Source organism: Streptomyces sp. NPDC039736, assembly GCF_055596485.1.
Genome location: NZ_JBVIUQ010000002.1, coordinates 903,940 through 960,329, shown reverse-complemented (window position 1 = coordinate 960,329; position 56,390 = coordinate 903,940). Strand labels below are relative to the sequence as shown.

General features: G+C 72.8%; 49 protein-coding genes, 1 tRNA gene and 1 pseudogene (2 of these 51 only partly in view). 26 read left to right on the top strand and 25 right to left on the bottom strand.

Features of this window, described 5'->3' with window-relative positions:
• Both ACZ56L_RS09310 and ACZ56L_RS09305 read left to right on the top strand, forming a co-directional pair.
• Window positions 1–935: the 3' portion of a coenzyme F420-0:L-glutamate ligase gene (locus tag ACZ56L_RS09310; RefSeq protein ID WP_471062779.1), read on the top strand. Its footprint begins 391 nt before the window's first position; 935 of the gene's 1,326 nt are visible here — the last part of the coding sequence; its start codon lies beyond the left edge, outside the window; it ends in the stop codon at window positions 933–935.
• A 323-nt stretch (window positions 936–1,258) separates the two neighbouring features.
• Window positions 1,259–2,143, top strand: coding sequence for a DNA-3-methyladenine glycosylase family protein (locus ACZ56L_RS09305; RefSeq protein WP_468687690.1), 885 nt, complete (start codon window positions 1,259–1,261; stop codon window positions 2,141–2,143).
• Here the strand turns inward: ACZ56L_RS09305 and manB are convergent, their stop codons facing one another.
• Together manB and ACZ56L_RS09295 are read right to left on the bottom strand one after the other, a co-directional pair.
• A complete protein-coding gene (gene manB, locus ACZ56L_RS09300) occupies window positions 2,144–3,226 on the bottom strand; it encodes a mannose-1-phosphate guanylyltransferase (RefSeq protein WP_471062777.1) in 1,083 nt (360 codons plus the stop codon).
• 161 nt (window positions 3,227–3,387) lie between these two features.
• Window positions 3,388–4,653, bottom strand: coding sequence for a peptidoglycan recognition protein family protein (locus ACZ56L_RS09295; protein WP_471062775.1), 1,266 nt, complete (start codon window positions 4,651–4,653; stop codon window positions 3,388–3,390).
• Between the two features lie 128 nt (window positions 4,654–4,781).
• Between ACZ56L_RS09295 and ACZ56L_RS09290 the strand changes: the two genes are divergently transcribed.
• The 5 genes from ACZ56L_RS09290 to ACZ56L_RS09270 all read left to right on the top strand — a co-directional run bounded on the left by ACZ56L_RS09290 (window position 4,782) and on the right by ACZ56L_RS09270 (window position 12,554).
• Window positions 4,782–5,537: a TIGR03089 family protein gene (locus ACZ56L_RS09290; protein WP_471062773.1), complete on the top strand. Its 756-nt coding sequence runs from the start codon at window positions 4,782–4,784 to the stop codon at window positions 5,535–5,537.
• Window positions 5,538–5,713: 176 nt separating this feature from the next.
• Entirely contained in the window at window positions 5,714–7,228 is a 1,515-nt protein-coding gene (locus ACZ56L_RS09285) for an LCP family protein (RefSeq protein ID WP_471062771.1), read from the top strand.
• A 228-nt stretch (window positions 7,229–7,456) separates the two neighbouring features.
• Window positions 7,457–9,211 carry an LCP family protein gene (locus tag ACZ56L_RS09280; protein ID WP_471062769.1) on the top strand — a complete coding sequence of 585 codons (1,755 nt, stop codon included), beginning with the start codon at window positions 7,457–7,459 and terminating at the stop codon, window positions 9,209–9,211.
• Between the two features lie 53 nt (window positions 9,212–9,264).
• On the top strand, window positions 9,265–10,947 hold the full coding sequence (locus ACZ56L_RS09275) for an LCP family protein (protein WP_471062767.1): 1,683 nt from the start codon (window positions 9,265–9,267) through the stop codon (window positions 10,945–10,947).
• A 146-nt stretch (window positions 10,948–11,093) separates the two neighbouring features.
• Complete coding sequence (locus ACZ56L_RS09270; protein WP_471062765.1) at window positions 11,094–12,554, top strand: LCP family protein; 1,461 nt, start codon at window positions 11,094–11,096, stop codon at window positions 12,552–12,554.
• A gap of 42 nt (window positions 12,555–12,596) precedes the next feature.
• Here the strand turns inward: ACZ56L_RS09270 and ACZ56L_RS09265 are convergent, their stop codons facing one another.
• Window positions 12,597–13,145, bottom strand: a complete 549-nt coding sequence (locus ACZ56L_RS09265; protein WP_345222300.1) for an acyl-CoA thioesterase — start codon at window positions 13,143–13,145, stop codon at window positions 12,597–12,599.
• A 106-nt stretch (window positions 13,146–13,251) separates the two neighbouring features.
• Between ACZ56L_RS09265 and ACZ56L_RS09260 the strand changes: the two genes are divergently transcribed.
• Window positions 13,252–14,550 carry an LCP family protein gene (locus ACZ56L_RS09260; RefSeq protein ID WP_471062763.1) on the top strand — a complete coding sequence of 433 codons (1,299 nt, stop codon included), beginning with the start codon at window positions 13,252–13,254 and terminating at the stop codon, window positions 14,548–14,550.
• A gap of 75 nt (window positions 14,551–14,625) precedes the next feature.
• Here ACZ56L_RS09260 and ACZ56L_RS09255 read toward each other — a convergent pair whose 3' ends face one another.
• Window positions 14,626–15,963: a UDP-glucose dehydrogenase family protein gene (locus ACZ56L_RS09255; RefSeq protein ID WP_471062761.1), complete on the bottom strand. Its 1,338-nt coding sequence runs from the start codon at window positions 15,961–15,963 to the stop codon at window positions 14,626–14,628.
• 195 nt (window positions 15,964–16,158) lie between these two features.
• On the opposite strand from ACZ56L_RS09255, the gene ACZ56L_RS09250 reads away from it, so the two are divergent.
• Window positions 16,159–17,334 (top strand): acyl-CoA dehydrogenase family protein, encoded by a 1,176-nt coding sequence (locus ACZ56L_RS09250; RefSeq protein ID WP_345222294.1) that lies wholly within the window; start codon window positions 16,159–16,161, stop codon window positions 17,332–17,334.
• A gap of 61 nt (window positions 17,335–17,395) precedes the next feature.
• On the opposite strand, the gene ACZ56L_RS09245 is transcribed toward ACZ56L_RS09250, so the two are convergent.
• The 3 genes from ACZ56L_RS09245 to ACZ56L_RS09235 are packed head-to-tail and all read right to left on the bottom strand — an operon-like array spanning window position 17,396 to window position 20,288.
• Window positions 17,396–18,580, bottom strand: coding sequence for a dipeptidase (locus ACZ56L_RS09245; RefSeq protein WP_471062759.1), 1,185 nt, complete (start codon window positions 18,578–18,580; stop codon window positions 17,396–17,398).
• A 48-nt stretch (window positions 18,581–18,628) separates the two neighbouring features.
• A complete protein-coding gene (purE, locus tag ACZ56L_RS09240; protein ID WP_345226428.1) occupies window positions 18,629–19,129 on the bottom strand; it encodes a 5-(carboxyamino)imidazole ribonucleotide mutase in 501 nt (166 codons plus the stop codon).
• Between the two features lie 28 nt (window positions 19,130–19,157).
• Window positions 19,158–20,288 carry a 5-(carboxyamino)imidazole ribonucleotide synthase gene (locus tag ACZ56L_RS09235; protein WP_468687732.1) on the bottom strand — a complete coding sequence of 377 codons (1,131 nt, stop codon included), beginning with the start codon at window positions 20,286–20,288 and terminating at the stop codon, window positions 19,158–19,160.
• 216 nt (window positions 20,289–20,504) lie between these two features.
• Here ACZ56L_RS09235 and ACZ56L_RS09230 point away from each other — a divergent pair, with 216 nt between their 5' ends.
• The gene (locus ACZ56L_RS09230; protein WP_401753973.1) at window positions 20,505–21,050 is read left to right on the top strand and encodes a GtrA family protein; all 546 of its coding nucleotides are present in this window, start codon (window positions 20,505–20,507) and stop codon (window positions 21,048–21,050) included.
• Here ACZ56L_RS09230 and ACZ56L_RS09225 read toward each other — a convergent pair.
• Together ACZ56L_RS09225 and ACZ56L_RS09220 are read right to left on the bottom strand one after the other, a co-directional pair.
• Complete coding sequence (locus tag ACZ56L_RS09225) at window positions 21,043–22,317, bottom strand: ATP-binding protein (RefSeq protein ID WP_345222289.1); 1,275 nt, start codon at window positions 22,315–22,317, stop codon at window positions 21,043–21,045. The two genes, ACZ56L_RS09230 and ACZ56L_RS09225, sit on opposite strands and share 8 nt — an antisense overlap.
• 38 nt (window positions 22,318–22,355) lie before the next feature.
• Window positions 22,356–23,033, bottom strand: coding sequence for a response regulator transcription factor (locus ACZ56L_RS09220; protein WP_345222288.1), 678 nt, complete (start codon window positions 23,031–23,033; stop codon window positions 22,356–22,358).
• 432 nt (window positions 23,034–23,465) lie between these two features.
• On the opposite strand from ACZ56L_RS09220, the gene ACZ56L_RS09215 reads away from it, so the two are divergent.
• Window positions 23,466–24,992, top strand: coding sequence for a peptide MFS transporter (locus tag ACZ56L_RS09215; RefSeq protein ID WP_345222287.1), 1,527 nt, complete (start codon window positions 23,466–23,468; stop codon window positions 24,990–24,992).
• 95 nt (window positions 24,993–25,087) lie between these two features.
• On the opposite strand, the gene ACZ56L_RS09210 is transcribed toward ACZ56L_RS09215, so the two are convergent.
• The 6 genes and pseudogenes from ACZ56L_RS09210 to ACZ56L_RS09185 form a co-directional block, all read right to left on the bottom strand.
• On the bottom strand, window positions 25,088–26,509 hold the full coding sequence (locus ACZ56L_RS09210) for a hypothetical protein (protein WP_471062755.1): 1,422 nt from the start codon (window positions 26,507–26,509) through the stop codon (window positions 25,088–25,090).
• A gap of 14 nt (window positions 26,510–26,523) precedes the next feature.
• The gene (locus ACZ56L_RS09205; protein ID WP_471062753.1) at window positions 26,524–27,738 is read right to left on the bottom strand and encodes a hypothetical protein; all 1,215 of its coding nucleotides are present in this window, start codon (window positions 27,736–27,738) and stop codon (window positions 26,524–26,526) included.
• Window positions 27,735–28,583, bottom strand: a complete 849-nt coding sequence (locus tag ACZ56L_RS09200) for a COG1470 family protein (protein WP_471062751.1) — start codon at window positions 28,581–28,583, stop codon at window positions 27,735–27,737. The genes ACZ56L_RS09205 and ACZ56L_RS09200 overlap by 4 nt, the downstream gene beginning before the upstream one ends.
• A 2-nt stretch (window positions 28,584–28,585) precedes the next feature.
• Window positions 28,586–29,317, bottom strand: coding sequence for a peptidase (locus ACZ56L_RS09195; protein WP_345222282.1), 732 nt, complete (start codon window positions 29,315–29,317; stop codon window positions 28,586–28,588).
• 197 nt (window positions 29,318–29,514) lie between these two features.
• Window positions 29,515–29,895 (bottom strand): annotated as a pseudogene (locus tag ACZ56L_RS09190) (ATP-binding protein); the annotation flags it as partial.
• Window positions 29,896–30,641: 746 nt separating this feature from the next.
• Window positions 30,642–31,022: an STAS domain-containing protein gene (locus tag ACZ56L_RS09185; protein WP_345222281.1), complete on the bottom strand. Its 381-nt coding sequence runs from the start codon at window positions 31,020–31,022 to the stop codon at window positions 30,642–30,644.
• Window positions 31,023–31,375: 353 nt separating this feature from the next.
• Between ACZ56L_RS09185 and ACZ56L_RS09180 the strand changes: the two genes are divergently transcribed.
• Window positions 31,376–32,329 carry an RNA polymerase sigma factor SigF gene (locus ACZ56L_RS09180; protein ID WP_345222280.1) on the top strand — a complete coding sequence of 318 codons (954 nt, stop codon included), beginning with the start codon at window positions 31,376–31,378 and terminating at the stop codon, window positions 32,327–32,329.
• A gap of 120 nt (window positions 32,330–32,449) precedes the next feature.
• On the opposite strand, the gene hutI is transcribed toward ACZ56L_RS09180, so the two are convergent.
• The 4 genes from hutI to hutU all read right to left on the bottom strand — a co-directional run bounded on the left by hutI (window position 32,450) and on the right by hutU (window position 37,943).
• Complete coding sequence (hutI, locus tag ACZ56L_RS09175; RefSeq protein ID WP_468687658.1) at window positions 32,450–33,619, bottom strand: imidazolonepropionase; 1,170 nt, start codon at window positions 33,617–33,619, stop codon at window positions 32,450–32,452.
• A gap of 81 nt (window positions 33,620–33,700) precedes the next feature.
• Window positions 33,701–35,041: a formimidoylglutamate deiminase gene (locus ACZ56L_RS09170; protein ID WP_468687656.1), complete on the bottom strand. Its 1,341-nt coding sequence runs from the start codon at window positions 35,039–35,041 to the stop codon at window positions 33,701–33,703.
• Window positions 35,038–36,249 carry an allantoate amidohydrolase gene (locus ACZ56L_RS09165; RefSeq protein ID WP_345222272.1) on the bottom strand — a complete coding sequence of 404 codons (1,212 nt, stop codon included), beginning with the start codon at window positions 36,247–36,249 and terminating at the stop codon, window positions 35,038–35,040. The genes ACZ56L_RS09170 and ACZ56L_RS09165 overlap by 4 nt, the downstream gene beginning before the upstream one ends.
• Window positions 36,246–37,943 (bottom strand): urocanate hydratase, encoded by a 1,698-nt coding sequence (gene hutU, locus ACZ56L_RS09160; protein ID WP_471062748.1) that lies wholly within the window; start codon window positions 37,941–37,943, stop codon window positions 36,246–36,248. Before hutU ends, ACZ56L_RS09165 begins: the two co-directional genes overlap by 4 nt.
• Window positions 37,944–38,141: 198 nt before the next feature.
• Between hutU and ACZ56L_RS09155 the strand changes: the two genes are divergently transcribed.
• The 6 genes from ACZ56L_RS09155 (at window position 38,142) to ACZ56L_RS09130 (ending at window position 40,968) form a co-directional block, all read left to right on the top strand.
• Entirely contained in the window at window positions 38,142–38,423 is a 282-nt protein-coding gene (locus ACZ56L_RS09155; RefSeq protein WP_471062746.1) for a type II toxin-antitoxin system Phd/YefM family antitoxin, read from the top strand.
• 4 nt (window positions 38,424–38,427) lie between these two features.
• Window positions 38,428–38,706 carry a type II toxin-antitoxin system RelE family toxin gene (locus ACZ56L_RS09150; protein ID WP_471062744.1) on the top strand — a complete coding sequence of 93 codons (279 nt, stop codon included), beginning with the start codon at window positions 38,428–38,430 and terminating at the stop codon, window positions 38,704–38,706.
• Window positions 38,707–38,852: 146 nt separating this feature from the next.
• Window positions 38,853–39,269 (top strand): hypothetical protein, encoded by a 417-nt coding sequence (locus ACZ56L_RS09145; protein ID WP_345222264.1) that lies wholly within the window; start codon window positions 38,853–38,855, stop codon window positions 39,267–39,269.
• Entirely contained in the window at window positions 39,266–40,045 is a 780-nt protein-coding gene (locus ACZ56L_RS09140) for a DUF4388 domain-containing protein (protein WP_471062742.1), read from the top strand. Before ACZ56L_RS09145 ends, ACZ56L_RS09140 begins: the two co-directional genes overlap by 4 nt.
• A 62-nt stretch (window positions 40,046–40,107) precedes the next feature.
• On the top strand, window positions 40,108–40,569 hold the full coding sequence (locus tag ACZ56L_RS09135) for a roadblock/LC7 domain-containing protein (protein WP_345226425.1): 462 nt from the start codon (window positions 40,108–40,110) through the stop codon (window positions 40,567–40,569).
• 24 nt (window positions 40,570–40,593) lie between these two features.
• Window positions 40,594–40,968: a hypothetical protein gene (locus ACZ56L_RS09130; RefSeq protein WP_345222260.1), complete on the top strand. Its 375-nt coding sequence runs from the start codon at window positions 40,594–40,596 to the stop codon at window positions 40,966–40,968.
• A 64-nt stretch (window positions 40,969–41,032) separates the two neighbouring features.
• Here ACZ56L_RS09130 and ACZ56L_RS09125 read toward each other — a convergent pair whose 3' ends face one another.
• On the bottom strand, window positions 41,033–41,935 hold the full coding sequence (locus tag ACZ56L_RS09125; protein ID WP_471062740.1) for a MurR/RpiR family transcriptional regulator: 903 nt from the start codon (window positions 41,933–41,935) through the stop codon (window positions 41,033–41,035).
• Between the two features lie 179 nt (window positions 41,936–42,114).
• Between ACZ56L_RS09125 and ACZ56L_RS09120 the strand changes: the two genes are divergently transcribed.
• Window positions 42,115–42,558, top strand: coding sequence for a hypothetical protein (locus ACZ56L_RS09120; protein ID WP_471062738.1), 444 nt, complete (start codon window positions 42,115–42,117; stop codon window positions 42,556–42,558).
• Between the two features lie 10 nt (window positions 42,559–42,568).
• On the opposite strand, the gene ACZ56L_RS09115 is transcribed toward ACZ56L_RS09120, so the two are convergent.
• Both ACZ56L_RS09115 and ACZ56L_RS09110 read right to left on the bottom strand, forming a co-directional pair.
• Window positions 42,569–44,647 carry a serine/threonine-protein kinase gene (locus ACZ56L_RS09115; protein ID WP_471062736.1) on the bottom strand — a complete coding sequence of 693 codons (2,079 nt, stop codon included), beginning with the start codon at window positions 44,645–44,647 and terminating at the stop codon, window positions 42,569–42,571.
• A gap of 139 nt (window positions 44,648–44,786) precedes the next feature.
• Window positions 44,787–46,178, bottom strand: a complete 1,392-nt coding sequence (locus ACZ56L_RS09110) for a cystathionine beta-synthase (RefSeq protein WP_345222254.1) — start codon at window positions 46,176–46,178, stop codon at window positions 44,787–44,789.
• Between the two features lie 211 nt (window positions 46,179–46,389).
• Between ACZ56L_RS09110 and ACZ56L_RS09105 the strand changes: the two genes are divergently transcribed.
• From ACZ56L_RS09105 to ACZ56L_RS09095, 3 genes are all read left to right on the top strand, one after another.
• Window positions 46,390–47,382: an SGNH/GDSL hydrolase family protein gene (locus ACZ56L_RS09105; protein WP_471062837.1), complete on the top strand. Its 993-nt coding sequence runs from the start codon at window positions 46,390–46,392 to the stop codon at window positions 47,380–47,382.
• Window positions 47,383–47,733: 351 nt separating this feature from the next.
• Window positions 47,734–48,954, top strand: coding sequence for an acetyl-CoA C-acetyltransferase (locus ACZ56L_RS09100; RefSeq protein WP_401753998.1), 1,221 nt, complete (start codon window positions 47,734–47,736; stop codon window positions 48,952–48,954).
• 451 nt (window positions 48,955–49,405) lie between these two features.
• Window positions 49,406–50,329 carry a hypothetical protein gene (locus ACZ56L_RS09095; RefSeq protein ID WP_345226422.1) on the top strand — a complete coding sequence of 308 codons (924 nt, stop codon included), beginning with the start codon at window positions 49,406–49,408 and terminating at the stop codon, window positions 50,327–50,329.
• A gap of 4 nt (window positions 50,330–50,333) precedes the next feature.
• Here ACZ56L_RS09095 and ACZ56L_RS09090 read toward each other — a convergent pair whose 3' ends face one another.
• A complete protein-coding gene (locus tag ACZ56L_RS09090; RefSeq protein WP_471062734.1) occupies window positions 50,334–50,654 on the bottom strand; it encodes a hypothetical protein in 321 nt (106 codons plus the stop codon).
• 103 nt (window positions 50,655–50,757) lie between these two features.
• Between ACZ56L_RS09090 and ACZ56L_RS09085 the strand changes: the two genes are divergently transcribed.
• Window positions 50,758–50,988 carry a DUF4287 domain-containing protein gene (locus ACZ56L_RS09085; RefSeq protein WP_345222251.1) on the top strand — a complete coding sequence of 77 codons (231 nt, stop codon included), beginning with the start codon at window positions 50,758–50,760 and terminating at the stop codon, window positions 50,986–50,988.
• A gap of 100 nt (window positions 50,989–51,088) precedes the next feature.
• Here ACZ56L_RS09085 and ACZ56L_RS09080 read toward each other — a convergent pair whose 3' ends face one another.
• Complete coding sequence (locus tag ACZ56L_RS09080) at window positions 51,089–51,973, bottom strand: Bax inhibitor-1/YccA family protein (protein WP_345222250.1); 885 nt, start codon at window positions 51,971–51,973, stop codon at window positions 51,089–51,091.
• Window positions 51,974–52,231: 258 nt separating this feature from the next.
• Between ACZ56L_RS09080 and ACZ56L_RS09075 the strand changes: the two genes are divergently transcribed.
• Window positions 52,232–52,669: a hypothetical protein gene (locus ACZ56L_RS09075; protein WP_471062732.1), complete on the top strand. Its 438-nt coding sequence runs from the start codon at window positions 52,232–52,234 to the stop codon at window positions 52,667–52,669.
• Window positions 52,670–52,882: 213 nt separating this feature from the next.
• Here the strand turns inward: ACZ56L_RS09075 and ACZ56L_RS09070 are convergent.
• Window positions 52,883–52,968, bottom strand: a tRNA-Leu gene (locus tag ACZ56L_RS09070).
• Between the two features lie 397 nt (window positions 52,969–53,365).
• Here ACZ56L_RS09070 and ACZ56L_RS09065 point away from each other — a divergent pair.
• Window positions 53,366–54,142, top strand: coding sequence for an ABC transporter ATP-binding protein (locus tag ACZ56L_RS09065; protein ID WP_401754004.1), 777 nt, complete (start codon window positions 53,366–53,368; stop codon window positions 54,140–54,142).
• A gap of 58 nt (window positions 54,143–54,200) precedes the next feature.
• A protein-coding gene (locus ACZ56L_RS09060; RefSeq protein ID WP_471062730.1) for an ABC transporter permease crosses the window boundary here: on the top strand, window positions 54,201–56,390 show its 5' portion. Its footprint extends 339 nt past the window's final position; 2,190 of the gene's 2,529 nt are visible here — the first part of the coding sequence; the start codon lies at window positions 54,201–54,203; the stop codon falls past the right edge of the window.

Sequence of the window (56,390 nt, the reverse complement as noted above, 5' to 3'; positions counted from 1 at the left end):
ACGCGCTGGGCGTCGAGGTCGGCGTCGTCGTCACCGACACCTTCGGGCGACCCTGGCGCAGCGGGTTGACGGATGTGGCGATCGGGGCGGCCGGTGTGCGGGTGCTCGACGACCTGCGGGGCGGGACCGACGCGTACGGCAATCCGCTGAGCGCGACGATCGTGGCGACCGCCGACGAACTGGCGGCCGCGGGCGACCTGGTGAAGGGCAAGGCGGACGGGCTGCCGGTGGCGGTCGTGCGGGGGCTCTCCCACGTGGTCTCCGCAGCGGCCGGCGACGAGGGCGCGCGGGCGCTGGTACGGGGCGCGGCCGACGACATGTTCCGGCTCGGGACCTCGGAGGCGGTCCGGGAGGCGGTGACGCAGCGGCGCACCGTACGGGAGTTCACCGACGATCCGGTGGACCCCGGGGCGGTGCGGCGGGCGGTCGCGGCGGCGGTGACGGCCCCGGCGCCGCACCACACGACGCCGTGGCGGTTCGTGCTGCTGGAGTCGGAGTCCTCCCGGACCGGGCTGCTGGACGCGATGAAGGACGCGTGGATCGCGGACCTGCGGGCGGACGGGAAGTCCGAGGAGTCGATCGCGAAGCGGGTGCGCCGGGGGGAGGTCCTGCGGAGGGCGCCCTACCTGGTGGTGCCGTGCCTGGTGACGGACGGCTGCCACACCTACGGGGACGCCCGGCGGGACGCCGCGGAGCGGGAGATGTTCGTGGTGGCCATGGGGGCCGGGGTGCAGAACTTCCTGGTGGCGCTGGCCGGGGAGCGGCTGGGCTCGGCGTGGGTGTCGTCGACGATGTTCTGCCGGGACGTGGTGCGGGAGGTGCTGGGGCTGCCTGCGGGGTGGGACCCGATGGGGGCGGTCGCGGTGGGACGGCCGGCGGGGACGCCGGGGGCGCGGGGGGAGCGGGAGGCGGAGGACTTCATCACGGTGCGCTGAGGCTTGCCGGGGCGGACGTCCGGCGCAGGCCGCTTGCGCAGGGGGCGGCACCCGGGCGGGCCGGGAGCGGAAGGGGGCTGGGCGGGGGACGGCTGCCCGGAGGGCATGCCGTCAGGGGCGCGGGGAACTGCGCGACCAGCCACGACGCACCCGCACGGGACCGAGACCACGGACAGCCCCGCACGGGACAGGGACCACGAACAGCCCCGCACGGGACAGAGACAAAGGGCACACCCGCAGGAATCCCGTGCACACCTCGCGGCGGCAGCCGCACCCGGGCACGGTCGGCCGGAGGCCCGCCACGCACCCCGTAGGGTCGAGGAGTGGCAGGAAGATTTCAGCGGCGGCTCGTCCTCGGTCCGCTGCGGCGCGGCGGGGCGGACCCCACGTACCGGGTGGCGCAGGACGGGTCCGTGTGGCGGGCCAGCCGTACCCCGGAGGGGCCCGGGACGCTGCGGGTGACCGAGACCGACGCCCGGGCGTGGGGCCCCGGCGGCGACTGGCTGCTGCGGCAGTTGCCCCTGCTGCTCGGCGAGGGCGACCAGCCGGAGGCGTTCGTGCCCCGCCACCGGGTCGTGGCCCAGTCCCGCCACCGCCACCCCGGGCTGCGGCTGTGCCGGACCGGGCTGGTGCTGGAGTCGCTGATCCCGTCCGTGCTGGAGCAGAAGGTGACGACCACCGAGGCGCACCGCTCGTGGCGGCACCTGGTGCGCACCTTCGGCGAGCCCGCGCCGGGGTCGGACTTCCCCGGTGCGCCGCCCGGCCTGTACGTGATGCCCGACCCCGGCGGCTGGGCCCGCATCCCCTCCTGGGAGTGGCACCTGGCCAACGTCGACGCCAAGCGGGCCGACACCGTCGTGCGGGCGGCGCGCGTCGCGGCGCGGCTCGAAGAGGCCGCGCACATGCCGTACGAGCAGGCGAAGAAGAGGCTGGAGGCGGTGCCGGGCGTCGGCCCGTGGACCTCGGCCGAGACCCTCCAGCGGAGCAACGGCGCCCCCGACGCCCTGACGGTCGGCGACCTGCACCTGCCGGGGATCGTCGGCTACGCCCTCACCGGCGAGCGGGGCGCGACCGACGCCGACATGCTGGAGCTGCTGGCCCCCTACGCGGGCCAGCGGCACAGGGCCGCCCGGTACATCCTGCTCACCGGGCTGACCCCGCCCCGGCGCGGCCCGCGCCGCGCCCCGGGGCGCTTCTCCCACCTGTGATCACTGGTCGGACGAGAAGCGGACCGAGGCGGCCGGCAGGACCGCGTCGCACCACACGCGCACGCCGTCGCGCAGCTCGTTGTCCGCGCCGACCCGCGCGCCGTCGCCGATGACCGCGCCCACCAGGTGCGTACGGGAGCCGATCCGCGCGCCCGCGCCGACCAGGGAGTCCCGGATCACCGCGCCCGGCTCGATCACCGCGCCCGCGAGGACCGTCGAGCCCTCGATGCGCGCCCCCTCGCCGACGACCGCGTCCGCGCCGATCACCGTGCCGCCGGTCAGCTTGGCGTCACCGGCGACGGCCGCGCCCGGCATGACCAGGCAGTCGCCGCAGCGGCCCGGGACGGCCGGGGACGGCGCACGCCCCTGGACCAGGTCGGCGGAACCGCGGACGAAGGCCTGCGGGGTGCCCAGGTCCAGCCAGTACGTGGAGTCGACCATGCCCTGGAGGTGGGCGCCGTTCGCCAGCAGGTCCGGAAAGGTCTCGCGCTCGACGGAGACCGGCCGGCCGGTGGGGATGGTGTCGATGACCGAGCGGCGGAAGACGTAGGCGCCCGCGTTGATCTGGTCGGTGACGATCTCCTCGGGCGTCTGCGGCTTCTCCAGGAAGGCGGTGACCCGGCCGGTCGCGTCGGTGGGGACCAGGCCGAAGGCTCTGGGGTCCTCGACGCGGGTGAGGTGCAGGGAGACGTCCGCGCCCGACGCGGAGTGGGTGTCGACCAGGGCCTCGATGTCGAGGCCGGTGAGGATGTCGCCGTTGAAGATGAGGACCGGCTCGTCGGGGCCCGAGCGCAGGCGGTGGGCGACGTTGCGGATGGCGCCGCCGGTGCCCAGCGGCTCGTCCTCGGTGACGTACTCCAGGTGCAGGCCGAGGGAGGAGCCGTCGCCGAAGTGGGGTTCGAAGACCTCGGCGAGGTAGGAGGTGGCGAGCACGATGTGTTCGACTCCGGCGGCCCTGGCGCGGGCGAGCTGGTGGGTCAGGAAGGGCACGCCGGCTGCCGGGACCATGGGTTTGGGAGTGTTCACCGTGAGGGGGCGCAGCCGGGTTCCCTTGCCTCCGACCAGGAGGATCGCTTCAGTCACCTTGTCGTCTCTGCTTCCTGCTGGGGCCGGGCCGGATGTGGCTGGCCAGTGTATGCAGACTGTTCGATACGTCCCGGTCAGCGGCCCGCCCGAAGGGAGCGCCGGCGCCGCGGTGAACTTCCCGGCCTGCACTTCCGGCCCCGGACTGCGGGGCCCCGGGATCAGCGTCCCTGCAGGCGGGCCGCGGCCGAGCGGGTGGCGCCGAGCTTCTGGTAGAGGCGGCGGCCGGGGCATTCGGTGGCGAAGCCGTCCCGGTGGCCGGAGATGACGTTCAGCCGGACCTTCCTCCCCTTCTTGTAGAGGTTGCCTCCCCCCGAGGTGAGCTGGGTGACGCCCCGGGGGTTGGCGCCGTGCAGTCCGAGTTTCCAGGCGGTGAGCTTCGCGACGGCGTTGACCGCGGCGGCGGGCGGAGCGGTGCTGGTGTACGTCCCGAGGACGGCGATGCCCATGCTGTTGGTGTTGAAACCGAGAGTGTGCGCCCCGAGGACCGGCTTGGCCACACCTCCGGCGCGCCCTTCGTAGACGGTGCCGCACTTGTCGACGGCGAAGTTGTAGCCGAAGTCGCGCCAGCCGCTGCTCTTGACGTGGTAGCGGTAGATACCGCGCAGGACGGAGCCGGACTGCGAACACCGGTATGCGTTTCCGGACGCGCTGTGGTGGATGAAGGCGGCCTTGATGGTCCGGGTGTAGACGCTGCCCTTCTCCCTCAGCCGTTCGTCCGCGCCCCAGCCCTTGCGCAGGACGATGCGCGGCCGGGGCCCGATGCGCGGACCCCGTACCCCGGCCTGCGCTTCCGTTTCGGCCGCCCGCAGCCCGGCGGCGGCGGCCTCGGCCTCCGTCTCGGCCCGGGTCAGCTCCGGCAGTTCCCGGGACGCGGCGGGCGCGCGGGAGGTGTTGCGGGGCGGTTCGGCGCCGGGGTCGACGAGGTCGAGCCGCAGGCCCTCGGGCAGGGGGCCGCCCGTGGGGCGGACCCGGGCCTGGACGGCGTCGGAGGCGCCGACCCACAGGGGCGCCGTCGAGCCGTGCGCACGGGTCTCCGCCACGCCCGGGTCGGCCGCGTCGGCAGAGTGCGCGTCGAGCTCCTGCCAGCGCGACCACTCACCGGTCGCCACCGCTCTCGTACGCACCTGGACCTGCCCCTCCAGTACGGCACGGGGGTCGTCCCAGACCACGCCGACCAGCGAAAACGGGGCCACGTCACCGGAGTTGAGCCCGCGGGCGGCCCCCTGCGGCACGGCCCGGTCGAGGCTCCCGGCGAGCGGGGCCAGCGGCAGGGAGCGGGTCGAGCCGGGAAGCCCGGGGAGGTCCGCCGTCTGCGCGCCCGCCAACTGCCGCCGGTCCGCGGAGCCGTCCTCGGGCAGGACGAGCGGGAGCACGAGAAGGGCCGCGCAGGTGACGCCGATCGAGGAAGCAAGGAGTGCACGCATGCAGCCGATAGTGGTCATACCGGCATAAATCTGTCCATCGGTGAAAGGGCGGTCCATCCGCCGGACGGGTGGCCCCGGCCGCCCCGCCCACGCCGCCGGGGCCGCGCCGGGCGACGTACGCTCGCCAGATGAACTCCACCGACCGCACCCCTGCCGACCTGCTGCGTTCCGCGCTCGCGACGGACCCGGGCCGCCCCCTTGTCACCTTCTACGACGACGCGACGGGCGAGCGCGTCGAACTGTCCGTGGCGACCTTCGCCAATTGGGTGGCCAAGACCGCCAATCTGCTCCAGGGCGACCTGTCCGCCGGGCCCGGCGACCGGCTCGCGCTGCACCTGCCCGCGCACTGGCAGAGCGCGGTGTGGCTGCTGGCCTGCGCGTCGGTGGGCGTCGAGGCGGACGTCGCGGGCGATCCGGCCGCGGCGGACGTCGTGGTCAGCGGCCCGGACACGCTGGAGGCGGCGCGCGCGTGCCGGGGCGAGCGGGTGGCGCTGGCGCTGCGGCCGCTGGGCGGACGCTTCCCGACGGCCCCGGAGGGCTTCATGGACTACGCCGTCGAAGTCCCCTCCCAGGGCGACCGGTTCGCGCCCTTCGCCCCCGTGGACGCCGACGAGGCCGCCCTGTCCGTCGGGGGCACGTCGCTGAGCGCGGCGCAGGTCGTGGAGCGGGCGCACGCGGACGCGGAGGCGCTCGGGCTGGGGCCGGGGTCGCGCGTGCTGTCGGGGCTTCCGTACGACACGTGGGAGGGGCTGTCCTGCGGTCTGTACGCGCCGCTGGCGTCCGGCGCCTCGGTCGTCCTGGTCCGCAACATCGGCGAGCTGTCGGCGGCGGGGCTGGCCAAGCGCGTGGAGAGCGAGCGCGTCACGCACACGCGCGGGGCGTAGCGGCCGTACGCCCTCCGGCACGGCTCGGCAGGGCGGCCCAACCGGTGAACCGGGGCCCCGCTTCGCCGGCGCGCGACGGGGCACAGGACATGATCGATGGGACGCACAACCAAGCGCCGGGTTCAGCCGTCTACTCCTGCGATCGGCGGCCCAGCGCGCCGCCGACCCGTACGAGGATGGACGACGACGTGACCGAGACCGCTGGCACGCCCCCCGAACCGGACCGGCCGGCCGCGGCCCCGGAACCCGGGCCCGGAGAAGGGGCGCACCCGGCGGACGACACGCCGCGGACATCGGCACCGGCACCGGCACCGGCAGGGGAGACAGCGGAAGCACCGGCGCCGGACGCGGCAGGAGCCCCGGCACTGGACACGGCCTCCTCCGGCGCGTCGGACGCCCCCGCACCCGACGGCGGCGCGGGCGCCGGTGCCGGTGCAACTGCCGCGCCCGCCGCCACCCCTGGCGCCACTGCCACCGCCACCGCCGTCCCGGAGAAGGACGGCCTCCCGCACCACAAGCGGCACTGGGTGCGCCGGCTGGCCGCCGGGGCCGCGGTCGTGGTGCTCGCGGCGGCGGGGGCCGGCTGGTACTTCTACAACAAGCTCGACGGCAACATCACCACCGACACCGACGCCGCCGCCGAACTCCGCGCCTGGGACAAGGAGCGCCCCACCCAGGCCCCGGTGGCGCTCAACGCGCTGAACATCCTGCTGATCGGCTCCGACACCCGCGCGGGCGGCAACAAGAAGTACGGGCGCGACGAGGGCACCCAGCGCTCGGACACCACGATCCTGCTGCACCTGGCGGCCGACCGGAAGAGCGCGACCGGCGTCTCGCTGCCGCGCGACCTGATGGTCGACATCCCCAGTTGCACGAAGGCGGACGGCACCCGCACCCGGAAGATGTTCGCGCAGTTCAACTGGGCGTTCGAGATGGGCGGCACGGCCTGCACGATCCGTACCGTCGAGAAGCTGACCGGCATCCGGGTCGACCACCACATGGTGGTGGACTTCGAGGGCTTCAAGCACATGGTGGACGCGGTCGACGGCGTCGACGTCTGCCTGAAGGAGCCGATCGACGACAAGGACGCGCACCTGAAGCTGGCCGCGGGCCCGCAGACCCTCAACGGCGAGCAGGCGCTGGGTTATGTGCGCGCCCGCAAGTCGATCGGCGGCGGCAGCGACACCGAACGGATGGACCGCCAGCAGCAGTTCCTCGGCTCGCTCGTCAACAAGATGCAGAGCAACGGCGTGCTGCTCAACCCGACGAAGCTCTACCCGGTGCTGGACGCGGCGACGAAGTCGCTGACCACCGACCCCGGCCTGGCCTCGCTGCGCGACCTGTACGACCTGGCGTCGAGCATGCGGAACGTGCCCTCGGAGCGGGTGCAGTTCCTGACCGTGCCCAGACAGCCGTACCGCTACGACCGCAACCGGGACGAACTGGTCCGGTCCCAGGCCGAGAAGCTCTTCCGGCAGCTCCGCGAGGACGCGCCCGTCTCGGTGGCACCTCCCAAGTCGCCCGACAAACAGGGTGAATCGGGCGATGTTTCCGCGATCGATTCCCCGGGCGGGGGAACGGTCGAACCCGGGACCGAGGACGGCCGGAAGCCCGACGCCTCGGGAACGCCCACCCCCGCCCCGACCCCCACGTTCACCGGAACCAGCGCCGCCGCGGACCTGTGCGGGTAAAGCGATGTCCAAGTCCGGGGCGTCACCCGTTGCGCTTTGTGCGTATTGCCCGGTTGTAAGGGGCGTGCAATTTGTCACTGCCGTCGCTGGGCGCTGATCTGTCCCGATAGTGTGACGCGATCCAGTGCAACGAGCCGCTGCTCGGATCACGCACGCACGACTGGACCGAATGATGAGCCGCCTGGGGGGAGGCGCCTCGCGTGGGACCGACGGAGGACTCAGGCAACCGTGGACGCGCACAGCCGTGGGGCGGACGAGATCGACCCCGCCGACCAGTGGGTTCTCAACCCGCACACCGGCAACTACGAACTGCGACTGGACAATTCCGCAGGGTCCGCGCGAGGTGCGGGGCAGCCTCAGGGCAGTCCGCGCGGCCAGGTCCCGCGGAGCCGCCGCGACGGCGCCGCGCCGCGCCGTGACGTACCCGCGCAGCGGAACCGCGAAGGCGCGCCCCGCGGCGGAGCGCCCCGCGGCCGGGCGCCGCACGGCGAGGGCGCCGCCGCGCAGGCGGGCCGCCGCAAGCGCAAGCAGCCCAAGCAGGGCGGCAAGAAGGCGCTGAAGATCACCGGTGGTGTGGTCGGCGTGGTCCTGGTGGCGGGCTCGGCCGGCGCGTACGCGCTCTACCAGCACTTCAACGGCAACCTCAAGTCGGTGGAGATCTCCGGCGGTTCGGGCGGCTTCAAGAAGGACCAGGCCATCAACATCCTGGTCATCGGCACCGACAAGCGCACCGGCGACGGCAACGAGGGCTACGGCGACAAGAACAGCCCCGGCCACGCCGACACCACGATCCTCTTCCACGTCTCCAAGGACCGCACCAACGCGACGGCGGTGTCGATCCCGCGCGATCTGAAGACACGCATCCCGGACTGCCCCACCAAGCAGGAGGACGGTTCGGACAAGATCATTCCGGGCAGCGCCTTCGCCCGCTTCAACACCAGCCTCGGCCAGTCGGGCCGCGACCCGGGCTGCACGATGCGCACGGTCAAGGAGATCACCGGGCTGACCGTCGACCACTTCATGATGGTCGACTTCAACGCGGTGAAGTCGCTGACCACCGCGATCGGCGGCGTCGAGGTCTGCGTCGCCAAGGACGTGAACGACAAGAAGTCGCACCTGAAGTTGAGCAAGGGCAAGCACGTCATCGAGGGCGAGCAGGCGCTGGCCTTCGTGCGCACCCGGGGCGCGTTCGGCCTGGGCTCGGACCTCAGCCGCATCCAGACGCAGCAGCAGTTCCTGGGCGCGATGCTGCGCAAGATGAAGTCCAGCGAGACGCTGACCGACGTCGGCAAGCTCTACAGCCTGGCCGACGCCGCGACCAAGGCGCTGACCGTCGACACGGGCATCGCGGGCCTCGGCAAGCTGAAGTCCCTCGCCGAGGAGGTCTCCGCCGTCGACCCGAAGAACATCACCTTCACGACCCTGCCGGTCGACGACAACCCCGACGAGCCGAAGGGCGCGAAGGCCACCGTCGTCGTCAACAAGGCCAAGGCCGACGCCCTCTTCTCGATGCTGCAGTCGGACGTCTCCCTCACCGAGGTGAAGAAGAAGGAGAAGGCCGAGCAGCAGGACCGGCAACAGGCCCTGCTCAAGGGCGAGAAGGCCGCCGCCGAGGACGTGCGGGTCAACGTCTACAACGGCAGCGGCAAGGGCGGCGCCGCCCAGGAGACCCTGACCTGGCTCCAGGTCGAGAAGGGCGCCAGGCTCGCCACCAACGGTGGCAATTCGCCGGAACCCGACGCCGCGAAAACCACTCTCACCTATGGAGAGAACCAGGCCGACCAGGCTCGCGCACTCGCCGCGATGATGGGCCTGCCCGGCTCGGCCCTCAAGCCGAACGGCAGGCAGGCCGGAGCCCGTGAGGCGATGACGCTCACGCTGGGCAAGGACTTCGGCGGCCCGGGCAAGCCGCTGGGCGCCCCGGCGAAGGCGCCCGAGGGCATCCAGCAGGCCAACGCCGGCACGTCGGTCTGCGCCCGATGACCTCGCGCCACCGGGTGCGGAACGGAAACTGAAGAGAAGTGAGTGGGGGCCCGGTGGGCAACAGCAGCGTGCAGGGGCAGGGGGCCCGGGCCCGCAACCTCGGCTGGGACGACAGTCTCTACGAGGACGCGGACCCGGACGCGGGACCGCGGTCGAACGAGGCGGCCGGCGTCGGCCACGGCGGAGGCCGCCGCGGCGGCTCGCGCCGGCGCGGCCCCGAGGGCGGCAGGGGCAAGCGGATCCTGCGCTGGGGAGCGGTGTCCCTCGCCGTGCTGATCCTCGGTACGGCCGGCGCCGGATACCTCTACTACCAGCACCTCAACAGCAACCTGCGCAGCAGCGCCCGCAGCGGCGGCGAGGGCCCGGACAAGCCGAAGGCGAACGCGGCCGGGCAGACCCCGCTGAACATCCTGCTGATAGGTTCCGACAGCCGCGCCGACCCCGAGAACGTCAAGCTGGGCGGCGGCAAGGACCTCACGAAGAACCCGCCGCTGGCCGACGTGCAGAAACTGCTGCACGTCTCCGCCGACCGCAAGCACGCCTCGGTGGTGAGCATTCCGCGCGACACCCGGGTGGACATCCCCGAGTGCAAGGACGAGAAGACCGGCAAGGTCTCCCCGCCCACGAACACCATCATCAACAGGGCGCTGGCGCTCGGCGGCCCGAGCTGTGTGCTGGACACCTGGCAGAAGCTCACCAACATCTACATCGACCACTGGCTGATGATCGACTTCTCCGGTGTGGTGCAGATGGCGGACGCCGTGGGCGGCGTCGACGTCTGCCTCAACCAGGGCGTCTGGGACAAGGGGACGCGGGGCCAGAAGGGCGGCTCGGGCCTCAAGCTGGCCAAGGGCCCGCACACGATCCAGGGCGAGCAGGCCCTGCAGTGGCTGCGCACCCGGCACGCGTTCTTCAGCGACAAGGGCCGCGCGAAGGCGCAGCACATGTACATGAACTCGATGCTGCGCAAGCTCCAGGACGAGAACGCCTTCACCAACGTCGGCCGGATCACCGGACTCGCCGACACCGCGACGAAGGCCCTCACGGTGTCCACCGAGATCGGCACGCCCAAGAAGCTCTTCGACCTGGCGATGGAGCTCAAGAACGTCCCCTCGGACAGCATCACCATGACCTCGCTGCCGACCGTCGCGGACCCCCGGAACCCGCTCGCCCACTACGTCGTGGACCCCAAGGACTCCCCCAAGGTCCTCAAGCTGCTCCAGGACGACATCCCGTTCGACAAGAACGGCGGCGCGTCCGACGGCAAGGGGCAGAAGAAGCCCGCCGAGAAGCCCGCGAAGAAACCTTCGGCCGCCGTCGGCGAACTCGCGGTGACCGTGCAGAACGGCACCGGCGGCGACCCCCAGGGCCCCGCCACCGGCCGGGCGTCCGCCGTCGCGCAGATCCTCGCCGGCAAGGGCTACACCCGGGCCTCGGCCGCCAAGGGCGGCCCGAACCTCGAACGGACGAGGGTCAGCTTCCCCAGCGCCGAGCTGGAGGGCGACGCCCAGGCCGTCGCCAAGTCGCTGGGCCTGCCGCCGTCCGCGGTCAGCCGCTCCACCGACGTCTCGGGCGTGACGCTGACCGTCGGCTCCGACTGGCGCAAGGGCACCAGCTACCCCAAGGCCGAGGTGCCGAAGGCGGGCGACGTCCCGCAGTCCGCCGAGGCGGTCAAGGGCAGCGACAAGGGCTGCATGGACGTGTACGGCCCGTACCAGTGGAGCGGCAGGGACTGACGCCGCGGCGCGCCTGAGCTCCGGCGCGTTACCGCGAACGGGGGACAGCCGCGCGCGGCGGCCGGGCGGGTCCACCGGTCTGGAGATCGTATCGGCATACGGTACGAGGCGATCTGCGTCCTGTGCCCCCAGCGGAGGTGTCCCCCGTGCCCGTGCCGCCCCGACAGCCCGCCCGACGCCGCCCGCACCGCCCCCGCGACCGGCGCCGCAGGCAGGACGAGCGGCCGCACTGGGGGCTGCGGGTGGCGACCACCCTGTCCGTGCTGGTGCTGGCGGCGGGCGGGGTCGGGCACGCGGTGGTGACCGGCATGAACACCGGGATCGACCGGGTCGACCCGTTCAAGGACATGAAGAACCGGCCCGAGACGGAGCCGGGACGCGGCATGAACATCCTGCTGGTCGGCACCGACGGCCGGGACAGGATCACCCAGGAGGAGAAGGAGAAGTACCGGCTGGGCGGCGCCCCCTGCCACTGCACCGACACGGTCATGCTGGTGCACGTCTCGGAGGACCGGGAGCGGGCCAGCGTCGTCAGCCTCCCGCGCGACAGCTACGCCGAGATGCCCGAGCACACGGACGAGACCACCGGCGAGCACCACCGCGCCCACCCCGTCAAGCTCAACGCCGCGTACGCGGAGGGCGGGCCCGGCCTGACCACGCGCACCGTCGAGCACATGACCGGGGTGAAGATCGACCACTACCTGGAGGTCGACTTCACCAGCTTCATGAAGACGGTGGACGTGCTCGGCGGCGTCGACATCTGCACCACGACCACCCTCAAGGACAGCCACACGGGTCTGGACCTGGCCCCCGGCACCCACCGGCTGGGCGGCGGCCAGGCCCTCCAGTACGTGCGCTCCCGGCACGTCGACGGGGCCTCCGACCTGGGCAGGATGCAGCGCCAGCAGCGGTTCCTGGCCGCGTTCATCGCCAAGGTCACCGACAGCGGGGCGCTGCTCAACCCGGTGCGCTTCCGCGAGGTCGCCTCGACGCTGCTGGGCTCGGTGCGGGCCGACCAGGGCTTCGGGACGCGGGAGATGCTGGCCCTCGGGCAGGCGATGCGGGGCTTCACCCCGGCGTCCTCGGAGTTCACGTCGGTGCCGGTCGGCGAGATGAGCTTCCCGGTGAAGGGCATCGGCTCCACCCTGAAGTGGGACGACGCCAAGGCCGGGAAGCTCTTCCAGGCGCTGCGGGAGGACCGGCCGCTGGGCGTCCCGCGCCCCGCGAAGCACCGGGCGACCCCGGTGGACGTCTCCCCGGAGCAGATCCGGGTGCAGGTGGACAACGGGACGCGCGCCGCGGGCCTGGGCGGGCGCGTCGACGCGGCACTGCGGGCCACCGGCTTCCGCACCACGGGCACGCCCGGCAACGGGGTGCGCCGGGACCTGGCCCGCACCCTGCTGACGTTCGACCCGCGCTGGGACCGCAGCGCGCAGTCCCTGGCGGCGGCGCTGCCGGGCTGCGAGCTCAGGCCGGTCAGGGGGCAGGGCGGCCTGATGCGGGTCACGGCGGGGGCCGACTACCGGGGCGTGACGCCGGTGCGGGCGCAGGACGCGCACCAGGGCGAGTTCGGGGTGGTGACCGGGGACCAGGTGGTGTGCCCGTGACCCGGGGAACCGGCGGCACGTCCCCGGCGCCGCGGACCGGGCCTAGTCGTTCAGGCCCTCCGCCGCCCGCCGGTCCCGCAGCTCCTTGATGGCACGGCGCCGGGCGAGCCGGTGGGTGCGCCGGATCTGGGCCTCCTGGTAGCGCCGCCGGTCGCGCTCCGTCTCGGGTATCACCGGAGGCACCGGGCGGGTCTTGCCGTCCGCGTCGACCGCGGCGAAGACCAGGTAGGCGGAGCCGACCTGCTGGGCGGGGGTGGACTCGTTCCACCGCTCGGCCAGGACCCGTACCCCGATCTCCATGGAGGAGCGGCCGGTCCAGTTGCACTGGGCCTTCACGTGCACCAGGTCGCCGACCTGCACCGGCTCCAGGAAGACCATCTCGTCCATGGAGGCGGTGACGGCGGGCCCGCCGGAGTGGCGGCCGGCGACCGCGCCCGCCGCGTCGTCCACCAGCTTCATGATCACGCCGCCGTGCACCGTACCCAGCAGATTCGTTTCCGCAGCGGTCATGATGTGGCTGAGCGTGGTACGGGACGCGGAGGTGGGCTTGCCCGGAAAGAGATCTTCCGGGGCCTGGGCCTGATCTGTCATGCCCTCTACTTTATGCCGGTGCACAATGCATCAGCTCTGCAACAGCCCTGCCCCGAAATCCCACCCGCCCTGTGAGCCCGCCGCTCCCTGGCCGCACACTGAGGGCATGAGCGACTGGCCCAGTGCACGAAACGACGACCGCGACAACGGGTACGGCCGTGGTGCTGCGAGCCCGCAGCCCGAGGGCCCCCGGGTGATGCGGCATGTGCAGCGCGGCCAGGTACCGCCCCCCGCCGGCCGGCGCCCCGCGCCCCCGGCCCCGTCCGTCCCGCCGCAGCAGGCCCAGCGGTACGACGACCACGGGTACGGCCAGGACCCGGGCCCCCGCCACGACGACGGCTACAACACCGGCCAGGTCTACGGCGGCGGCCGCGGGGGCGGCGGCAACGGCGCGGGCTCCGGCGCCGCCCGCGGCCCGCGCCCCGCGCCGAACTGGGGCCGCCGCCTCAAGGTCGGCGCGATCGCCGTCGTCGCGGTCGTCGCGGTCACCTCCGTCGGCACGTACTTCTGGGCCGACTCCAAGGTCCGCCGCGAGGTCGACCTCGCCAAGGTCATCGACCGGCCGAAGGAGGGCGACTGCACGACCTACCTGGTGGTGGGCTCCGACAGCCGCGAGGGCATGACCGCCGAGGACAAGAAGCGCCTGCACACCGGTTCCGCGGAGGGCAAGCGCACCGACTCGATGATGATCCTGGCCTCCTGCTCCAGCGGCGACACCATGATCTCGCTGCCGCGCGACTCGGACGTGGAGATCCCCTCCTTCGTCGGCTCCCAGTCCGGCAAGCGCTTCGAGAACCGGCACCGCCGCGTCAAGCTGAACGCCGCCTACGCGGAGGACGGCCCCGAGCTCCTGGTGCGCACCGTCGAGCACAACACCGGCCTGCGCATCGACCACTACGCGGAGATCGGCTTCGCCGGGTTCGCGAACATCGTGGACGCGATGGGCGGCGTCGAGCTGGACATCCCCAAGGCCTTCAAGGACAAGAAGTCCGGCGCCGACTTCCAGGCCGGCAAGCAGACCCTCAACGGCGAGCAGGCCCTGGCCTTCGTCCGCACCCGGTACGCCTTCGCCGAGGCGGACCTGGCGCGCACGAAGAACCAGCAGAAGTTCCTGGCGGCCCTGGCGAGCCAGGCGGCCTCCCCCGGCACGCTGCTCAACCCCTTCTCCCTCTACCCGACGCTCGGCGCGGGCCTGGACACGCTGGTCGTGGACAAGGACATGGGCCTGTTCGACCTGGCCGGGATGTTCTTCGCGATGAAGGGCGTCAGCGGCGGCGAGGGCAAGTCCATGAACATGCCCAGCAGCGGCTTCCGCAACGGCAACGTGGTCTGGGACAAGGCGAAGGTGCGTCAGCTGGTCCAGCAGATCCAGAACGACGAGAAGGTCACGGTGACCTCGAACTGAGCGCACGCCGCTCCGCCACGGGGTGGCGGTGTCCCACGCGGGACGCCGCCACCCCGTCCGCGTGCCCCCGGTGGCTCAGGCCTTCGGGCGGCCCATCGCGCGGAAGGTCCAGCCCGCCTCGCGCCACGCAGCGGAGTCCAGGGCGTTGCGGCCGTCCAGGATGACGCGCTGGGCGACGGCCCGGCCCAGCTCCGCCGGGTCCAGGTCGCGGAACTCGCGCCACTCGGTGAGGTGCAGCACGATGTCCGCGCCCCGCACCGCCTCCAGGGCGGAGTCGGCGTAGCCGAGGGTGGGGAAGACCCGGCGGGCGTTGGCCATGCCCTTGGGGTCGTAGACGGTGACCTGGCCGCCCTGGAGGTGGATCTGGCCCGCGACGTTCAGGGCGGGCGAGTCGCGCACGTCGTCGGAGTCCGGCTTGAAGGTGGCGCCCAGGACCGCGACGCGCCTGCCGAGGAAGCCGGCGTCGCCCAACGCCTCACGGGCCAGCTCGACCATGTGGCCGCGGCGGCGCATGTTGATGGAGTCGACCTCGCGGAGGAAGGTCAGCGCCTGGTCGGCGCCCAGCTCGCCGGCCCTCGCCATGAACGCCCGGATGTCCTTGGGCAGGCAGCCGCCGCCGAAGCCGATGCCGGCGCGCAGGAACTTCGGGCCGATCCGCTCGTCGTACCCGATCGCCTCGGCCAGCTTCACCACGTCGCCGTCGGCGGCCTCGCAGACCTCGGCCATGGCGTTGATGAAGGAGATCTTCGTGGCGAGGAAGGAGTTCGCGGCGGTCTTCACCAGCTCGGCCGTGGGGAAGTCCGTCACCACGAACGGGGAGCCCTCGGCGATCGGCGTGGCGTAGACCTCGCGCAGGATCTTCTCCGCGCGCTCGCTCTCCACCCCGGCGACCAGGCGGTCGGGGTGCAGGGTGTCCTGGACGGCGAAGCCCTCGCGCAGGAACTCCGGGTTCCACGCCAGCTCGACGCCCTCGGGGGCCTGCTCGGCCAGCAGCCGCTTCAGCCGGGCCGCGGAGCCGACCGGCACGGTGGACTTGCCGACGACCAGCGCGTCGCTGTTCAGGTGCGGGGCGAGCGAGGTGAACGCGCTGTTGACGTAGCTCATGTCGCTCGCGTACTCGCCGTGCTTCTGCGGGGTGTTCGTGCACACGAAGTGCACGTCGCCGAAGGCCCCGGCCTCCGCGAAGTCCGTCGTGAAGCGCAGCCGTCCGCTCGACCCCGGCAGTCCCGCCACGTGCGCGCGCAGCAGCTCCTCGAGACCCGGCTCGTACATCGGCGCGCGCCCGGCGCCGAGCGTCTCGATCTTTTCGGGCACCACGTCGAGCCCCAGCACCTCGAACCCGAGCTCGGCCATCGCCGCGGCGTGGGTGGCGCCGAGGTAGCCGGTGCCGATCACGGTGATCCTGAGGGCCATGGGGTGCTCCTAGCGGTGCGGGCGGGACAACGCGCCCGAGCATATCCGGGCCCCCGTAAGGGGAGGTTCCGCCCGAGCTGTGCGCCGGGTGCGCCCCTGTCGGGAAACTCACGTATCCAAGACCGGGCCCGCGCTCTAAAATCTTGGTTACTTAACGGTAGTTAGCAGCCGTGGATCCTTGGGGAGTGAGAAGCCTTGGCAGGTTCGCCCGATTTCGACCTGTACCGGACGTCCGAAGAGCACGACATGCTGCGGGAGTCGGTGCGCGCGCTCGCCGAGGCGAAGATCGCCCCGTACGCGGCCGAGGTGGACGAGCAGGCCCGCTTCCCCCGGGAGGCGCTGGACGCGCTGGTCGCGGCCGACCTCCAGGCGGTGCACGTGCCCGAGGCCTTCGGCGGCGCGGGCGCGGACGCTCTGGCGACGGTCATCGTGATCGAGGAGGTGGCCCGCGTCTGCGCGTCCTCCTCCCTGATCCCGGCCGTCAACAAGCTGGGCTCGCTCCCGGTGATCCTCTCTGGTTCGGAGGAACTGAAGAAGAAGTACCTCGCCCCGCTCGCCAAGGGCGAGGCGATGTTCTCGTACTGCCTCTCCGAGCCGGACGCCGGCTCCGACGCCGCGGGCATGAAGACGCGCGCGGTCCGCGACGGCGACTTCTGGGTCCTCAACGGCGTGAAGCGCTGGATCACCAACGCGGGCGAGTCCGAGTACTACACGGTCATGGCGGTCACCGACCCGGAGAAGCGCTCGAAGGGCATCTCCGCCTTCGTGGTGGAGAAGTCCGACGCGGGCGTCTCCTTCGGCGCGCCGGAGAAGAAGCTCGGCATCAAGGGCTCGCCGACCCGCGAGGTCTACCTCGACAACGTGCGCATCCCCGCCGACCGCATGATCGGCGCGGAGGGCACCGGCTTCGCCACCGCCATGAAGACCCTCGACCACACCCGCATCACCATCGCCGCCCAGGCGCTGGGCATCGCGCAGGGCGCCCTGGACTACGCCAAGGGTTACGTCCAGGAGCGCAAGCAGTTCGGCAAGCCGATCGGCGACTTCCAGGGCGTGCAGTTCATGCTCGCCGACATGGCCATGAAGCTGGAGGCGGCCCGCCAGCTCACGTACGCGGCGGCGGCGAAGTCCGAGCGCGTCGCCGCCGGTGGCGAGAAGGAGGACCTCACCTTCTTCGGCGCGGCGGCCAAGTGCTATGCCTCCGACGCGGCCATGGAGATCACCCTGGACGCCATCCAGCTCCTCGGCGGCTACGGCTACACGCGGGACTACCCGGTGGAGCGGATGATGCGGGACGCGAAGATCTGCCAGATCTACGAAGGCACGAACCAGGTCCAGCGCATCGTGATGGCGCGCAACCTGCCGAAGTAGTCCGGCTGCGGAACAGCGGGGCGGGGGCGCCGTGCGCGGTGCCCCCGCCCCGCTTCCCGTGTCAGCCGTCCAACTGCTCCAGAGTCGCGTTGGACGGCCCCCGGCGGGTCTGGAGGTCGCGGGCGACCGATTCCGCGTCGCGCAGGGCGCGGACCGCGTTCTGCCAGGTGAGTTTGGCGAGGTCGGCGGTGGACCAGCCGCGGGTGAGGAGTTCGGCGATCAGGTTCGGGTAGCCCGTGACGTCTTCCAGGCCCGCCGGGGTGAAGGCCGTGCCGTCGTAGTCGCCGCCGATGCCGATGTGGTCGACGCCCGCGACCTCGCGCATGTGGTCGAGGTGGTCGGCGACCGTGGCGGCGGTGGCCATCGGGCGGGGGTGGGCGGCTTCGAAGGCGCGCTGGACCCTCATGCCCTCGGCGGTGGTATCGAGGTGGTGCAGGCCGTGGGCGCGCATGTTGTCGTCGGCGCGGGCGGTCCAGGCGACCGCTTCGGGGAGGATGAACTTGGGGACGAAGGTGGCCATCGCCACGCCGCCGTTGGCGGGGAGCGCGGCCAGCACGTCGTCCGGGATGTTGCGGGGGTGGTCGCAGACCGCGCGGGCGGAGGAGTGGGAGAAGACCACCGGTGCCTCGGTGGTCTCCAGGGCCGCGCGCATCGTGCCGGCGGCGACGTGCGAGAGGTCGACGAGCATGCCGACGCGGTTCATCTCGCGGACGACCTCGTGGCCGAAGGCGGTCAGGCCGCCGCAGGCGGGGGCGTCGGTGGCGCTGTCCGCCCAGGGGATGTTGTCGTTGTGGGTGAGCGTCAGGTAGCGCACGCCGAGCGTGTGCAGGGCGCGCAGGGTGGCCAGCGAGTTGTTGATGGAGTGGCCGCCCTCGGCGCCCATCAGGGAGGCGATGCGGCCGTCCTGGCGGGCCGCTTCCATGTCGTCCGCCGTCAGGGCCCGGACCAGGTGCTGGGGATAGCGGGCGATCAGCTGCCCCACCACGTCGATCTGTTCGAGGGTGGCGCTGACCGCCTCGTCGCCGGTGAGGTCGGTGCGGACGTACACCGACCAGAACTGGGCGCCGACCCGGCCCGCGCGGAGGCGGGCCAGGTCCGTGTGGAGGTGGGCGGACTGGTCGGCGGCGATGTCGAGGCGGTCCAGGTCGTAGCGGACCTGTTCGCGCAGCGCCCAGGGGAGGTCGTTGTGGCCGTCGACGACGGGGAAGTCGGCGAGGAGGGCGTGGGCCCTGTCCAGCTCGTTCATGGGTGATGTCCTGCTCCCTGCCCGTCGTTGCCCGGGCGCTGTGCTGGTCTACTTCCCGAAGCCGAAGGAGTCCGGGGCGCCCATCGCCTTGGTGCGCAGGCGCTTGCCCTTCTCGGTGGCCTGGGCGTTCAGGTCCTGCTGGAACTCCCGCATGCGGGTCAGCAGGGCGGGGTCGAACGCCGCGAGCATGCGGGCCGCGAGGAGGCCCGCGTTGCGGGCGCCCGCGACGGAGACCGTCGCGACGGGCACGCCGGCCGGCATCTGGACGATGGAGAGGAGGGAGTCCATGCCGTCGAGGTACTTCAGGGGGACGGGGACGCCGATGACGGGGAGCGGGGTGACCGAGGCGAGCATGCCCGGGAGGTGGGCCGCGCCGCCCGCGCCCGCGATGATCGCCTTGAGGCCGCGGCCGGCCGCGTTCTCGCCGTACCCGATCATCTCGTGCGGCATCCGGTGCGCGGAGACGACGTCGACCTCGTAGGGGATCTCGAACTCGGCGAGCGCGGTGGCGGCGGCCTCCATGACGGGCCAGTCCGAGTCGGAGCCCATGACGATGCCGACCAGCGGAGCGGGTGCGTTACTCAACGATCGTTCCTCGGAGGTAGCCGGCGGCGTGGCGGGCCCGGTCGAGCACGTCGGCCAGGTCGTCGCCGTAGGTGTTGACGTGGCCGACCTTGCGGCCGGGGCGCACGTCCTTGCCGTACATGTGGATCTTCGCCTGCGGGTCGCGGGCCATGACGTGCAGGTACGGCTTGTACATGTCGGGGTAGTCGCCGCCCAGCACGTTGCACATGACCGTCCAGGCGGCGCGCGGGCGCGGGTCGCCGAGGGGGAGGTCGAGGACGGCGCGGACGTGGTTGGCGAACTGCGAGGTGATCGCGCCGTCCTGGGTCCAGTGGCCGGAGTTGTGCGGGCGCATCGCGAGTTCGTTGACGAGGATGCCGGGATTGCCGTCGGCGTCGCGGACCTCGAAGAGTTCGACGGCGAGGTGGCCGACGACGTCCAGTTCGGCGGCGATGCGCAGGGCGAGCTGCTGGGCCTCGCCGGAGAGGGCCTCGGAGAGGTCCGGGGCCGGGGCGATGACCGTGTCGCAGACGCCGTCGACCTGCTGGGACTCGACCACGGGGTAGGCGACGGCCTGGCCGTGCGGGGAGCGCACGATGTTGGCGGCCAGCTCGCGGACGAAGTCGACCTTCTCCTCGGCGAGGACGGGGACCCCGGCCCGGAAGGGCTCGTGGGCGTCGGCCTCGGAGCGGACGAACCAGACGCCCTTGCCGTCGTAGCCGCCGCGCACGGTCTTGAGGATGACCGGGTAGCCGTCGCCCTCTTCGGCGAAGACCGTCACGTCCGCCGGGTCGGCGACGATGCGGTGCCTCGGGCACGGGGCGCCGATCTCGGTCAGCTTCGCGCGCATCACCCCCTTGTCGTGGGCGTGGATCAGCGCGTCCGGGCCGGGGCGGACGGGGATGCCGTCGGCCTCCAGGGCCCGCAGGTGTTCGGTCGGTACGTGTTCGTGATCGAAGGTGATCACGTCGCAGCCGCGCGCGAAGGCGCGGAGCGTGTCCAGGTCGCGATAGTCGCCGACGACGACCTCGCTCACCACCTGGGCCGCCGAGTCCTGGGGGGTGTCGCTGAGCAGCTTGAACTTGATGCCGAGGGGGATGCCCGCCTCGTGGGTCATACGGGCGAGCTGGCCGCCGCCGACCATACCGACTACCGGGAACGTCACCCGTCCAGAGTATCCGTAGGCACGTACCACCCCGGACGCCCCCTCCTTCGTACGAACGCACAAGCAGGGTGGCGGGCCGTCCCGCCGGGGTGGCCGAACCGCGACCGGGCGGCGCACGCGCTCGGGCGGGGGCGCGGGGGTGATGGTTAGCATGGCCGGGTTGACGACATCAACCGAACGGGGTCGACACCGATTATGAGCGAGCCTGGCGGTACCGCGCTGCGCACACGTCTCGAACAGCTCGCGCGCGAGGTCGTCAAGTTCGGGGCGGTCGGGGGGCTCGGCCTCCTGGTCAACATGGCGGCGTTCAACGTGCTGCGGAACACCACCGACCTCCAGGTGGTGCGGGCCTCGCTGCTCGCGACGGTGATCGCGGTCCTCTTCAACTACGTCGGCTTCCGGTACTTCACCTACCGCGACCGCGACAAGAGCGGGCGGGCCAAGGAGCTGACGCTCTTCCTGCTGTTCAGCGTGGTCGGCGCGGTCATCGAGAACGGGCTGCTGTACGCGGCGACGTACGGCTTCGGCTGGAACACCCCGTTGCAGTCCAACTTCTTCAAGGTGTTCGGGATCGGGGTGGCGACCCTGTTCCGCTTCTGGTCGTACCGGACATGGGTGTTCCGGGCGCTGCCGGCCAAGGAGGCGGTCGAGCAGGCCGAGCGGTTTCTCGACCAGGACGAGATGACCGCGGCGGGCGCGGCGCAGCCGGAACCGGAGCCCGTCGCCCCTCGCCTCACCTGATCGTCTTGCGGGCCTCCTCGGTGTTCCTGCTGTCCGGCACCACCGTGCTGAGGAACAGCGCGAAGACGGCCGGTTTCTGCTGGAGGAGCTCCAGGCGGCCCCCGTCGGCCTCCGCGAGGTCGCGGGCGACGGCGAGGCCGATGCCGGTGGAGTTGCGGCCGCTGATCGTCCGCTCGAAGATCCGCGCGCCGAGGTCGACGGGGACGCCGGGGCCCTCGTCGGTGACCTCGATGACGGCCTGGTTGCCGGTGACGCGCGAGCGCAGGGCGACCGTGCCGCCGCCGTGCATGAGGGAGTTCTCGATGAGGGCGGCCAGCACCTGGGCGACCGCGCCCGGGGTGCCGACGGCGCGCAGGTCCTTCTTTCCGGAGCACACGATCGCCCGCCCGGCGCTGCGGTAGGCGGGCCGCCACTCCTCGATCTGCTGCTTGACGACCTCGTCCAGGTCGAAGGCGACGGCGGAGCCGGTGCGCGGGTCGCGGGAGTTGGTGAGCAGGCGCTCCACCACGTCGGTGAGGCGTTCGACCTGGGTGAGGGCGATGGTGGCCTCCTCCTTCACCGTGTCCAGTTCCTCCGTGAGGGTGATCTCCTCCAGCCGCATGGAGAGGGCGGTCAGGGGGGTGCGGAGCTGGTGGGAGGCGTCGGCGGCGAGCCTGCGTTCGGCCGTCAGCATCCGGGCGATGCGTTCGGCGGAGGAGTCCAGGACGTCGGCGACCCGGTCCAGTTCGGGAACCCCGTACCGCTTGTGGCGGGGGCGGGGGTCGCCGGAACCGAGGCGTTCGGCGGTCTCGGCGAGGTCGGTGAGCGGGGAGGCCAGCCGGTTGGCCTGACGCACGGCGAGCAGGACGGCGGCGATCACTGCCAGCAGGGCCACCGCGCCGATGATCAGCAGGGTGCGGCCGACCTCACGGGTGACGGTGGACCGGGACTCCATGACGGTGACGGTCTCGCCCCGCTCGCCGGAGGCGCGGCCCTCGATGATGCCGTCGGTGGGGCGGGCGCCGATCTCGATGGGCGGCTGTCCGGGGAGGTCGATACGGGCGTACCGGTGGCCGCCGATCTGCTTGACCAGTACGTCCCGGCTCACGGTGCCCTCGCCGACGAGGCGGCCCTCGACGACGCTCACCAGCCGCAGCGCCTCGGAGTCGACGGACTCCTGGGCGCTGTTGCTGATGGTGCGGGTCTCGACGATGACGAGGGAGACCCCGAAGACGGCGATGACGACGAGCACCACGGCGAGCGTGGAATTGATCAGGCGGCGACGCATGCGTCAAGAATGCACGGTCGCCGGGTACGGCGTGCTGCTCAGCTCTTCTCGAAGCGGAAGCCGACGCCCCGCACCGTCGCGATGTAGCGGGGGTTGGCCGCGTCGTCGCCGAGCTTCTTGCGCAGCCAGGAGATGTGCATGTCCAGGGTCTTGGTGGAGGACCACCAGGTGGTGTCCCAGACCTCGCGCATCAACTGGTCGCGGGTGACGACCCGGCCCGCGTCGCGCACCAGCACGCGCAGCAGGTCGAACTCCTTGGCGGTGAGCTGGAGCTCCTCGTCGCCCATCCAGGCGCGGTGCGACTCGACGTCGATGCGGACGCCGTGGGTGGCCGGGGGCGGGGCGGGCTCGGAGGAGCCGCGCCGCAGCAGGGCCCGGACCCGGGCGAGCAGCTCGGCGAGGCGGAAGGGCTTGGTGACGTAGTCGTCGGCGCCGGCGTCGAGCCCGACGACGGTGTCGACCTCGTCGGCGCGGGCGGTGAGCACCAGGATCGGCACGGTGTGGCCGTCGGCGCGCAGCCGGCGGGCGACCTCCAGGCCGTCCATGCCGGGCAGGCCCAGGTCGAGCACGACCAGGTCGACGCCCCCCTGGAGTCCGGCGTCCAGGGCAGCGGGTCCGTCCTCGCGGACCTCGACCTCGTAACCCTCCCGACGCAGTGCGCGGGCCAGTGGCTCCGAAATGGATGCGTCGTCCTCGGCGAGCAGTACACGGGTCATGGGGGGAATGTTAGTCGGCGCGGCCGGTGCCCCGTCAGTGATCGTCCGGGAACCGACGGCGCCTGTGGCCCAAGGGCCCATTCCCATGAAGGACCTTTGAATATGGGGAATCAGTTCCATGAACGCCTGTGATCCATCTCTCAAGTCCTTCCATATGCCGCACTGTCGTGTCGTAAGGTGGCGAACACGTTTGTTGCACTAATCGGGGGCCTTTGGCGGCAATGACTGCCACGGGCCCTTTTGTGTGCATGATCGGGTCCACCGATCCTGACGGCACGTGAATGACCTAGGGCCGGGCTCCGCGCGCGACGATGCGCCGCGGGGCGTGGATCCCGGGGCGGCGACCCTCCGCTCCGGTGCCGGCTGCCCCCCACCCGGGCGCGTACCCGACAACTCCATCGCGGACGCGTCCCGAGCAAGCAAGGATCGACCATGGCGTCCAGCCTGACGAAGGAAACCCCCGGCGCACCCGCCGGGGACACGGCCTTCTTCGGCCACCCCCGCGGCTTGGCCATTCTGTTCATGACCGAGATGTGGGAGCGGTTCTCCTACTACGGCATGCGGGCCCTGCTCGTGCTGTACCTGGTCTCCGGTGGCGCCGACGCGGCGACCGGCAGCCAGGGCGGCGGCCTCGCGATGACCGCGGCCACGGCCACGGCCATCTACTCCGTCTACGTGGCCATGGTGTACCTCATGGCCATGCCCGGCGGCTGGTTCGGTGACCGCGTCTGGGGCGCTCGCAAGACCGTCCAGATCGCGAGCTTCGTGATCGTCGCGGGCCACCTGTCCCTGGCACTGCCGGGGCAGATCATGTTCTTCGTCGGTCTGTGCCTGATCGCGGTCGGCTCGGGCCTGCTGAAGGCCAACATCTCCACGATGGTCGGCCACCTCTACACCGACCCGACGGACGTCCGCCGCGACGGCGGCTTCACGATCTTCTACATGGGCATCAACCTCGGTGCCGTGCTCGCGCCGATCGCCATCGGCATGATCGGCGAGACGGTCAACTGGCACCTGGGCTTCGGTCTGGCGGCCATCGGCATGGCGATCGGCGCGATCACCTTCACGCTCGGCACCCGCGGTTTCAGCGAGCGGGACAACCGGGTCGCGAACCCGCTGTCGGCGCAGGAGAAGCGCGGCGTCGTCATCAAGGCGCTCTCGAGCGTCGCCGTGATCGCCGCCTTCTACCTGCTGGTGAACTTCACCGACGTCTTCAGGCTCACCCTGAACTGGGTGCTGGTCCCGATCATCCTGGCCGGACTGCTGATCCCGATCGCGGTACTGGTCAAGATCAAGCGCGACAAGGACCTGTCGGGCGAAGAGCAGACCAAGATGACGGCGTTCATCTACTTCTTCGTGGCCGCCGCCGTGTTCTGGATGATCTTCGACCAGGGCGCGTCGACGCTGTCGCTCTTCGGTTCCAAGCAGACCGAGCGCAACCTCTTCGGCTGGGAAATGCCGAACGTGCTCTTCCAGGTCCTCAACCCGGGCTTCATCATGCTGCTCGCCCCGGTCGCCGCCGCCATCTGGCTGGCGCTGGCCAAGCGCAACCGCGAGCCCAGCACCATCGTGAAGTTCTCCATCGCCCTGGCGGTGGCGGGCGCCTCGTTCTTCGTGTTCCTCATCCCGATGAACCTGGCCACCGACGGCACGAAGGTCACCATGTGGTGGCTGGTGCTCATCTTCCTGATGCACACCGTCGCCGAGCTGTGCCTGTCGCCGGTGGGTCTGTCGCTGACCACGAAGATGGCTCCCGCCAAGTACGCCTCGCAGATGATGGGCGTCTTCTTCCTGGCCGTCACCGCGGGTGACAGCGTGACGGGCATGCTGTCCGTCGCCGGTGTCGACCTGAACAGCCCGGGCGTCGTGGTCTTCGAGGCCGCCGCGGCCGTCGCGGCGGGCTTCCTGATCTGGATGTCGCGCAACAAGGTCCGCGCGCTGATGGGCGAGGTGCGCTGACCCGCGCGTCTCCGCTTCCGCGGTCCGTACGGAGGGCCGCCGCACCGGGATCGGTGCGGCGGCCCTCCGTCGTTTCCGCGGTCCGCGCCCGGTGGCTACCGGGTGCCCCTCAGCCGCCGCCACGGCGTGAAGGTGAAGACCGCGCCCCCGAGGAGGACGGCGGTTCCGGCGACCAGGGCCAGGGCGCGCAGGACGCCGTCCGACGAGGCGCCGGTCTCGGCGAGGTCGCCGCCGGCGGCCCCGCCGCCCGAACCGGAGCCCGAGCCCGAGCCCGAACCGGAGCCTGCGGAGTCACCGCCCCCGGAGCCGGAGCCGGAGCCGCTGCCGCCGCTCGCGCCGCCCGGCTGGGCCGCCGTGTCGAGTTCGAGGGAGACGGGGGACGTGCCCTTGACCGCGCAGGGAATGGCGATCTTCTGGCCGCCCAGGGAGACGTCGATGGTGAGGGTGCCGGGGGAGAGCGTGGCCCTGCCGTCGGCGCCGGGCCGGTAGCTGCCGGTCATGTCGGGCAGGTCGACGGGTTTGCCCTGCTCCAGGGGGTCCTTGTTGCCGGGTCCCGTGACCTTGACGCTGCCCTTGTCGGCGCCGCCGAGGACGAGGTCCAGGGAGGGCTTGAGGGCGCCCGCGGGCAGGGCGGCGGGGCTGTTCATGACGCCCTTGGCGGTGGTGACGGTGAGGCCGTAGCCGCCGTCGTTCTTCTTGGCGTTGACGGTGACCCGGGTCTTGATGGCGGCCGGGCCCGGGGACTGGCAGGCGTACTCGACCGCGACCTCCTTGCCGGGGAAGTCGGTCCCGCCGTCGCCGCCGCCACCGGTGGTGGACGTGCCGCCGGAACCGGAGCCGCCCGTGGCGGAGCCTCCGGAGTCGCCGCCTCCGGTCGTGGTGGTGCCGCCCGTGGCGGTGGTCCCGCCGTTCGTGGACGTGCCTCCGCCCGACGACGTGCCTCCGCCGGACGACGTGCCTCCGCCCGACGACGTGCCACCGGAGCCGCCGCCCTCCGTCACCTTGATCGTCGCGGCGGGCCGGACCTCCTCCTTCGGTGTGCACTTGGTGTCCGTCGACAGCGGCTTGCTGACGTTGATGGTGTACGCGCCCGGGCTGAGCGTCACGTCGCCCGCCGCGGTCAGCCGCAGCTTGCCCTTCATCTCGGGCAGCACCATGGGGCTGTTCTTGGGGATCGGCGGGTTCCGCCGCGGGCCCTCCAGCTTCAGGTCGCCGGGCTGCGCTCCCCCGACCTCGATCGTGCCGGACGGCTTGACGGTGTCCTTGTCGAGATCGAGGACGTCGGGGTTCCTGGACGCGGCCTCGACCGTCTTCCAGACCACCTCCACCTCGTCGCCGACCTTCGCGGTCGCGGGCGCGGTCACGGACACCTTGGTGGTGCCCTGCACCGGCGGCAGGCCCGAGACGGGCGGCGGTACGCACTCGGTCCGGTACGACACCTCCGCGGCCGTCGCGGGGGGCGCGGCCAGCAGCAGTCCCGCACCGGTGAGCATCAGCGCGACGCCGGTCGCGCCCATCCTCCATTGCGTCTTCACGGATTGCCTTTCGGGGTAGGGGAGTCGGCGGTGCTCTCGTGCGGTGCGGAAACCTGTGCGTGCCCGTGCGCCGCCTGCTCGTACGTCCCCGGCGGCTGCTTGTGCGGGAAGGTCGGCGGCGGCGGTGCGGGCCGCGGCGCCGGGGCGCTGTCCGGGGTGAACCAGGGCAGCGGCAGCACGGCCGTCGGCCCACCGCCCGGCTCCTCGGCGCCCCCGGCCCCGGCCCGTGCCGACGGCCCCGGGTCCGTGGTCTTCGCCGGGGCCTTCTGCCGTGCGGTCCTGTGCCGGGCCGGCGCCCGGCGCCTCCCGCCAGCGGCCCCCGCCCCCGTCCGCGGCCGCAGCCGGTCCACCACCGCCAGCCCGGCCCGGAACAGGCCCGCCGGGACCACCACCGCCGCCAGCACCCAGAACAGGACCACCCCCCACGGCCGGTCCACCCCCCAGGGCTGGGCGGCCATCACGGTCGTCCCGTACTTCACCGAGACCAGGTAGTCCCCGTACGCCCCCGCCGGCAGCGTCACGTCGAGCGCGACCTCCGCCTCCTTGCCGGGCCCGATCGTGCCCCGCCACCGGCGTTCCTCCCACAGCGGCGAGAACACCCCGTGCGAGGTGCCGACCTGGAAGACGGGGTCGACGACGGGCGCGGTCCCGAGGTTGCCCAGCTTCAGCACGACCCTGCGCGACTCCGGCGCGCCGAACCAGGTCAGCAGCGACCCCGACCCTTCGAGCCGTACGTCGGAGCGCATCACCGCGAGCCGCCCGGCGTCCGGCGCGGGTTTCGGCAGCGGCGCGACCGGATGTCCGGCGACCCTGAACTCGGCGTCCACGGCGGCCTGCCGCCCCTGCACGGTGGCGACGTGCACCACGCACGGGCAGGGCTTGGGCGGTTCGGCGACCTCCAGCACGCGGGTGAAGCGGCCCTCGGCGTCGGTGGTGACGGCCCGGCCGTCGGCGTTGGCACAGGAGTTGGTGCCGCCGGGCACACCGGCCGCCGGGGACGCCTCGCCGCAGATCAGCAGCATGAGCAGCGCCCCGGGCCGCCAGCCGCTGCCCCGGACGGTGAGCTCGCCGCCCTTGCCCGCCTCGCTCTTCGACAGCGTGACGGCCGGTTTCTCCGCGGCCGACCCCGGACCGGCCCCAACGCCCAGCAGCAGCACCGCGGTCGCCACCGCCGCCGCCACGGCGGCCACCACACTCCGGCCGGTCCTCATCCGCGCTCCTCCTCCTGTGCCGCCCGCTTCCTGTGCCGTACGACCAGCGGCCCGCCCGCCGCCAGGAGCGCCGCCGCTCCCCCGCCGAGCCCCAGCGCCGGGCCCCAGGTCACGAAGGTCGCCGTCGCGGTGGCCTCCTCGCGGACGCCGGGGCCCGCCGTGACGGTGAGCCGGGCGCGGGCCCGGTCCAGAGCGGGGGTGTCGGTCCAGACCTCGGCGAGTTCGACGCGGCGGCCGGGCGGCAGGTCCCGCATCTCGCGGGCCCCGCGGCGCAGCAGTTCGCCGCCGAGCGCCCCGTCGGCGGCGACGGCGACGCGCGGGGTGAGGGTCGTGTTGCCCCGGTTGACCAGGGCGTAGCGGATGAGGCCGTCCTCGATCCGGACGTCCTCGACGGAGAGGGCCGCCAGGGTCGGGCCGCTGACCCGCAGCCGGACCTCGGTGCGCTGCTCGCGGCCGTCCGCCGAGGAGGCGACGAGCGCGCCGGGGTGGTCGCCGGGCTGGGCGGCGGCCGGGACGGTCACCGTGAAGGGCACGTCCGCCCGGGTGCGCGGCGGCACCCGCACCTGACGGGAGGCGAGCGCGATCCACGTCCCCTCGGCGTCCCGGGCGCGCAGCGTCACCGTGAGCGAGGCGCGGCCGGGGTTGACGACGGAGAGCCGGTCCTCGAAGACGGTGCCGGGCGCGCCTTGGAGGTAGAAGTACGGGCGTCCGCCGCTGCCGGGCCGGCTGCCGCCCCCGGCGACGGGCGCCGCCGTCCACGCGTCGGCGGCGTGGACGGCGGGGGCGGGCCCGGTGGCGTACAGCAGTCCCAGCAGTGCGCCGGCGGCGAGGACGTGGCGGCGCACGGTCAGTGCGTCGAGCGCTGCTGGCCGCGGCGGGTGAGCCACAGGGCGCCCGCCGCCCCGGTGAGGAGGACGGTGCCGCCGAGGGTGCCGAGCGCGACGGCGGAGTCCAGCGGGCCGGTCCTGGGCAGTTCGCCGGTGCCGGACGGCGTGCCCTGCGAGGCGCTGCCGTCGGAGTCCCCCGACCCGCCGCCCGCTCCCCCGCCGGACGCCTTCACGTCCAGCTCCAGGGCCGGTCCGGGGTTGTTGGAGGGGGTGCAGGTGGTCGTCGTGCCGAGGGCCTTGATGGTGAGGACGCCCGCGGTGAAGGTGACCTTGCCGCTCTTCCTGGGGGTGTACGTACCGGACAGGTCGCTGATCTTGATGGGCGTGTTGGCGGGTATGGCCGCGGAGTTGGCGGGCCCGGCCATGGCGACCCGGCCGCTGTCCGCACCGCCCAGCTCGATCACCGCGCTCGGCTTCATGGCCCCCTTGCCCAGTTCCACCGGGCTGGAGGAGACGCCCTTCTGGAAGGACATGGTGAGGGTGTGGCCGTTGCCGCTGCTGACCGCCTTGATGTCGATCGGGGAGACCGCCCCCTTGTTCCCGATCGGCGTCCTGCACTGGTAGTTGACGTCGACGACGTCGGCCTGCGCGGCGGGGGCGGCGATGAGCACCACCGAGCTCGCGACCGCGACCGCCAGGGCGAGCGCGGCCGGCTTTCGGGTCAGCGTGCGGGTCTGCTTCTGGTACGACACCTCGTGATCCCCTCGTACGCCGGAGCACCGCGGGGCAACGGGCCGGGTACGGCCGGCCAAGTTACTGACGGCGCATCAGATTGGGCGCTCAAGGTACGCCGGTGGCCTTGTGAGGGGAAGACAAAGAGCACGCCGGTATCGACGTGCTCTCCCACTGCTGGGGACCGGCGGGGACTCGCCCGTTCCGGCGGCGGCCCCTAGGCGGGGGCCGCCAGTTCCGCCCAGACCGTCTTGCCGGGCACGCCGTCGGGCGCGCGGGAGACACCCCAGTCCAGGCAGAGGCGCTGGACGATGAACATGCCGTGGCCGCCGGGGCGGCCCGCACGGTGCGGGGTGCGCGGGGCGGGCTCGCCGCCGCTGCGGTCGGTGACCTCCAGGCGCAGCACCTTGCCGTCGCTGGCCACCCGCAGGGACTCGGGGCCCTCCGCGTGCAGGCAGGCGTTGGTGACGAGCTCGGAGACGACGAGGAGGACGTCCTCGGCGGCGGCGCGCCGGTCGGCGGTGGACGCCGGGAGCCAGCCCCAGTCGTACAGGGCCTGCCGGGTGAAGTCGCGGGCGAGCGGGACGATGCCGCTGGCCCCGTTCAGCGGGAGGGAGCGGAGCCGACCGGAGGCCTCGGCGGCGGCGAGGGTGTCGGCGGCCTCCTCCTCCTGCGTGCGCGTGCCGCTGTCCGACGTACGCGTGTCACTGTCCGGCGCGGGCGTGCCGGTCTCCGTCGTGCGCGTGCCGCTCGCGGTCGTACGCGTGTCACCCGGGGCCTCGGACGAGCCGCCCCTGCCGGTGTGCGCCGAGCCCTGGGCGGCGGCGGGGCCGCCCGTGCCGCCCGCGGGCACGCCGAAGGAGCCGTCCGTCCCGTCGGGCCCGCCGGACCCCATGGGGTGGCCGCCCCGCACGGGGACGTCGGCGAGGTGCGTGGCGGCATCGGCCGCCGGGGCGAACGCGCCGCCGCCCATGACGGTGTCGGGCGCGCCCGGCGGACCGTCGCCCGGGACGGGCGCGGACGACAAGGGCGCGGGCGGCGCCGGCGCAGCGGCTGTGCCCGTCGCCGGTGCAGCCCGCACCCCGGCAGGAACCTCGGACACGCCCTCCGCTGCCGCGGAAGCGTCGCCGGAGACATCGGAGGCGATGCCGTCCGGCTCGGGGCCGAGGTCGCCCGGCGGATGCTGCCGGGTGGTGCTCATCAGCGCTTCACCTCACCGATTCACCAAGTCGTCGTTTGCAGGGTCTGTGATTCCTCCTGCCCGACCGAACCGTGAGAACACCCACGATTCGTCACGGGCCGCACCACGCGCTTCACGCGTGGCGCCCGAGGAGGTCTGGCCGGTCAGCTTCCCGGGGTCGTGGCGAGGGCGTCCTGCAGCGTGTCGTGCACGGTGAAGACGGCCTCCGCCCCGGTGATCTCGAAGACGCGCGCCACGACGGGCTGCATGCCCGCCAGGTGCACCTCGCCGCCCGCCGCCTCGGCCTTGAGCCGGGCCCCGAGCAGTACGTTCAGCCCCGTCGAGTCGCAGAACTCAAGGAGCGAGCAGTCGATCACGAGGCGCGTCCGCCCGTCGTCGAGCGCCTGCTCAAGAGGCTCCCGAAGCAGCTCGGCCGTGTGGTGGTCCAGTTCGCCTGCCGGAGTCACGATCTCGTTCCGGCCTTCGGTCCGCACTTCGACCTGAAGCCGGCCCCGGTTCGCGCTGCCGACCGTCCCGCGGTCCATGCCCGTCCCTTTTCGCCGTCGTGGTTCTGCTTGTACGTGTCCTGCTCGATGGCGGCGGCCTTTACGCGCCCCGCCGATGTGTCCTGTCTAACTCAAGCGCACCTTAAGGCCGCGTCAAGGCTGCGCGGTATGCCCACGACAGCAGCAGAACACTACGCCTTCTTCACACGCACGGGTAGTCGAACAACGTCCTGAACTGGGCTTATTCGGACATAACGCACTTGCAACCGTCCATTGCGAGCAGGTAGGCCTAGGAGCGACACATCCGATCACCGCCCGCCCACCACCGGCTTCGGAGGCGCCGCTTCTCCGCAGGAACACGTATCGGCATCGGCAGCCATATGCCGAGAACGATGGAGGACACCATGTCACCCCGGCTCGACGAGACGCGTACCCACCTCAAGCAGGACGACGCCGCGTCGACACCCCCGCCCGAGCAGATCGAGACCGGAACCGGAAGAAGCACGGTGGCCGCCTGGGCCGCCACGGAGCGGCCCGACAGCCTCTCCGACCTTCCCGAGATTCCGCCGTACGACGAGGTGGGGCCGCTGGATGCCAGGGCCCTGTCGAAGACGCTCTTCGAGCGTCTCGAATCCCTCGAAGAGGGAACCCACGAGCACGCCTACGTCCGCAACACCCTGGTCGAGCTGAACCTGGCCCTGGTCAAGTTCGCCGCCTCCCGGTTCCGCACCCGCAGCGAGCCGATGGAGGACATCATCCAGGTCGGCACGATCGGCCTGATCAAGGCCATCGACCGCTTCGAACTCAGCCGGGGTGTGGAGTTCCCCACCTTCGCGATGCCGACCATCATCGGCGAGATCAAGCGCTTCTTCCGCGACACGTCCTGGTCGGTGCGGGTGCCGCGCCGCCTCCAGGAGCTGCGTCTGGACCTCGCCAAGGCGGGTGACGAGCTGGCCCAGCAGCTGGACCGCTCCCCGACCGTGGCGGAGCTGGCCGAGCGGCTCGACCTCAGCCGGGAAGAGGTCGTCGAGGGCATGGCCGCGAGCAACGCCTACACGGCGAGCTCGCTGGACGCCCAGCCCGAGGAGGACGACTCCGAGGGCGCGCTGGCCGACCGGATCGGTTACGAGGACCACGGCCTGGAGGGCATCGAGTACATCGAGTCCCTGAAGCCGCTGATCGCCTCGCTGCCGACCCGCGACCGCCGGATCCTCTCGCTGCGCTTCGTCGCCAACATGACGCAGTCGGAGATCGGCGACGAGCTGGGCATCTCCCAGATGCACGTCTCGCGCCTGCTCTCGCGCACGCTGGTCAAGCTGCGCAAGGCGCTGACCGTCGTCGAGTGACACCGCCGGCACGGCCGCCCGGTGCGCGTCGGGCGGGAACGTCGGGCTGCCCCAGGCCGTATCCGGGGCAGTCCGACGTTCTGTTGTGCGGGGTGCTGCACGGTCCGCCTACCCAGGACCTCACACCGCAAGCACGCCGTTCCGCCAGACGGCGCGGACCAGCGGAACACCGGGCCGGTAGGCCAGGTGCACGTGGCTGGGGGCGTCCAGCAGCGCGAGATCGGCGCGTGCGCCCGGCGTGACGCGCCCGATGTCCGTGCGCCGCAGCGCCCGGGCGCCGCCGGCCGTCGCCGACCAGACCGCCTCGTCGGGGGTCATCCCCATGTCCCGTACCGCGAGCGCGACGCAGAACGGCATGGACGAGGTGAACGACGACCCCGGATTGCAGTCCGTGGACAGCGCGACGGTGACGCCCGCGTCGAGCAGCCGCCGGGCGTCGGGCCAGGCCGCCCGGGTGGAGAACTCCGCCCCCGGCAGCAGGGTGGCGACGGTGTTCCCGGCGGCCAGCGCGTCCACGTCGGCATCCGTGAGGTGGGTGCAGTGGTCGGCGCTGGCGGCGTCCAGCTCCACCGCGAGCTGCACGCCCGGCCCGTGGGAGAGCTGGTTGGCGTGGACGCGCGGGATCAGCCCCTCGGCCCTGCCCGCCGTCAGGACGGCGCGCGCCTGGTCGCCGTCGAAGGCGCCCTTCTCGCAGAACACGTCGATCCAGCGGGCGTACGGGGCGCACGCCCGCAGCATCTCGCCGGTGACCAGGTCGACGTAACCGGCCGGGTCGTCGGCGTAGTCGGGGCTGACGATGTGCGCGCCGAGGTAGGTGACCTCCGATGTCTGCTCGCTCGCGATGCGCACGGCGCGGGCCTCGTCCTCGACGGTGAGCCCGTAGCCGGACTTGGTCTCGAACGTGGTCGTGCCCTGCTGGAGGGCCTCGCGGAGGTACCGGGCGAGGTTCGCGGCGAGCTCCTCGTCGCTCGCGGCGCGGGTCGCGGCGACGGTGGTGCGGATGCCGCCCGCCTCGTACGCCCGGCCGGACATGCGGGCGTTGAACTCCTGGGTGCGGTCACCGCCGAACACCAGGTGGGAGTGGGAGTCGACGAATCCGGGGAGGACCGCGCGGCCCCGGGCGTCGTGGGCGGCGTCGGCCTGCGGGGCCCTGTCGCCGGGGCCGACCCAGGCGATGTGCTCGCCCTCGATGACGACGGCGGCGTCCTCGACCAGGCCGAGGGGACCCCGGCCGAGGGCGGGGTCATTGGTGACCAGGGAGCGGATGTTGTGGATGAGGGTGGAGGGCATGTTCCTTGTCCGGGGTCGGGGGCGGGGCCCGGGGGCGGTCCGGGGCATGGGCATGGGTGGGGGGGCGCGCCCCGGGTGCCGCTACCCGTGCAGGGCCGCGATGGAGGTGGCGAGGGCGTGCGCCGTGTCCGGCACGGACAGGTGGACCCCGTCGCGGACCACGTGGCGGCCGCCGACGATCGTGTGGCGGACGTCCGCGCCGGTGGCGGCGAAGACGGCCGTCTCCGCGCCCAGTATCGGAGCGGGGCCCGCCGTGCGGACGGTGTCCAGGGCGACGGTGGCGAAGTCGGCCGGCGCGCCGGGCTCGATGACGCCCGCGTCCGCCCAGCCGAGTGCCGCGTGGCCGTCGGCGCAGGCGGCGCGCAGCAGGGCCGCGGCCGTCCAGTGGCCCCGGGTGCGCGAACGCAGGCGCTCGTTCAGCTCCATGGCCCGCGCCTCCTCGAAGAGGTCGATCACGGCGTGGCTGTCGCTGCCCAGGGAGAGCGGGGAGCCCGCCCGCTGGAGTGGGCCGGCCGGCCCGATGCCGTCGGCGAGGTCGCGTTCGGTGGTGGGGCACATGCAGGTGCCGGTGCCCGAGTCGCCGAGGAGGGCGATGTCCGCGGGGGTGAGGTGCGTGTTGTGGACGCCGGTCGTGCCCGGCCCCAGCACCCCGTGGTCGGCCAGGAGCTGGGTGGGGGTGCAGCCGTGCGCGGCCCGGCAGGCGTCGTTCTCCGCCGTCTGCTCGGAGAGGTGGACGTGCAGCGGGGCCCGCCGGTCCTGCGCCCAGGCGGCGACCGTCGCCAGCTCGGCGGCGGGCACGGCCCGTACCGAGTGGATGGCCGCCCCGTGCCGGACGTACGCCGAGTCGGTCAGCGCCGACACCCGTTCCGCCCAGGCCTCGGCCGTGCCGTCGGAGAAGCGCAGTTGGTGGGAGCTGGGGGCCGCGCCGAAGCCGGAGGACAGATAGGCGGTGTCCAGCAGCGTCAGCCGGATGCCCGCGTCCTCGGCCGCGGCGACCAGGGCCTCCCCCATCGCGTTGGGCCGGGCGTACGGGATGCCGCCCGGCGCGTGGTGGACGTAGTGGAACTCGCCGACCGCGGTGATCCCGGCGAGGGCCATCTCCGCGTACACCGCCCGGGCCAGCGCGTAGTACGTGTCGGGGGTGAGCCGGGCGGCGACCCCGTACATGACCTCGCGCCAGGTCCAGAAGGTGCCGGAACCGACCTGCACTGCCCCGCGCAGCGCCCGGTGGAAGGCGTGCGAGTGGGCGTTGGCCAGGCCGGGGAGGGTGAGCCCGCGCAGGGTGACGGCGCCCGGCGGCGGGGCGGCGGCCCCCGGGCGGACGGCGGTGATCCGTCCGTCGGCCACGTCCACGGCCACGCCGGGCTCGACGTGGGTGTCGAGCCAGGCGTGTTCCATCCAGTAAGTCGTGGTGCTCGTCATGCGCAGGCGAGACCTTCCGTGACGTCGGCGAGCGCGCGGACCCCGGCGACGCAGTCGTCCTCGGCCGCGTACTCCGCCGGGGAGTGCGAGACGCCGGTGGGGTTGCGTACGAACAGCATGGCGGTCGGCACGGACGCGGAGAGGATTCCGGCGTCGTGTCCGGCGCCCGTGCCCAGGACCGGAATCCCGCCGCCGAGCAGCCGGCCGAGTTCGTCGCGCAGCGCGTGCTCGAACTCCACGACCGGGGTGAAGGACTCCCGGACGACCTTCAGGTCGATTCCGGCGCGGGCGGCCGCCTCGTGGGCGGCGGCCTCGATGCCCGCGACGACCCGGTCCAGGGTGTCCTGGTCGGCGGCGCGCGAGTCGAGCCAGCCGCGCACCAGCGAGGGGATCGCGTTGACGCCGTTCGGCTCGACGGAGATCTTGCCGAAGGTGGCGAGCGCGCCGGTGAGCCGGGCCTGGGCGCGGGCGGCGAGGACGGTCTCGGCGTACGTGAGCATGGGGTCGCGGCGGTCGGCGAGGCGGGTGGTGCCGGCGTGGTTGGCCTCGCCGTGGAAGTCGTACCGCCAGCGGCCGTGCGGCCAGATCGCGGAGGCGATGCCGACGGCATCGCCCGACAGGTCCAGGGCGCGGCCCTGCTCGACGTGGAGTTCGACGAACGCGCCGATCCGGGCGAGGCGTTCGGGGTCGGGGCCGATGGCGGAGGGGTCGTAGCCGGCCGCCTCCATGGCCCGCGGGAGCGGGACGCCGTCCCCGTCCGTCAGCTCGTACGCCTTCTCGGGGGTGAGCTGTCCGGCCGCGAGCCGGGAGCCGACGCACGCGAGCCCGAAGCGGGCGCCCTCCTCGTCGCCGAAGTTCGCGATGGCGACCGGCTTGGTGAACTCCGCTCCCCGGTGGCGGAGCTCGTCGAGCGCGGCGAAGGAGGAGACGACGCCCAGCGGCCCGTCAAAGGCGCCGCCGTCGGGCACGGAGTCCAGGTGGGAGCCGATGACGACGGCGTCCCCGGCGAGCGGATCGCCCTGCCAGGCCCACTGGTTGCCGTTGCGGTCGGTCTCGTACGTCAGACCGCGCGCCTCGGCCTGCGACCGGAACCAGGCGCGGCAGTCGGCGTCGGCGGCGGTCCAGGCGTAGCGGCGGTAGCCGCCGGAGGCGGAGCTGCGGCCGATCGGCAGCAGCTCCGCCCACAGCTCGTGGAACGAGGAGGTCACGCGCCGTCACCCGCACGCACGTCGTCGCCCTCGCGCATCGGGACGCGGACGCCCTGGGCGTCGGCGGTCCGCTCGGCGATGCCGTACCCGGCGTCGACGTGCCGGATGACGCCCATGCCGGGGTCGTTGGTGAGCACGCGGCGGATCTTCTCGCCCGCCAGCTCGGTGCCGTCGGCCACCGTCACCTGGCCGGCGTGCAGGGAGCGGCCCATGCCGACGCCGCCGCCGTGGTGGACGGAGACCCAGGACGCGCCCGATGCCACGTTCACCATCGCGTTGAGCAGCGGCCAGTCCGCGATGGCGTCGGAGCCGTCGAGCATGCCCTCGGTCTCGCGGTACGGAGAGGCCACCGAGCCGGTGTCGAGGTGGTCGCGGCCGATGGCCAGCGGGGCGGCCAGGGTGCCGTCGGCGACCATGTCGTTGAACAGCTCGCCGGCCTTGTCGCGCTCGCCCTGGCCGAGCCAGCAGATGCGGGCGGGCAGGCCCTGGAAGTGGACGCGCTCGCCGGCCATCCTGATCCAGCGGTGCAGGGACGCGTTCTGCTGGGAGTCGGCCTCCGGGAAGAGCTTGAGCAGCTCGCGGTCCGTCTTGTGGATGTCGGACGCCTCGCCGGACAGGGCGGCCCAGCGGAACGGGCCCCTGCCCTCGCAGAAGAGCGGGCGGATGTACGCGGGCACGAAGCCGGGGAAGTCGAACGCGCGCGCGTAACCGGCGAGTTTGGCCTCGCCGCGGATCGAGTTGCCGTAGTCGAAGACCTCGGCGCCGGCGTCCATGAAGCCGACCATCGCCTCGACGTGCCGGGCCATGGACTCGCGGGCGCGGGTGGTGAAGCCCGCCGGGTCCTTGGCGGCGGCGTCGGCCATGTCGTCGAAGTCGACGCCGACGGGGAGGTAGGCGAGGGGGTCGTGGGCGGAGGTCTGGTCGGTGACGATGTCGATGGGCGCGCCCTCGGCGAGCAGGCGGGGCAGCAGCTCGGCGGCGTTGCCCAGCAGGCCGATCGACAGCGGGCGGCGGGCGTCGCGGGCCTCCACGGCGAGCCGCAGGGCGTGCTCCGGCGAGTCGGCGCGCACGTCCAGGTACTTGTGCTCGATGCGGCGCTCGATGGCGCGCGGGTCGACGTCGACGCAGATCGCGACGCCGTCGTTCATGGTCACGGCGAGCGGCTGGGCGCCGCCCATGCCGCCGAGTCCGGCGGTGAGGGTGATGGTCCCGGCGAGCGTGCCGTTGAACCGCTTCGCGGCGACGGCGGCGAAGGTCTCGTACGTCCCCTGGAGGATGCCCTGCGTGCCGATGTAGATCCACGACCCGGCGGTCATCTGCCCGTACATGGTCAGCCCGAGGGCCTCCAGGCGGCGGAACTCCTCCCAGTTCGCCCAGTCGCCGACCAGGTTGGAGTTGGCGATCAGGACGCGCGGGGCCCACTCGTGGGTCTGCATGACGCCGACCGGGCGCCCGGACTGGACGAGCATCGTCTCGTCCTGCTTGAGCGTCCTGAGCGTGCGCACCATGGCGTCGAACGAGCGCCAGTCGCGGGCGGCCTTGCCGGTGCCGCCGTAGACGACGAGCTTGTCGGGGTGCTCGGCGACCTCGGGGTCGAGGTTGTTCTGCAGCATGCGCAGGGCGGCCTCCTGCTGCCATCCCAGGGCGCTGAGCTCCGTACCGCGGGGGGCTCGTACGGGTCGGGGTCCTGACATGGATGCCTCCTGGTCGTGACGCATGACGTTGCCATGATGTTGTTATTCACATCCTGAACTTCTGAATAGAACTAGTCAACACCCCCGTCCCGCCGACTCGCGGGCGCCGCGGGCCCCCCCGGGGGGCACCGTTCAGCCGGACGCGGCAGGCACCCGAAGTGACAGATGTACATCCCGTACTCCCGGCACACTCGGCGCATGAGCGAGCCCGTCATCGAGTCCATGGCCGAAATCCGCAAGCACCTCGCCGACGCCATGGACCGCGCCCGCCGCGAGGGCACCCCCACGGTCATCACACGGCGCGGCAAGGAGGAGGCCGTGCTGGTCGACATCGACGAGTACCGGCGTCTGCGCCGCATCGAGGAGCAGGCCGAGGAGGACTGGCTGAACCAGCTCGCCGACGCGGCCGAGACCGAGGGCACGGACGGGTCGGTCACTCTCGAAGAGATGGCCGCCCGGCTCCGGTCGCACCACGGCTGAGGCGATGGGACACGTCACGCGGTTCACTCCGCACGCCCAGCGCGATCTGCTCACGCTGCCCCAGCCCGACGCCCTGCGCGTGCTGCGCAAACTCGCCGACCTGCAGAAGGCCATGGACCGGGGCGACACCTCGGCCTTCGACATCAAGGCCCTCCAGGGTCACTCCGCGCGTTGGAGACTGCGCATCGGCGACTACCGGGCCGTCTGCACGGTCGAGAACGGCCGGCTCGTCCTGTGGGTGCTGGCCGCAGCCAACCGCCGCGACGTGTACCGCGGAATGTGAACAGCCGGAGTTCTCCGCGCACAGGCTAGTGCGGAACGGCCCCCTCCGATGGAATATGCCAGAACTCCCCTCCCCCTCCCCCCAGTTGGTTAGTGTCAGCCCCACCACGCAAGCCCGGCGGGGACCCGGGAGGAGGGGAGTTCTGCGTGTCCGGAATCGACGCATGCCTGGTCGAAGCGATGGAGTTGCCCGGCGCACGCGGGGCGGCCGTCGTCGACTGGACCAGCGGACTCGCCCTCGGCACCGCCGGGGAGGCCGCCGGCGGCGACAGCGAGACCGCCGCCGCCGAATCCGCCGAGCTGGCCCGGATGGCCGCCGAGCACGGCACCTTCGCCCCCGGCCCCGGCCGGCACCGGCGCGACGACCCGGGACAGGCCGACAAGGGCCTGCCCGTCGAGGACGTCATCGTCACCACCCGCACCGACTACCACCTGCTGCGCTACGTGGAGACCTCCTTCGACAGCAGCGTCTTCCTCCACCTGTGGCTCGACCGCGAACAGGGCAACCTCGCCCTGGCCCGGCTGCGCCTGGCCGACCTCGCCGAACGGCTGGTGCTGGGATGACCGCCGCCACCCTGGTCCCGCCCCCGCCGCCGCTCTCCCCGATGCTGGCCCGCCTCGCCGACGAGCGCGCCACCGGCGCCCTGCTGCGCGACCACGGCACCCTCTACCTCGACGACGGCCAGGTGGTGCACGCCGAGAGCCCGGCCGCGCCGGGCCTGGAGGTCCTGCTGGACGGGCGGCTGCCCCGGGAGGGCTGGCAGGAGGCGTTCAACCTGGCCGGGCCCGACGGCCGGGTCGGCCGCTACCTGGTGGACAGCGGCCGCCTGGCCGACGGCGAGCTCGAACTCGCCCACCTGGGCGCCCTGTTCGACGCCGCCTACTTCGTGCTCGGCCCCGGCAGCGGGCCGACCCGCTTCCGGCACGGCGTCGCGCACTGGATGGGCCCGGTGCGCCCCGTGCCGGCCCGGGTGCTGGCCCGTGAGTGCCTGCGCCGCAGGGAACTGCTGGACGCCCTGTGGCCGTACCCCGGCACCGACGACTCCCCCGTCGTGCGCACCGAGACCGACCTGCCGTACCCCGTCACCCGCCGCCAGCGGGACGTGCTCGACCTCGCCGACGGGGTGCGCACCCCCGCGGACATCGCCCGCCTGCTGGGCCGGGCCGCCTTCCACACCCTGGTCGACGTGCGGCGGCTCGCGGCGGCCGGCGCCGTGGCCACGCCGCACGAGGCCCCGGACGCCGCCGCCGTCGCCCCGCCCCCGTGGCTGCCCCGGGTGACCGAGGACCCGGACGTCGCCCTGCTGCGCAGACTCCGCAACGCCCTGGAGGCACTGTGAAACGCGCCCTGCGCACCCGCGCGGTACGGGCCGACAAGCGCGCGGAGCGGAGGTCCGCGCCCCTGGACCGGCCCAGGCCCCCGGACCCGGAGGTCCTCGCGGAACTGGGCCGGCTGCGGGCCCGGCTGCCCCAGTTGACCGGCGCCGTCGCCGCCAGCGTGGACGGGCTCGTGCTCGCCGAGGACGCCCCCGGCGTCGAACCGGAGGGCGTCGCCGCCCTCACCGCCGCCGCCCTCGGGGTGTCCCTGCGGCTCACCGACGCCACCGGGCAGGGCGGCTTCCGGGAACTGCTGGTGCGCGGCGAGGACGGTTACGTCGCCACGTACGCGGCCGGGGCCTGCGCCGTGCTGACCCTGCTGGCCGAACCCCGGATCAACGTCGGCCGGCTGCACCTCGAAGCCCGCCGGGCGGGGGCCCGTATCGGCGAACTCATGGACCGTGCGAACGCCCCCGGGCCGGACCGGACCGCGACCGCGCACACCGGCACGGACACGACCACGACCACACGCCCCACCCCCAACTGACCACACGAAGGAAGTGCGAGCACCATGGCCACCACCGAAGCCGCCCTCAAGGAAGCAATGACCACCATCGAGGGCGCCGTCGGCGTCGCCCTCGTCGACTACACCAGCGGCATGGCCCTGGGCACCGCCGGCGGCACCAAGGACCTCGACCTCACGGTCGCGGCCGCGGGCAACACGGACGTGGTGCGCGCCAAGGTCCGCACCATGGAGCTCCTCGGCCTGAACGACGAGATCGAGGACATACTGATCACCCTGGGCACCCAGTACCACCTGATCCGCCTGATGCGGGGCCGCGGCGCCAACGGCCTCTTCCTGTACCTGGCGCTCGACAAGGGCCGCGCGAACCTGGCGATGGCCCGGCACCAACTCCGCAAGATCGAGACCGAGTTGGAGGTCTGAGCCGCCACCGGGACGGGGGGCGCGCCCCGGCACGCCGCCCCCGCCCCCCTGTCCCGCCCCGCGCCTACTCCACGAACAGCCCGCGCGCCGTCGCCCGTACGTCGAACTCCTCCAGCCGCGCCTGCGCCTGCGGGAGCCCGTCGCACATCGCCTCCAGCAGCACCCGCCCCAGCAGCATCGGCGCGCACGCCGTGTCGAAGGCGAGCCCGGTGCCCACGGCCGCCGGAATCAGCAGGTCGCTGTGGCGGGCGACCGGCGCGAAGGCGGAATCGGCGACGGTCACCACGACGAGCCCCTGCTCGCGGGCGTACGCCAGCGCCTCCACGACCTCCTTGGGGTGGCGCGGCAGCGCGAAGCACAGCAGGACGTCCGCCCCCGCCCGCCGGGCCGCGTCGATCCGGTCGGCGAGCATCGAGCCGCCCTCGTCGAGCAGCCGCACATCGGGGTGCACCTTCGCCGCGAAGTACGCGAAGCCGCGCGCCTGCGAGGACGCGGCCCGCAGCCCGAGCACCGGCAGCACCCGTGAGGACGCGAGCAGCCGGCCCGCCCGCTCAACGGGCGTCGGGTCGGCGAGGACCTCGGCGAGGTGCCGCAGGTTCTCGATCTCGCCCAGCACGGCCTGCTGGTATTCGTTGTACGAGACCTCCTCGGCCCCCGCGCCGTCCGCCGGGGCGACCTCGCGCAGGTGCCTGCGCAGCGCCGGGTAGCCGTCGAAGCCGAGCGCGACCGCGAACCGGGTCACCGACGGCTGGCTGACCCCGGCCAGCTCCGCCAGCTCCACGCTGGACAGGAACGGCACCTCCCCGGCCCGCCGCACCATGCTGTGCGCGATGCGCCGCTGGGTGGGCGTGAGCCGCCGCCCCTCGAACAACTGCTGGAGCCGCCCGGCGGCGGACCCCGCTCCCCCGTCACCGGTGCCGGACCCGCCGCCCGCGCCGCCGTTCGCGGCCCCGACCGTCTCGCCCATGTCCGACCCCGCCTCCCTGTTCCTATTCAGCCGCCCAGTCGCCTGCATGACCATATACAGGACGCGGTGCGGGGGTGAAGGGACGCCGCCCCGGGCCGGGTTTCCGGGGGCGGCCCCCCCAAGCGAAACCGGGGGTTACCCCCACTGCCCCGGCGACCCCGCGTCCGTACCGTCGAAGCATGGACGCAACAGGCCGCGCTCGCGATCCCGAGCTGAAGAAGGACCTCGACGCCACCGTGGACGCCCGGAGGGAACTCGGGGCGGACTACGAGGCGGCCCTGGTCGAATCGTTCCTGGAGAAGGTCGAGCAGCGCCTCGACGCCACGGTCGACCGGCGGGTGCGCCGGCAGCTCGCCGAGCAGCAGACGACCGTCACCCGCCATTCCTCCCGGCCCGCCCGGCCCGCCTCCGGCGACGGCGGCTTCGGCGAGCGCTTCGGCCTCGCCGTCATCACCCTTGTCCTCGCCGTCCCGCTCTCCGCGATCGCCGTCGCCAACGCCGGACTGCTCGGCCTGGTCGTGTGCTGGCTCGGCATCTTCGGCGTGAACGCGGTGCACTCGACGTGGCGCGCGCCCTGGAGCGAGGGCCGCCGGAACCGCGCCGGGGCCTCCGACTGGGAGTGAGCCGGCGCGCCTAGCCGCCCTTGCGGTACGTGCGGGGAGCGCTGCCGTTCGGGTACGACCGGGTGAGCACCTCGCCCGAGGCCCGCAGGGTGGAGGAGGAGCCCGTCTCGCACCCCTTGGCCGACGTGCGCCGGTCCACCACGGCGGGACCGATGCGGGCGGCGCCGCCGGACGCGGTGAAGAGGTTGGCGTACGACACGCACTTCTTTCCCTCGTCGGAGGCCGAGACCAGGGTCACGGCCCGGGTGCCCGGGGCGGCCTGACGGACGGTCACCTTCTGGGTGCCGCCCGACGCGAGCTCGCGCGTCCACGTCCCGACGAGGTTCGCCGGGACCCTCTCGCTGCCGGGGGCGACGCGGCGGAGCGTGGCGGTCCGGTCCAGCCCCTTCCACACCAGGGTGTCGCCCGTCCCCCGGCGCAGGCTCTGCGCCGTGATGACGTTGCACCGGGAGCGCGGGACGCCGGACACGAAGCTGCCGGTCAGGGTGACGGTCCCCGCGCGCACGGACCTCAGCGTCCCGCTGCTGGTGCACTCGTACGCCGCGTCGATGCTCGTGCCGCGCAGGACGGCGTCGCCCGTCCCGCCCGCGGAGAGGGTGAAGCGGCGGTCCTGGCCGAGCGGCTTGCCGTCCTTGAGCACACTGCCGATCCAGGTCCCGTGGAACTCCTCCGGCAGCCGGGCTCCGGCGGCGTCGGGGGTCTTCGTGCTCTTCGCGCCGCCGCTCGCGGACGGTGCGGGCGGGTCGAGGGCGGCCCCCGGCAGGGGAGCGGCCTCCTCGCCCGCGCCGGGCGGCGCGGTGGGCGCCGCCTGCGGACCGCGCGCGCCGGCGGGCTCCTCCTCCCCCTTCAGCAGGGGTACGGCGACGGCGGCGCCGACCGCCAGCACCCCGGCCACCGCGCCCCCGACGAGGAGCCCGCGCCGGGCGTGCCGGGCGGGCGGGGAGACGGGGGCGCTGCTGGTGACGACGGGGCCGACGGGGGGCACGGGGGCCGAGGGCGGCCCGAACCGGCCGCCGTGACCCTGGCCGCCGTAGTCCGGGCTGCCGTAACCCCGGCCGCCGGGGGCCGGGCCGCCGTGACCCTGGCTGCCGTAGTCCGGGCCGCCGTGGCTCTGGTGGGGTGCGGGAGGACCGCTCCGATGCGTCGCGTCCGGCGTCCCCCCTCCCGGCGTCCCCCCTTCCGTCGGCTCCGCGTCCAGGAGCTGCGCCGCGCGCTGGCCCAGGTCCGCGATGAGAGCGGGCGGCAGCCACGGGGAGACGGCGGGGCCCGAGGCCGCCCGGCGGATCAGCTCGGCCGGTTCGGGGCGGTCCCGGGGCTCCTGGGCGCAGCAGGCCCGCACCAGGTCGGCCACCGGCTCCGGGACGCCGGTCAGGTCCGGCTGCCCGGCGGCGATGCGGAACATCACCGCGTGCAGCCCGCCCGTTCCGCTGCCGTCGCCGAACGGGAGCCGTCCGGTCGCCGCGTACGCCAGCACCGTGCCGAGGGCGAACACGTCACTGGCCGGGCCGAGCCGCTCGTCGCGGATCTGCTCGGGCGACATGCAGCCGGGCGAGCCGACCACGACGCCCGTGCCGGTCGGGCCGGTGGCCGCGAGGCCGGTCCCGGCCATCCCCTTCGCGATGCCGAAGTCGATGACCTTGGGTCCGCCGATGGTGACGAGCACGTTGCCCGGCTTGAGGTCGCGGTGGACGAGCCCGGCGGCGTGGATGTCGGCCAGGGCGTGGCCGAGGCCGGCGGCCAGGGTGCGCACCGAATGCTCCGGCAGCGGCCCGTACGCGCCGACGACCTCGGCGAGCGAGGGCCCGGGAACGTATCCGGTGACCACCCACGGCACCTCGGCGTCGCAGTCCGCGTCCAGCACGGGCGCGGTCCACGCCCCGCCCACCCGCCGGGCCGACTCGACCTCCTGCCGGAACCGGCCGCGGAAGTCGGCGCGCCCCGCCAGCTCGGCCCGGATCAGCTTCACGGCGACGGTGCGCCCGGTCGCCGACCGGCCCAGGTACACGCACCCCATGCCGCCCTCACCGAGCCGCCCGAGCAGCCGGTACGTGCCGACGGCGCGCGGATCGCCGTCCCCCAGGCCCTCCACGACGCGACCGACCCCTTCCCCGAACCCCGAACGTGTGTCCCGCACGCGACAGGCCCGCATCGTACCGTGAGCCCCGGGCCGAGACCTGGGCGGCGCCGGTCGATCCGGGCCCGTGCGCGTGCCGGGAACGGACGGGGCGTCAGCTCTTCGCGAGGAAGGCCAGCAGGTCCTGCCTGCTCACCACGCCGGTCGGCTTGCCCTCGATCAGGACGATCGCCGCGTCCGCGCCGCCCTTGCCGCCGAGGACGCCCATCAGGTCCTCCACCGGCTCGCCGGAGCCCACCTGCGGCAGCGGCGCGGACATGTGCTTCTCCAGCGGGTCGGTCAGCGAGGCCCGCTGGGCGAACAGCGCGTTCAGCAGCTCGCGTTCCACGACCGAGCCGATGACCTCGGCGGCCATCACGTCCGGGTGGCCGGCGCCCGGCTTCACGATCGGCATCTGCGAGACGCCGTACTCGCGCAGCACCTCGATGGCCTGGCCGACGGTCTCCTCCGGGTGCATGTGCACCAGGTGCGGGATGGCCCCACCCTCCTTGAACCGGAGCACGTCGCCCACCCGCGCCGACGGACCCGCGTCCTCCAGGAAGCCGTAGTCGGCCATCCACTCGTCGCTGAAGATCTTGCTCATGTACCCGCGCCCGCTGTCCGGCAGCAGCACGACCACCACGTCGTCCGGGCCCAGCCGCTCCGCCACCCGCAGCGCGGCCACGACCGCCATGCCGCAGGAGCCTCCGACCAGCAGGCCCTCCTCCTTGGCGAGGCGGCGCGTCATCTGGAAGGAGTCCTTGTCGGAGACCGCGACGATCTCGTCCGTGACGCTCTTGTCGTAGGCGGTGGGCCAGAAGTCCTCACCGACGCCCTCCACGAGGTACGGCCGCCCGGAACCGCCCGAGTAGACCGAGCCCTCGGGGTCCGCGCCGACCACCCGGACCCGGCCCTCGCTGATCTCCTTCAGGTAGCGGCCGGTGCCGGAGATGGTGCCGCCCGTGCCGACGCCCGCGACGAAGTGGGTGATCCTGCCCTCCGTCTGCTCCCACAGCTCGGGTCCCGTGGTCTCGTAGTGCGACCGGGGGTTGTTCGGGTTGCTGTACTGGTCGGGCTTCCAGGCACCCGGCGTCTCGCGGACGAGCCGGTCGGAGACGTTGTAGTACGAGTCCGGGTGCTCCGGGTCGACGGCCGTGGGGCAGACGACGACCTCCGCGCCGTACGCGCGCAGCACGTTGATCTTGTCCAGCGACACCTTGTCGGGGCAGACGAAGATGCACTTGTAGCCCTTCTGCTGGGCCACGATCGCCAGGCCGACACCGGTGTTGCCCGAGGTGGGCTCCACGATGGTGCCGCCGGGCCGGAGCGCGCCGCTCTGCTCGGCGGCCTCGATCATGCGGACGGCGATCCGGTCCTTCACGGAGCCGCCCGGGTTGAAGTACTCGACCTTCGCGAGAACGGTCGCCTGAATTCCTGCGGTCACTCTGTTCAGCTTCACCAGCGGGGTGTTGCCGACGAGGCTGATCATCGAGTCGTGAAAGTGCACGTCTTCTCCGGGGTTTCCGTGATGGTGCCGCCCAGAGTAGGCCCGCGCCGTACGACTGCTCCACTCCCCGTATTCACCGATGGCGGAGATTACGCAGCACCCGTTACCGGGCAGTTAGGAGATGTACGGACTGCTTTCCGTACGGATGTTCCACGGACATCCCCGCGGATGGCTCTACGAGGAGGTGGCTGCGACGGTGTCGAGAGCGAGGGTGGCACGGCGGATCGCCGCCGGCGCGGCGTACGGCGGCGGCGGGATCGGGCTGATCGGCGTCGCGGCGGTGGGGCTGGTGCTGGCGGAGGTGCAGTTGGCGAAACGGTCGGTGGGCGGCGGGGTGGCCCCGATCGCCCCGCCCGCGGACGGTCTGTACGGCACGGCCTTCGCGGGCCGGACCGGGCTGCCGGCGCTGCGGCTGGGCGTTCTGGGCGACTCCACCGCGGCCGGCCAGGGGGTGCGGCGGGCCGGGCACACGCCCGGGGCGCTGCTGGCTTCCGGTCTGGCGGCGGTGGCGGAGCGGCCGGTGGAGCTGCGCAACGTGGCGCTGCCGGGGGCCATGTCGGACGATCTGGACCGTCAGGTCTCGCTGCTGGTACGGGACCCGATCCGGCCGCCGGACGTCTGCGTGATCATGATCGGCGCGAATGACGTGACCCACCGGATGCCGCCCACCCAGTCCGTGCGCCACCTGACCTCGGCGGTGCGCAGGCTGCGCACGGCCGGGGCGGAGGTGGTGGTCGGGACCTGCCCGGACCTCGGCACCATCGAGCCCGTCTACCAGCCGCTGCGGTGGCTGGCCCGGCGCGTCTCGCGGCAGCTCGCGGCGGCGCAGACCATCGGGACGGTCGAGCAGGGCGGGCGGACGGTGTCGCTCGGGGACCTGCTGGGCCCCGAGTTCGAGGCGAACCCGCGCGAGCTGTTCGGGCCCGACAACTACCACCCCTCGGCGGAGGGGTACTCCACCGCGGCGATGGCGGTCCTGCCCACCCTGTGCGCGGCGCTCGGCCTCTGGCCGGAATCCGATCGGCTGGACGGGGACCGCGAGGAGTCGATGCTGCCGGTGGCACGGGCGGCGACCCGGGCCGCGGCGGAGGCGGGCACGGAGGTCACGGGCGCCCGCGGCCCCTGGGCCCTCCTCAAGCACCGGCGCCGCCGCCGCATCCCCACCGCCCCGGACCCGGCCCACGCGCCGAGCGCGACGGGGTAGGGGGGCGGGGGAACCGGGGGGCTTGCGGGGCCGCGGGGCCGCACGAGGCCACGGGGTGCGGAAGTCGCGGGGCCGCGGGCCCGCACGAGGTCACGGGCCCGCACGAGGCCACGAGCCCGTACGGGGCCACGGGCCCGTACGCGGGGGCCCGTACGCGGTACGGGCCCCCGCGTACGGCCCCGCATGAGCGCCCGCTTAGAAGTGCGGCCCGTGTCACACCGCGCACCCGGTGACCCGCCCCGGTACGGGCCGGTAACTTCGGGGGCGGACCGGCCACTTCACCCCGCCCGGCCCGGAACGCGCCCCATCCCGCCCGGAACGCGCCCGCACCGCCCAGAACCTGGAGCCCCGATGCCCGAAGCCGTCATCGTCTCGACCGCCCGCTCCCCCATCGGCCGTGCCTTCAAGGGCTCCCTGAAGGACCTCCGCGCCGACGACCTCACCGCGACCATCGTCCAGGCCGCCCTGGCCAAGGTGCCCGAGCTGGACCCGCGCGACATCGACGACCTGATGCTCGGCTGCGGCCTCCCGGGCGGCGAGCAGGGCAACAACCTGGGCCGCGTCGTCGCCGTACGGATGGGGATGGACCACCTCCCCGGCTGCACCGTCACCCGCTACTGCTCCTCCTCGCTGCAGACCTCCCGCATGGCCCTGCACGCCATCAAGGCCGGCGAGGGGGACGTGTTCGTCTCCGCCGGCGTCGAGATGGTCTCCCGCTTCAGCAAGGGCAACTCCGACTCCCTGCCCGACACGCACAACCCCTTCTTCGCCGAGGCCGAGGCCCGTACCGCCGCCCGCGCCGAGCAGGAGGGCGCCGACTGGCACGACCCCCGCGAGGACGGTCTCGTACCGGACGCGTACATCTCCATGGGGCAGACCGCCGAGAACCTGGCCCGCCTCAAGGGCATCGGCCGCCGGGAGATGGACGAGTTCGGCGTCCGCTCGCAGAACCTCGCCGAGGAGGCCATCAAGAACGGCTTCTGGGAGCGGGAGATCACCCCCGTCACCACCCCCGACGGAACCGTCGTGGCCAAGGACGACGGCCCGCGCGCCGGCGTCACCCTCGAAGGCGTCCAGGGCCTCAAGCCCGTCTTCCGCCCCGACGGCCTGGTCACCGCCGGCAACTGCTGCCCGCTCAACGACGGCGCCGCCGCCCTCGTGATCATGTCCGACACCAAGGCGCGGGAGCTGGGCCTGACCCCGCTCGCCCGCATCGTCTCCACCGGCGTCTCCGGCCTCTCCCCCGAGATCATGGGGTACGGCCCGGTGGAGGCCAGCAGGCAGGCGCTGAAGCGCGCCGGGCTGACCGTCGGCGACATCGACCTCGCCGAGCTGAACGAGGCCTTCGCCGCCCAGGTCATCCCGTCCTACCAGGACCTCGGCCTCGACCTGGACAAGGTCAACGTCAACGGCGGCGCGATCGCCGTCGGCCACCCCTTCGGCATGACCGGCGCCCGGATCACCGGCACGCTGATCAACAGCCTCCAGTTCCACGACAAGCAGTTCGGCCTGGAGACCATGTGCGTCGGCGGCGGCCAGGGCATGGCCATGGTCATCGAACGCCTGAGCTGACCCGCCCGCCCCGAGCACGGAAACGCCCCGGCCCGCGACCGCGACGGCCGGGGCGTCCCCGTGCCCCCGGTTGTGGAACAGCTCACGAAACACCCCGATCAGCGAGCGCGCGAGCCCTCCCGAGCGCACAATCGGGTGAGCGCCCGAGGAGCGCGCCTTGCCCGCGCGCCCCTCCACTCGCCTCGCGTCCCAGTCGTGACCCAATCTCCCCCAGGCTGTGACCTGGCCCCGGAGAGGTGGGGAAACGTGCAGGTCACAGCGGGGACGGAGGGCGCACCAGGCCCAAAGACCTGTCCGTTTCATGACGTTATGCCCTATGGGCGAGCGGGCGGGCACGGGAAGCTGAGGTAGGAATTCCGGGGGATCGGTCGGGGGACCGATGCAGGCTGGGGTCCGCCCCGGAGTCCGCCCAGGGGATCGCGATGAATTCAGGAGTACGCACGTGAGCGCCATGTCTTTCGCCCTGCTGCTCGCCACCGCTGCCACGGCGGCCGTCGGCGGCGCCGCCCTGCACACCGTGCGCGGTCTCCGCCAGGAGGTCGCCGCCCTGCGCGCCGACCGCGCCGCCGACCGGGCGGAGGCCGCGGAGCTGCGGGCGCGGGCCGCCTCGGCCGTGCTCCCGCAGCAGACCCGCGGCGACGCGTCCCCGGCCGCCGAGATACGGGCCGCGGTGACCGAGGCCCTGGCCGAGGAGCGCGAGCGCGAGCTGGCCGAGGCACGGGCCTTCTGGGCCGCGCAGGAGGCCCGTGACGCGGCCGACGCGCCCTCGCTGCTGGCCGGCCTGAGCACGGCCGAGCAGGAGTCCCTCGCGTACTACCTGCCGCAGCCCACGGACTTCACGGGCCTCAAGGAGAGCGACCTGGAGGCCTTCCTGGCCACCTCGCGCGGCGAGCTGAACTTCGCCGAGGAGTTCGACCTGCCGCCGTACGGCACCGCCCCCGAGGAGGAGGTCGCCACCGGCGACGAGCCGGACGACGAGCCGGAGGAGGACTCGGCCGCACTGGCCGCCGCCCGCCGCCGGCACCCCTCGCACCCCGACTTCGTACCGGTGCAGACGTCCCGGACGACCGGCGACCACGCGTTCACGATGTCCCGCCTGGAGGACCTGGCCGCGGCCCGCGCCCCGCTCGCGGACGTGCGCCCCGGCCCGCTGGGCACCCTCGACATGTACGTCTTCGCGGACGGCACGACGCTGTGCATGACCCCGGGGCACCGCGAGACGGCGGAGCGGCTCGCCGAGGCCCTGCGGGCCGGCCACACCCCGGTGCTGCTGGGCGGCTCCGGGATCTCGGGGGCGTACGCACTGACCTTCTCCTGCGGCACGGAGAACGTCTACATCCTGGCCGACCGCGTCATCGCGTCGCTCCCGGACTAGGCCCTCAGGACCTCCGGAGCCCGCGCTCCGCCGCTTCGACCAGCCGCACGGCCTCGTCCAGTTCCGCGGGCGGGGCCGTTCCCACGGCCAGCGCCAGGTCCCGGCCCGCAACGGCCAGTTGGTCGGCCACCGAGAAGAGGCCGGCGTCCGGGAGCACGCGCGGCGCCCGGCCGGGGAACTCCAGGCGCTGAGCGCGCAGGGCGAGTTCGCGGGCGAGGGCGAGTCCGTCGGCTGCGGCGCCGCGCCGCAGCCGGCTCTCGGGGGTGGACCGCAGGCGGTCGGCCAGCCGTTCGACGGCGGTCAGCAGGGGGGTCGTATCCAGCACGCCGCGACCCTACGCGCCCGTCCCGGACTGTTGCCAACGGGCCCTCGCTCAGGCACGGTGCAGTGGAGGACCTTCCGCCGAGCACAGCCTTCCGGAGGCGCCGATGTCCCAAGTCTTCTCCGACGAGACCCATCGCAACCTGCTCTCCCGCATCCCCCACTGCACCGGTCGTGAAGTGTCCGACTGGTTGCGCACCGTCGAGGACGGTCCCTCCCTCTTCCGCTTCGAGGAGAAGGTGAGCTGGCTCCGCAGCGAGCACAACCTGGCCCACGGGCACGCCAAGGCGATCATCCACGAGTACGACCTCAGGCGCGCCGCCCGCAACCTCCGCTGACCTCCGCTCCTCCGCCCCCCCTGTCGACGCGGAAGGGCCCGCGGACCGGATGAATCGGTCCGCGGGCCCTTCCCGTGCGTCAGCCGGTGCTGCCCGTCGGCTAGTCGTCGCCGCTCAGGATCGAGACGAGACGCAGCATCTCCAGGTAGATCCACACCAGGGTCATGGTGAGGCCGAAGGCCGCCATCCAGGACTCCTCGCGGGGCGCGCCGTAGGCCACGCCGTCCTCGACCTGCTTGAAGTCGAGTGCCAGGAAGAAGGCGCCGAGCAGGACGCCGACGAGGCCGAAGACGATGCCGAGGCCACCGCTGCGGAAGCCGAGGCCGTCACCGCCGCCGAAGACCATGAACAGCAGGTTCACGGCGGTGAGCACCATGAAGCTGATCGCGGCGATCATCAGGTAGCGGGTGAAGCGGGCGGTGACGCGCACGATGCGGGTCTTGTAGAGCACGAGCATCGTGGCGAAGACCGCCATGGTGCCCAGGACCGCCTGCATCGCCGCGCCGGGCGCGACGAACGTGTTGACGTAGTTGCTGAGCGCGCCCAGGAAGAGGCCCTCGAAACCCGCGTACGCCAGGATCAGCGCCGGGTTGGGCTTCTGCTTGAACGACTGGACCAGGCCGAGCACCATCGCGACGAGCGCGGCGCCGATGGCCAGGCCGAGGCCCATGTTGGTGATCCACGCGACGGCCGCGCCCGCGACCACGAGGCCGAGCGTGATGGCCGTGCGGGTGACGACGTCGTCCATCGTCATGACGCTGCCGCGCGGCGGCGCCACGGGGGCGCCGTACTGGTCCTGCTGTGCGTACGGGTTCGTCGCGTACGGGTTGGTCGCGTCCTGGGCGTACGGGTTCCCCTGGGCGTAGGGGTTGCCCTGCGTACCAACGGCGGGGCCCCCGGCCTGCGGCTGCTGGGCGTTGAAGCCCGCGTGGCCGTTGTCGCGGCCGAACCCCCGTCGCGAGAAGACCGGGTTGCTGCTCCTCATCTCACTCCTCCATGGCCACCGTGTGCGACCTTGCTGTCAAGAGTAATGGGGTAGCAAAGAAACCACCCCTGTACCCAAGGAGGATCTTTCCCCGATCGTGACGAACCGGGGAAGGCCCGGAAATGTTCCGGCGGAGGAGTGCGCCGGCCCGTCCGGCCCGCCCCCGCACGCCCGGCGCCCCCGCGCTCGGACGCACTCGTACGGGGTCGAATCGCCTCCGGGGCATTAGCCGGGGCCATTCGCGGGGACCTGAGGGAGATGAACGTCAACCACGAAGGGCCGACCCCGGCCCACCAGCGCCCGGAGGGTGTCAGCGACGCGACGGTGGAGGCCCTGGGCTCCGTGTCCAAGGCCCTGGAAACGGTCGAGCGGGCCCGCGGGCACCTGTACGAGTTCCACCAGCTCACCGGCACCGCCGATCTCGAACTCGGCCGGGCGGTCGAACTGCTGCGCAAGGCCGGGCACGAGGACTGGGCGGACCGCGTCGACCGGGAACTCGTCGGCCGCAACGTCCTGGAAGGACGCTGGACCTTCCAGGTGGTCGAGGAGTACGACGCCGGTTTCTACGAGCCGTACAAGAGCGTGGAAGCGGAGCTGCGCGAGGACCTGGCGCAGGGCCACAGCCACCTGTACGAGGCCGAGATGAAGGAGGCCCGCCGCACGAAGGGCGCTGCGCACCACGCGGCACACCCGTAGCACGGGCATCCCCGCGCGAGGGGCGCGTCCCCGGGGGGGGACCGGGCGTCACAGAACTGAGCCGGCCGCCGCCGGGGCGGCGCACGGGTGAGGACCTGGCCGGTCGGGCCGAGTACCACGGGCCCGACACGGCCCGGGTCGCCGGCTCCGGGCGGCAGGCGCCCGTGACGGTCCGACATGGCGGTGCTGCTCTCGTGGCCCGAGGTGCACGAGTGGTGCCCGGAACCGGACTCGAACCGGTACGCCCCCGAGGGGCAGCGAGGTTTAAGCTCGCCGTGTCTGCATTCCACCATCCGGGCAGGCGCGCGGGCCGCGACAATGGCTCAGAGCCTATCCGCAGGCGTCCCCCGAACAGCGGTACTTCCGGCCTCATGCTGTCTTATTTTATGGGCGCTTGATGGTGCGTCAGCGATGCGACCGGTCCATTGGCACATGCCGGAGCAGGTGCGGAGTCGTGTCGTCCGGGTGTCGCAGCGTGCACGGGATTGACGGAAACTCGACGTCTTGTGCACGGCTGATCGCTCTTCGCGCACACCCGTCGGGTCCTCGGGGTCGGCGTCATCCTCAGGTAGGACGGCGGTGCGCACGGGTCAGACCGCAGACTGCCCCAGGACTGCCGTGCGGAGGGACTCGGGGACGTAAAAGCGCCGTGAGGATGGAAAGCGTCCCCCCAAGCGTCCCGACAGGAGCTCCACCGTGACCACGTACCCGTACCCCGCCGCGCACCAGACCACCGCGGTCGCCGCCCGCGCCACCGAGCTGTCGAAGGTCTACGGTCACGGCGAGACGCAGGTCGTCGCGCTGGACAAGGTGTCCGTCGACTTCCGGCGGGGCGAGTTCACCGCGATCATGGGCCCCTCGGGCTCCGGCAAGTCCACGCTGATGCACTGCGTGGCCGGACTGGACTCCTTCTCCTCCGGTTCGGTGCGCATCGGCGACACCGAGCTCGGCGCCCTGAAGGACAAGCAGCTCACCCAGCTCCGCCGGGACAAGATCGGCTTCATCTTCCAGGCGTTCAACCTGCTGCCGACGCTGAACGCCCTGGAGAACATCACGCTCCCCATGGACATCGCCGGCCGCAAGCCCGACGCGGCGTGGCTGGAGAAGGTCATCGAGATGGTCGGCCTGTCCGGGCGGCTCAAGCACCGCCCCTCCGAGCTGTCCGGCGGCCAGCAGCAGCGCGTGGCGGTGGCCCGCGCCCTGGCCAGCCGTCCGGAGATCATGTTCGGCGACGAGCCGACCGGAAACCTGGACTCGCGTTCCGGCGCCGAGGTGCTGGGCTTCCTGCGCAATTCGGTACGGGAACTGGGCCAGACCGTCGTCATGGTCACCCACGACCCGGCGGCGGCCTCCTACGCGGACCGGGTGGTCTTCCTGGCCGACGGCCGGATCGTGGACGAGATGCTGCACCCCACCGCGGACGGCGTCCTGGACCGGATGAAGGACTTCGACACCAAGGGCCGTACGAGCTGACGCCCCCGCTCCCGCCCCGCCCCCCGCCCTCTCTTCCTCACCCCAGGACGTAACCCCCATGTTCCGCACCGCCCTGCGCAACGTGCTCGCGCACAAGGCCAGGCTGCTGATGACCGTGCTCGCCGTCATGCTCGGCGTCGCCTTCGTCTCCGGCACCCTGATCTACAGCGACACCCTCTCCAACGCCTTCACCAAGCAGGCCTCCAAGAGCCTCGGCAACGTCGCCGTCGGCGTCGAGACCTACCACAACAAGAACGACTCCAAGGGCGTCCCCGGCGTCAGCGAGGCCCTGGTGAAGAAGATCGGCGGGCTCGACGGCGTCGAGACCGTCACCCCCCGCGTCGACGGCTTCGCGGGCGCCGCCTCCCGCAAGGGCGAACTGCTCGCCCAGGGCTGGTCCAACCGGGGCGGCAACTTCGCCCCCGGCAAGGACGGCAAGGACCCGGCCTACACCTTCCGCAACGGCGCGGGCCCGGCGAACGGCACCGAGATCGCCCTCGACGCCAAGACCGCCGAGAAGGGCGGCTACAAGGTCGGCGACAAGGTGCGCGTCGCCACCAACCAGCCCGCCAAGGAGTTCACCCTCTCCGGTGTTTTCACCACGGAGGATGGCGAGGTGAACGCGGGCGGCTCGCTGGTGCTGTTCGACTCCGGGACCGCCCAGCGGCTCTTCCTGGAGCCCGGCTACTACGCGAACCTGACGCTCACCGCCCGGCCCGGCGCCGACAACGACAAGCTGGTCTCCGAGATCAAGCCGCTGCTGCCGGAGGCCGCGGACATCAAGACCGGCGCGGAGCTCGCCGCCGAGCAGACGAAGCACATCAAGGAGGCCACCAGCGGCCTCACCCAGGTGCTGCTCGGCTTCGCCGCCATCGCGCTGTTCGTGGGTGTCTTCCTGATCTCCAACACCTTCACCATGCTGGTCGCCCAGCGCACCAAGGAGGTCGCGCTGATGCGCGCCGTGGGCGCCTCGCGCAAGCAGATCACCCGTTCCGTACTGGCGGAGGCCCTGATCGTCGGCCTGATCGCCTCGGTCGTCGGCTTCTTCATCGGTGTCGGCATGGCCGCCGCCATGGGCCCGCTGCTGGACTCCATGGACGCGCAGATGCCCGCCGGGGACATGGTCGTCGGCGTCACCCCGGTCGTCTCCGCGCTGGCCGTCGGCGTGCTGATCACGATGCTGGCCGCCTGGCTGCCGGGCCGCCGCGCCGCGAAGATCCCGCCGGTCGCCGCGATGAACAGCCTGCACTCCACTCCCACCACCAAGTCCCTGGTCGTGCGCAACTCCATCGGCGCGGTCCTGGCCGCCGTCGGCGCGGCCCTGATCGTGCTCGGCTCGACCATGGGCGGCGACGGCAAGACGGTCATCGGCGGCGGCGCGTTCCTGGCGCTGCTCGGCGTCATCGTGCTGATCCCGCTGCTGTCGCGGCCGGTCATCGGTCTGGTGCAGCCGCTGCTGAACCGGGTCTTCAAGGTCTCCGGCAAGCTGGCGGGCCTGAACTCGGTGCGCAACCCGCGCCGTACCGGCGCCACCGCCTCCGCCCTGGCGATCGGCCTGACCCTGGTGACCGGCCTGTCCGTCATCGGCGTCACCGTCGGCAAGTCCATCGACCGCTCGACCACCGAGCAGATCAAGGCCGACTACACGGTCCAGATGGCCAACCAGTCGGAGATCAGCCAGAGCGTCGTCGACGCCCTCGCCAAGGCCCCCGGCGTCACCGTCGCCACCCCGAAGCTGACCGCCGGTCTGGAGGCCGAGGGCGGCTACCTGGTCACCGACGGCGTCAACCCGAAGGCACTGGGCCCGGTCCTGTCCTTCTCGGTGCTCCAGGGCTCCGAGGACGCGCTCACCCGCGGCGAGGTCGCCGTGAACAAGACGCTCCGCGACAAGCAGGGCCTGCGGCTCGGCCAGCAGATCCCCGTGATGTACGAGGACGGCAAGAAGGACACCCTGAAGGTCGGCGCGGTCTTCGAGGACAGCGACAACTTCAACGAGGTCGTCATGGACGTGCGCACGCTCGCCACGCACTTCAAGACGCCGATGTACTACGCGATGTACGTGCAGATGGACGGCGGCGAGTCCGCCGCGAACAAGCAGGCGCTGGTCGACGCGACCGGCAAGAACCCGGCCATGGTGATCATGGACCAGGAGCAGGTGCGCGCCCAGGTCGGCGGCATGATCAACCTGATGCTGAACATCATGTACGGCCTGCTGGCGATGGCCCTGGTGATCGCGGTCCTCGGCGTC

Excerpts from the sequence above, each read along its gene's own strand:
- ACZ56L_RS09295 (WP_471062775.1), bottom strand. The coding sequence starts at position 4,653 with ATGCGTGCACTCCTTGCTTCCTCGATCGGCGTCACCTGCGCGGCCCTT.
- ACZ56L_RS09290 (WP_471062773.1), top strand. The coding sequence starts at position 4,782 with ATGAACTCCACCGACCGCACCCCTGCCGACCTGCTGCGTTCCGCGCTC.
- ACZ56L_RS09285 (WP_471062771.1), top strand. The coding sequence starts at position 5,714 with ATGGACGACGACGTGACCGAGACCGCTGGCACGCCCCCCGAACCGGAC.
- ACZ56L_RS09265 (WP_345222300.1), bottom strand. The coding sequence starts at position 13,145 with ATGACAGATCAGGCCCAGGCCCCGGAAGATCTCTTTCCGGGCAAGCCC.
- ACZ56L_RS09260 (WP_471062763.1), top strand. The coding sequence starts at position 13,252 with ATGAGCGACTGGCCCAGTGCACGAAACGACGACCGCGACAACGGGTAC.
- ACZ56L_RS09255 (WP_471062761.1), bottom strand. The coding sequence starts at position 15,963 with ATGGCCCTCAGGATCACCGTGATCGGCACCGGCTACCTCGGCGCCACC.
- ACZ56L_RS09245 (WP_471062759.1), bottom strand. The coding sequence starts at position 18,580 with ATGAACGAGCTGGACAGGGCCCACGCCCTCCTCGCCGACTTCCCCGTC.
- purE (WP_345226428.1), bottom strand. The coding sequence starts at position 19,129 with ATGGGCTCCGACTCGGACTGGCCCGTCATGGAGGCCGCCGCCACCGCG.
- ACZ56L_RS09235 (WP_468687732.1), bottom strand. The coding sequence starts at position 20,288 with ATGGTCGGCGGCGGCCAGCTCGCCCGTATGACCCACGAGGCGGGCATC.
- ACZ56L_RS09230 (WP_401753973.1), top strand. The coding sequence starts at position 20,505 with ATGAGCGAGCCTGGCGGTACCGCGCTGCGCACACGTCTCGAACAGCTC.
- ACZ56L_RS09225 (WP_345222289.1), bottom strand. The coding sequence starts at position 22,317 with ATGCGTCGCCGCCTGATCAATTCCACGCTCGCCGTGGTGCTCGTCGTC.
- ACZ56L_RS09220 (WP_345222288.1), bottom strand. The coding sequence starts at position 23,033 with ATGACCCGTGTACTGCTCGCCGAGGACGACGCATCCATTTCGGAGCCA.
- ACZ56L_RS09215 (WP_345222287.1), top strand. The coding sequence starts at position 23,466 with ATGGCGTCCAGCCTGACGAAGGAAACCCCCGGCGCACCCGCCGGGGAC.
- ACZ56L_RS09210 (WP_471062755.1), bottom strand. The coding sequence starts at position 26,509 with ATGGGCGCGACCGGCGTCGCGCTGATGCTCACCGGTGCGGGACTGCTG.
- ACZ56L_RS09205 (WP_471062753.1), bottom strand. The coding sequence starts at position 27,738 with ATGAGGACCGGCCGGAGTGTGGTGGCCGCCGTGGCGGCGGCGGTGGCG.
- ACZ56L_RS09185 (WP_345222281.1), bottom strand. The coding sequence starts at position 31,022 with ATGGACCGCGGGACGGTCGGCAGCGCGAACCGGGGCCGGCTTCAGGTC.
- ACZ56L_RS09180 (WP_345222280.1), top strand. The coding sequence starts at position 31,376 with ATGGAGGACACCATGTCACCCCGGCTCGACGAGACGCGTACCCACCTC.
- hutI (WP_468687658.1), bottom strand. The coding sequence starts at position 33,619 with ATGCCCTCCACCCTCATCCACAACATCCGCTCCCTGGTCACCAATGAC.
- ACZ56L_RS09170 (WP_468687656.1), bottom strand. The coding sequence starts at position 35,041 with ATGACGAGCACCACGACTTACTGGATGGAACACGCCTGGCTCGACACC.
- hutU (WP_471062748.1), bottom strand. The coding sequence starts at position 37,943 with ATGTCAGGACCCCGACCCGTACGAGCCCCCCGCGGTACGGAGCTCAGC.
- ACZ56L_RS09155 (WP_471062746.1), top strand. The coding sequence starts at position 38,142 with ATGAGCGAGCCCGTCATCGAGTCCATGGCCGAAATCCGCAAGCACCTC.
- ACZ56L_RS09150 (WP_471062744.1), top strand. The coding sequence starts at position 38,428 with ATGGGACACGTCACGCGGTTCACTCCGCACGCCCAGCGCGATCTGCTC.
- ACZ56L_RS09140 (WP_471062742.1), top strand. The coding sequence starts at position 39,266 with ATGACCGCCGCCACCCTGGTCCCGCCCCCGCCGCCGCTCTCCCCGATG.
- ACZ56L_RS09130 (WP_345222260.1), top strand. The coding sequence starts at position 40,594 with ATGGCCACCACCGAAGCCGCCCTCAAGGAAGCAATGACCACCATCGAG.
- ACZ56L_RS09125 (WP_471062740.1), bottom strand. The coding sequence starts at position 41,935 with ATGGGCGAGACGGTCGGGGCCGCGAACGGCGGCGCGGGCGGCGGGTCC.
- ACZ56L_RS09120 (WP_471062738.1), top strand. The coding sequence starts at position 42,115 with ATGGACGCAACAGGCCGCGCTCGCGATCCCGAGCTGAAGAAGGACCTC.
- ACZ56L_RS09100 (WP_401753998.1), top strand. The coding sequence starts at position 47,734 with ATGCCCGAAGCCGTCATCGTCTCGACCGCCCGCTCCCCCATCGGCCGT.
- ACZ56L_RS09095 (WP_345226422.1), top strand. The coding sequence starts at position 49,406 with ATGTCTTTCGCCCTGCTGCTCGCCACCGCTGCCACGGCGGCCGTCGGC.
- ACZ56L_RS09085 (WP_345222251.1), top strand. The coding sequence starts at position 50,758 with ATGTCCCAAGTCTTCTCCGACGAGACCCATCGCAACCTGCTCTCCCGC.
- ACZ56L_RS09080 (WP_345222250.1), bottom strand. The coding sequence starts at position 51,973 with ATGAGGAGCAGCAACCCGGTCTTCTCGCGACGGGGGTTCGGCCGCGAC.
- ACZ56L_RS09075 (WP_471062732.1), top strand. The coding sequence starts at position 52,232 with ATGAACGTCAACCACGAAGGGCCGACCCCGGCCCACCAGCGCCCGGAG.